A 57,671-nucleotide genomic window follows, 5' to 3' on the forward strand; every position below is an offset into this window, starting at 1 on the left:
TGGTGAGGCTCATGGCAATCTGGCGCGGGCGGGCGATATTCCGTGTGCGTTTTTTGCCTACTATATCACTCATCTTGATGCGGTAGTATTTTGCGGTGGCATCGATAATCAGGTCGGCGGTAATCACTTTATACGAGCTGGCTACGATGTCTTGCAGGGCGTTTCGTGCCAAATCGATGTCGATCGGTTTGTTTAAAAAGCGGCTGCTGGCACTCACGCGGTTGAATGCGCCTTCGAGTTCGCGCACGTTGGAGCGGATGAGGTTGGCAATGAAAAAGGCGGCGTCTTCGTTTAAATCGACACCGGCGGTTTCGGCTTTTTTCTGCAAAATGGCCACGCGCATTTCCAGCTCGGGCGGCTCCAGTTCGAGCGTCAGCCCCCATGAAAATCGTGATTTCAGGCGGGCATCCATGTCTTCGATTTTGGTGGGCAATACGTCGCAGGTAAGAATGAGCTGTTTTTTCTTGTTGTGGAAATGGTTGTACAAATAGAAAAACTCTTCCATTGTACGGTCTTTGCCCTTAATAAACTGGATGTCGTCGATGATTAAGAGGTCGTATTGTTTGTATTGTTGTTTGAATACGTCATAACTGTTGGTGCGCACGGCATTCATAAAGCTGCGCACATAATCATCGGAGTGCATGTAGCGCACTTTGGCATCGGGTTTGTTTTTCAGCAGCTCGTTGCCGATGGCCTGAACCAAATGGGTTTTGCCCAAACCGGTGCTGCCGTAAAGGAAGAAAGGGTTGTAGCCCTGCCCGGGGTTTTCGGCAATAGATTGTGCGGCAGCTGCGGCGATGCGGTTTCCCTTACCTTCTACTAAAGTTTCAAAAGTGTAGTCGGATGAAAGGTTGGTTTGCGCGTAGTGGTCTTCTTTAGGTTGCGCAGGCACGCTTTTGGGTTTGGCTGCGGGTTTGTTTTCTACAACGGTTTTTTTGCTGCGGCTGCCTTCGGCGGGCAAATGCTTCATGCGCTCGGCCAAAATATCTTGGGCGCTTTTGGCTGAGGCAGGTTTGCTGGCTGTTGCCGCTTTGTTTTCAGACGGCATCGTAGGTGCTTCGGTATGGCTGTCGAGGCCGTCTGAAACCTTTGCCGCTGTTGTGTTAACTTGTTTATCCGCTTGCGGGGCGATGGTATAGCTTTGCCCGCTGCCGGCTTTAAACAGCAGGGCGGGCATGTCGGGCGCCAACTCTGCGCGCGCGGCTTCGATGGCGGCAGAAAAGCTGTTTTTGAGCATGTTTACGGTAAATTGGTTTTTACAGTAAACCACCCAAGTGCCGTTTTCTTCGCCAACGGTCAACGGTGCAATCCAGGTTTGGAACTGTTGCATCGGAAGGGTGTCGTGAAGTCGGCGGAGGCATTGCGGCCAAAATTCTGCAAGCGTCATATTGTGGATTGCCTGATGTGCGGTTGTGTATAACGACAGGGAGTCTGTGAAAAAGTTTTGTTAAACAATAAATTATTGATTTTTCAGACGGCCTGTTGCATAGGTGGACAGATTCGGCGGATTATACCGAAAATTATCCACAACCGCCATTTTCGCAACACCGGCGCCAAGCCTGAAACTTTTGTAAATTCGCGTCTGAGACACTTTTTTGAGTTGTACGTCGCCCCTTTGCTTGCGTATCTATAATGATACGTTTGCACTCGCCTTGCTGCTGTGTCTTGGGCTGCTTTTGCGTTTAAGGGTTTTGCACAGGTCTCAAGCTGCTTTTTTAATTGACAAAAGCGGATATTTAAGGTGTAATTCGCGGTTTAATTTTCTGAAAAAACTTAGGAAACAGACATGAAACGCACTTATCAACCTTCCGTTACCCGCCGCAAACGCACCCACGGTTTCTTGGTACGCTCTAAAACCCGTGGCGGCCGCGCCGTTTTGGCTGCGCGTCGTGCCAAAGGCCGCAAACGTTTGGCTGTGTAACTTGAGCCAAGGCTTCGCCAAGCGTTACCGCTTATTGAAAACGGATGACTTTTCATCCGTTTTTGCGTTTAAAAAACAACGGAGCGCACCGATGCTGCAAGTGTTTTTCCTGTCGGAAAACGGTTTGCCGCATGCCCGTTTGGGATTGGTGGTCAGCAAAAAAAACGCCAAACGCGCACATGAGCGCAATTATATGAAGCGGGTGATACGCGAATGGTTCCGTTGCCACAAAACAACTTTGCCGCCGTATGATTTTGTGGTTCGCGTCCGCCAGCGGTTCGACCGCAGCAATGCCGATGAAGCCCGGCGGCAATTGGCCGGGCTGATGCGGAAATGCTGAAGCTCAAAAACATACCTGCCAAATTGTTGTTGGCGTTGATCCGTTTTTACCAGTATGCCATTAGCCCGCTGATTCCGCCGCGTTGCCGCTATACGCCGACCTGTTCGCAGTATGCGGTAGAAGCGGTAAAAAAATACGGGGCATTCAAAGGCGGCTGGCTGGCATTAAAGCGCATTGCCCGTTGCCATCCGTGGGGCGGCTGCGGGCATGATCCCCTACCTTGATGTGCAGTAGGAATATTGTTCGGCCGGCCGTTATCGGTTTTTTATATAATGCCGTCCGAAACAAACGGTGCTTGTTTGGCTTGGGGCTAAAGTTTGACCCGAACCACTTTGAAACAGGCGGCGGCTTGCGGGTCGCGCACTCACAGTACCATTAGGATATTCTATGGAAACTAAAAGACTTGTCATATTTTTCGCCATTGCAGCGGCGATTTTGTTTGGGTGGGAGCAGATGTTCCCGACGCCCAAACCTAATCCTGCCCGGCAACAGGCCGTACAAAACCAAGCGGCGCCAAACCAAGCAGTTCCGGCTGCGGCCGCATTAACGCCGTCCGTGCCGGTTACCGTAACAACCGATACGGTTAAAGCGGTGATTGATGAAAAAACCGGCGATCTGCGCGGCCTGACTTTGTTGAAATACAATGCCAGCAGCGATGAAAGCAAAGATTTCGTGCTGTTTAACGACAGCAAAGCCTACACTTATGTGGCTCAGTCCGAATTGTTAAATTCAGACGGCCAAAACGTGTTGAAAGATATTGCATTTACTGCACCGCAAAAACAATACAGCCTCAACGGCGACAAAGTGGAAGTGCGTTTAAGCGCGCCCGAAACCGCCGGCTTGAACATCAATAAAATCTACACCTTCACTAAAGGCAGCTACCTGATCGACGTGCGTTACGACGTAACCAACAATAGCGGCGCGCCGGTGAAATTGGATGCCGTGTACCGTTTGCTGAGAGACAACAGCAAACCGGAAGGCGAAGGTTATTTCAACCAAACCTACGCAGGCCCTGTGGTCTATACCCCGTCGGGCGAGTTTGAAAAAGTGCCGTTCGATGATTTGGACGACGATTACCAATCCGGCAAAGATCAAGCCGAATATGTGCGCAAAACCGACAGCGGCTGGCTGGGCATGATTCAGCATTACTTCATGTCTACTTGGATTCTGCAGCCTAAAGACGGCCAAAGCGTTTGTGCCGCAGGTGCCTGCCAAATCGATTTGAAACGCCGCAGCGACAATTTGTATTCGGCTTCCGTGCGTGTGCCGATGCCCGCCATTCAAAACGGTTCTAAACTCGATTTTCCCGTAGGCTTATATGCCGGCCCGCAAACCACCAGCGTGATCAGTAAAGTGGCAGACAATCTGCAATTGGCTAAGGATTACGGCAAAGTGCATATTTTCGCTTCACCGTTGTTCTGGCTGCTTGACAAGCTGCACGGTTTTGTAGGCAACTGGGGTTGGGCGATTGTTTTGCTTACCATTATTGTGAAAGCGATTCTGTATCCGCTCACCAATGCTTCTTACCGTTCGATGGCCAAAATGCGTGCCGTCGCTCCGCGTTTGCAGGCTTTGAAAGAGAAATACGGCGACGACCGTATGGCGATGCAGCAGGCCATGATGCAGATGTATAAAGACGAGAAAATCAACCCGCTCGGCGGCTGTTTGCCTATGCTGCTGCAAATCCCTGTATTCATCGGTTTGTATTGGGCGATTTTCTCTTCGGTAGAGTTGCGCCAAGCTCCGTGGATCGGTTGGATTACCGATTTGAGCCGTCCCGACCCGTGGTTTATTCTGCCGATTATCATGGCGGCTACCATGTTCATTCAAACGTATTTAAACCCGCCGCCCACCGATCCGATGCAGGCGAAAATGATGAAAATCATGCCGGTTATTTTCTCGGTAATGTTCTTCTTCTTCCCCGCAGGTTTGGTGCTTTACTGGGTAGTGAATAATATTCTGACTATTTTCCAGCAGTGGTATATCAATAAAAGTATTGAAAAACAACGTGCGGCAGGCGAAGTGGTTTCATAATGCAGGCATGTTGGGAGCATAACGGAGGCCGTCTGAAAAAGTTTTTTCAGACGGCCTTTTTGTTTTTATGCCGTTTGGCCTGCAAACGATTTCCAAACTATGCAAAAACGCTTAAAAACGCTGAAAATACATGGGAATTCGGGTATAATCCGCAAGTTATTTTTCCGCTCGGCAACACTTTTTCGCCCCGCGGTTTTTCAAGCAACACAGCCAGTTTACATCAGCAAGAAAAGAATCGATTATGACCCAGCAGCAACAAGAATACGGTGCCGAGAGCATACAGGTGCTCGAAGGTTTGGATGCGGTACGCAAACGTCCGGGTATGTATATCGGCGACACGCAAGACGGCTCCGGCCTGCACCATATGGTGTTTGAAGTGCTGGACAACGCCATCGACGAAGCACTGGCCGGCCATTGCGACAAAATCACCGTGGCCGTCAATGCCGACAATTCCATCACCATCGAAGACAACGGCCGCGGTATTCCTACCGGCATCCATCCCAAAGAAGGGCGTTCTGCCGCCGAAGTGATTATGACCGTTTTGCATGCGGGCGGAAAATTCGATAACAACAGCTATAAAATTTCAGGCGGCCTGCACGGTGTGGGCGTATCGGTGGTAAACGCACTGTCCGATTGGTTGCGTTTGACCATCTATCGGGAAGGCAAAGAGCATTTTGTCGAATTCCGCCGCGGCGTGGCTGTCGAGCCGCTTAAAGTGCTGGGCGATGCGCCCGAAGGCCATACCGGCACCAAAGTGCAGTTTCTTGCCAGCGAAGAAACCTTCGGCGAAGTGGAATACCATTTCGATATTTTGGCCAAGCGTATCCGCGAGTTATCGTTTTTGAACAACGGTGTGGGCATCAAACTTACCGATATGCGCGACGGCAAAGAGGAAGACTTCGCATTCTCCGGCGGTGTGGCCGGTTTCGTTCAATACATGAACCGCAAAAAAACGCCGCTGCACGAAAAAATCTTCTATGCCTCCGGCGAAAAAGACGGCATGGGCGTTGAAGTGGCCATGCAATGGAACGACAGCTATCAAGAATCCGTGCAGTGCTTCACCAACAACATTCCCCAGCGCGACGGCGGCACCCATTTAACCGCGTTGCGCCAAGTGATGACCCGCACCATCAACAGCTATATCGAAGCCAACGAAATTGCCAAAAAAGCCAAAGTCGATACCAGCGGCGACGATATGCGCGAAGGTTTGACTTGCGTACTGTCGGTTAAATTGCCCGACCCGAAATTTTCTTCGCAAACCAAAGACAAACTCGTTTCCAGCGAAATCGGCCCCGTGGTTAACGAAGTCATCAGCCAAGCCTTAACCGACTTTCTCGAAGAAAACCCCAACGAAGCCAAAACCATTTGCAGCAAAATCGTTGATGCCGCGCGTGCCCGCGAAGCCGCCCGCAAAGCCCGCGAAATTACCCGCAGAAAAGGCGTGATGGACGGCTTGGGTTTGCCGGGCAAGTTGGCAGACTGTCAGGAAAAAGACCCCGCTTTATCCGAGTTGTATCTGGTCGAGGGGGATTCGGCCGGCGGCTCTGCAAAACAAGGCCGCGACCGTAAATTCCAAGCCATTCTGCCGCTGAAAGGCAAGATTCTCAACGTAGAAAAAGCCCGCTTTGAAAAAATGCTGGCCAGCCAAGAGGTTGCCACTCTGATTACCGCTTTGGGCGCGGGCATCGGCAAAGAAGAGTTCAATCCCGAAAAACTGCGTTACCACCGTATTATCATCATGACCGATGCCGATGTGGACGGCGCGCACATCCGCACCTTGCTGCTCACTTTCTTCTACCGTCAGATGCCGGAGTTGGTCGAGCGCGGCTACATCTATATCGCCCAGCCGCCGCTGTATAAAGCCAAGCACGGCAAGCAGGAACGTTATTTGAAAGACGAATTTGAGAAAGACCAATGGCTGCTCGGTTTGGCATTGGATAAAGCCAAAATCGTTTCAGACGGCCGCACCATTGAAGGTGAAGAATTGGCAAAAGTGGCCAAGCAGTTTTTATTGGCCAGAAACGTGGTGGAGCAAGAAAGCCGCGTTATTGATGATTTGGTGCTCAAAGCCATGCTGCATGCCGAGCCTGTGGATTTGTCGTCGGCAGAAAGTACCGATGCGGCCATCGCTTCATTAGGTTCGCTGCTGAATGAAAAAGAAGTGGCTTTGGAGCGGGTGGACGGTCACGAAGGCGGACACTTCATTAAAATTACCCGCAAGCTGCACGGTAATGTGATGGTCAGCTATATCGAACCGAAGTTTGCAGGCAGCAAGGCTTATCAAACCTTGTCGCAAACCGCCGCCATGCTCAAAGGCTTGGTGGGGGAAAACGCCAAATTGTATAAAGGTGAAAACGAATACGATATTGCTGATTTTGAAGACGCTTTGAATATTTTGATGACAAACGCTCAAAAAGGTATGACTATCCAGCGTTACAAAGGTTTGGGCGAGATGAACCCCGAGCAGTTGTGGGAAACCACGATGGATCCCGCCGTGCGCCGTTTGCTCAAAGTACGCATTGAAGACGCAATTGCCGCCGATGAAGTGTTTGTTACCTTGATGGGCGACGAAGTCGAGCCACGCCGTGCGTTTATCGAAAACAATGCGTTGGTGGCCCAAAACATTGATGCTTGATGAAGGCTGCCTTCCTGTAACCGTAAAAATGTAAAAGTGCTGCAACCGGTTGTTGCAAAGCTTTTAACCTGGGAGACAACAGGCATCAATCAAACGTAAGGCCGTCTGAAAAAACCATTCAGACGGCCTCACTTTATGGATAGGCAGTGTCGTAAAAGCAAGTTGATTGACTGTACACAACCCGCCTGAGCTTTTCGGCATGTTTTATTCTTGAGAGCTGTTGTTTTCAGCGGCCTGTTGCTCGCGCCAGATTTTCTGCTGTTCGTCGTATTTGGCCTTTTCATTCCAATAAATCGTTTGAATGCAGGCATCGCCGCAATCGCTGCCGCAGCATTCCCATGCTTCGGGCCGGATGGGTTCGGGGAGCAAATCTTCCGCTTTAAGTTTCGGGGTCGTATCCATCTAATATCTCCAACACCGCGCCGTCGAACTCAATGACATCGCCACCGCGTATCTTGGCTGTTTTACGGGTTTCCGTTTCGCCGTTGCGCAATACTTCGCCTGCGGCAATGGCTGCTTTGGCTTGCCCGCCGCTGTCGGTCAGGCCGGCCAATTTCAACAGGTCGCACAAAGCGATGTATTCGTTATCTTCTAAATAAACGGTTGCTTGCATGATTTTTTGTGTTATGGTGGTGTGATAACCTGTATTTTACGTCAAAATAAAAAGGTTCGATAATGTTAAAATAAACTATTGGTATTCAATTTTTGATTTAAAATAACTAAATTAAATCGAAGCCATAGTTTTAATAGCGAAAATCTTGCTGTATAGTTCGATCCATAGATTAAAGCAAATGAAATAAAGGGCTTCTGCCATCGTTTTAGATAACATTTGCTGTTGTACGCTGAACAAACACACACACATTTTTTTTTAAACTATCGACATTTTTTAAGGAGCACAAACCATGTCCAAATGTCCTGTAACCCACTTAACCATGAACAACGGCGCGCCCGTTGCCGATAACCAAAACAGCCTGTCTGCCGGTCCGCGCGGCCCGCTGTTGACTCAAGATATATGGCTTCATGAAAAACTGGCCAACTTCGTGCGCGAAGTGATTCCCGAGCGTCGTATGCACGCTAAAGGTTCCGGTGCTTTCGGTACGTTCACCGTTACCCACGACATCACTCAATATACCAAAGCCAAAATTTTCAGCCAAGTAGGCAAAAAAACCGAAATGTTCGCCCGCTTTACCACAGTAGCCGGTGAGCGCGGTGCGGCCGATGCCGAGCGCGACATCCGCGGTTTCGCCCTGAAGTTCTACACTGAAGAAGGCAACTGGGATATGGTGGGTAACAACACGCCCGTATTCTTCATGCGTGACCCGCGTAAATTCCCCGATTTGAACAAAGCGGTAAAACGCGATCCGCGCACCAATATGCGTTCCGCCACCAACAACTGGGACTTCTGGACCCTTCTGCCCGAAGCCTTCCACCAAGTAACCGTTGTGATGAGCGACCGCGGTATTCCTGCTTCTTACCGTCACATGCACGGTTTCGGCAGCCATACTTACAGCTTCATTAATGCACAAAACGAGCGTTTCTGGGTGAAATTCCATTTCCGTACCCAACAAGGCATTAAAAACCTGACTAACGAAGAAGCTGCCGCAATCATTGCCGATGACCGCGAAAGCCATCAGCGCGACCTGTATGAGTCTATCGAGAAAGGCGATTTCCCGAAATGGACCATGTATATCCAAGTGATGCCTGAAGCCGACGCAGAAAAAGTGCCTTACCATCCGTTTGACTTGACCAAAGTATGGCCCAAAGGCGATTACCCGCTGATCGAAGTAGGTGAGTTCGAACTGAACCGCAACCCTGAAAACTTCTTTGCCGATGTTGAGCAGTCTGCCTTTGCACCGAGCAATCTGGTTCCCGGTATCAGCGTATCTCCCGACCGCATGTTGCAAGCCCGCTTGTTTAACTATGCCGACGCACAGCGTTACCGCTTGGGTGTGAACCACCATCAAATTCCGGTGAACGCACCGCGCTGCCCCGTACACAGCAATGCCCGCGACGGTCAAGGCCGTGTTGACGGAAACTACGGCAGCACCCTGCATTACGAGCCGAACAGCTTCGGCCAATGGCAAGACCAAGCCCAATACGCCGAGCCGCCTTTGAAAATCAACGGTGATGCGGCACATTGGAACTACCGTGAAGACGACTCAGACTACTTCAGCCAACCGCGTGCCTTGTTCAACTTGATGAACAACGAGCAGAAAGAAGCCCTGTTCAAAAACACGGCTGCCGGTATGGGTGATGCGCTGGACTTCATCAAACACCGCCACATCCGCAACTGCTATGCTTGCGATCCGGCTTACGGTGAAGGTGTTGCCAAAGCTCTGGGTATGACTGTTGCCGACGCAATGGCTGCCTACAAAACCGACCCCGCTATGGGCCAACCCGGTTTGTTGGACTTCAGCGATTACAAAGCATAAGTCGTTGTTGAGTTTGAAACCTTATTGAATTAAGGTAATTGTAAAGGCCGTCTGAAATTTTCAGACGGCCTTTGGTTTTGAAACAGTAATCACAGTAGGGCGGCATCTCCGCCCGCCGTTTCAGGTTATGTAGCCAGTCAAGCGCCGTAATTGGGTTGGAGCAAAGCGCATTGGGGGCGTTCGCGGCGGCTGCGGCGGCTGCGTCCGGCGATTTTGCCGCAGGCTGCTCCGGGGTCGGTGGCGCGTTCGGCTTGGCGTTCGTTGCGGCTGTCGCGTTGGCGGGCTTCGCGGGGAGGGCGTTCGCTGCGCTCGCTGCGTTCGCGGCGGCTGCGTGTTGAAGCAGCCGGTGCGGCAACGGTTTCGGCGGGGTTGCCCCACCAGCTCGGTTCGAAGCCTTCGATGCGTTCTACTTCGATGGTGCTGCCGGTCAGCTCTTTGATAGCTTCGAACATTTTTTGTTCTTGTTCGTCCATCAATGAGATGGCTACGCCGTCGGCACCGGCGCGTCCGGTGCGCCCGATGCGGTGGACGTAGTCTTCGGGCTGGGTGGGCAGTTCGTAGTTGATGACGAAGGGCAGTTCGGCGATGTCGAGACCGCGGGCGGCTACGTCGGTGGCAACCAGCACGCGCAGCGAGCCTTCTTTGAAGGCGTTGAGGGTTTCGAGACGGTTTTGCTGCGATTTGTCGCCGTGAATGGCTTGGGCGGCGATTTGGCGGCGCAGGAGATCGCGGGTTACTTGGTCGACGCTTTGTTTGGTTTTGCAGAACACAATCACTTGGTTCATGCATAAATCGACGATCAGCCGTTCGAGCAGGTTGCGCTTGCGCATGGTGTCGACGGCGATAACGTGCTGTTCGACGTTGGCGTTGGTGGTGTTTTGGGCGGCCACTTCCACTTGCTCGGGGCTGTTCATGAAGTCTTGCGCCAGCTTGCGGATGGGCGGGGCGAAGGTGGCGGAAAACAGTAGGGTTTGGCGTTGCTTCGGCAGCATCTGCATGATGGTGCGGATGTCGTCGATAAAGCCCATGTCGAGCATACGGTCGGCTTCGTCGAGTACGACGATTTCGACTTTGCTGAAGTTGATGTTTTTTTGTTTTACATGGTCGAGCAGGCGGCCGACGGTGGCGACGACGATTTCGCAGCCGGCGCGCAGGTCGGCGGTTTGTTTGTCCATGTTGACGCCGCCGAAAAGTACGGTGTGGCGCAACGGCAGGTTTTTAATGTAGTTTTGTACGTTTTGGTCGATTTGGTCGGCCAGCTCGCGGGTGGGGGTCAGCACCAGCATGCGCACGGGGTGCATGGCGGGGGAGGTGCTGGGGGTGGCGTAGCGTTTGAGCCGCTCGAGGCTGGGCAGCATGAAGGCGGCGGTTTTGCCGGTGCCGGTTTGGGCGGCGGCGAGAAGGTCGTGTCCGGCCAAGGCCTTGGGAATGGCGGCGGCCTGAATCGGCGTGGGGGTTTCGTAGCCTTGGTCGGTGAGGGCGGCAACGATTTCGCTGCCCAAGCCGAGAGATGAGAAAGTCGGGTTCATGGTTTTGTACTTTTGTTTTCGTTTCAGACGGCCTGTTTTGTTGGCGGATGCCGTCTGAATGGGTTAACGGTCGGGTAGGGCGTTGTGTTGTGATCAGGATACGGGAAGCCGGTGCTTAATCTGTGGTGGCGTTGCGTTGGGCTTCACCGGGGCGGGCGGTTTTGGTTGTTGCCTGCCGAAGGAAAACGGGTGCTTATTATGCCATAAATTGCGGGGCTTTTTAGCTGCCTGAGCAGGCGGGTGTGTTTCTGTTCGGGGTTAAGGTATGAGGCCGTCTGAAAGCTTTGGTTCCCAATTGGGGTGAAGGGGCGGAAATGTTTTAACGAAGCTCGCAAGTTCGCTTTCAGACGGCCTTATGTTTCAGACGGCCTTTTTCAATCGTTTTCCGTCGGCGGTGCGGTGAGTTCGATTAAAGGGGCGAGCAGGTCTGCGGTGATGTTCCAAAAGAGGGTGGAAGCGGTGGGGTCTTCTTCATCGCTGCCGAACACCAGCGCGACTTCGGGATAGCTTTTTTGGCCGGCCGTGTGCGAGCCGCCGTGGTAAAGCTTATAGGCTTCGCTTAAGGCTTTACTTTGGTCGTTGGTTTTATTCCATTCTTGGGCAGCTTTGTAATTCACGCGCGGGAAGAACGGCAGCGGGCGGCTTTGGCCTATTTGGTAATACTCCAGCCATTGTTGCAGGGCTTCGGCTGCTTTTTGTTGCGGAATCTCGATGAGGGTTTGCGGTTGTTCGGGCAGCAGGATATGGGTTTGGTACTGTTCGGTTTCAGACGGCCTCACGGCGCAGAAAATCAAATGTTCGAGTAAAACGGCGAGCTGTTCGGGCGCTTTGAATGCTTGACCGGGGAAGTAAATCTGCCCGTGGCGGTAAAGATGGTTGAGGCTGCCTTCGAGGGTGTGCGCGCCGACGGTAAGGGTGTAGGGCGCGGGCGGCAGTTTGGGGCTGGTCACTAAGGTGTGGTCGAGCGATTTGGCGGCGGTTTGGAAACGGTTTTGCCACAGTGCGCCCAATTCGCCTGCGGGCAGCAGGCTTTCGGCTTGCAGGCGGCTTTCGAGGCGGCCGAAGTCTTCGTTATGGCGGCGGGCGGCGGTGTATTCGGCGGTGATGCGTGCGGATTGTTGCGGCTCGAAAGGTTCGGCGGCATCCCATGCTTGGTCGCGGTAGGGTTTCTGCCAATGCAGGGTGTTGTGCAGCCAGTTGCGGACGGGGTTTTTCCAAAAGCGGATAAATTCGTGGTGGGCAACGGTGTGGGCGGGTTCGGCTTCTTGCAGCGGCGTACTGAAGAAAGGCAAGGGTGTTTCGGGCGGGCGGTTGAGGGCTTCGGCGTAATCGCTGCGGGTGCTGCCGAGGCCGTCTGAAAGGGCTTCGGGGGTGAAATAACGGTGCGAGAAGGGTTGCAGCGGGTGCTGTTTTATCCAATGTTTGTGCAGCTCTTGTGAAGAGCGGCCGGTCATGGCGGCGAGGGTGTCGATGAGTTCGCCGAGCAGGGCGGAGGGGGCAAGGGGCTGGTCGGTGCGGATGTCGCGGCCGATATAGGATAGGTAAAGGATATGGCGCGCGCTCATCACGGCTTCGAGAAACAGGTAGCGGTCGTCGTCGCGGCGGGCGCGGTCGCCTTTTTGCGGGTGGCGGGCGATGAGGTCGAAGGCGGCGGCTTTGGTGTTGCGGGGGAAGTCGCCGTCGTTGAGGCCGAGCAGGCAGATCATTTTGAAGGGCAGGCTGCGCATCGGCACCATGCTGCAAAAGGTGATGCCGCCGCGTAGAAATCCGGCTTGGCTTTCGCTGTCGAGAAAGCGGCCGATGTGACGGATAACGGTTTGGCGCGGCAAGGTGCCGCTAAAGCCTGCCAGTTCGGCTTCTTCCTGCCAGCGGGCGAGGGCTTGGGTAAGTCGCTGCCAAGCGTATTGGCCGTCGGTATCGGTGGCGGTCAGGGCGGCAGTAAGGTTGCGGATGCGTTCCGTCCATTCCGGCACGGAGGCGGGTTGCCGCCACAGGCGGGCGGTTGCGGTGAGGGTGCGGATAAGTGCGCTGAAGCGGCTGAGTACGGCGGTGTGGTTGGGGTTGGCGTGCCATGCGCTGATGCGCTGCCACAGCGGGTGGCGGCTTTCGGGCAGCATCCAGCCGAGGGCGAGGCGTTCCAGCCCTTGTTGCCAAGTAAACAGATTGTTGGTGCCGCCGCGCATGTGTTCGTCGGTGCCCCAGTGTACGTTGAGTGCGGCGATGGTGTCGTGCAGCAGCGGCAGGTCGTCGCGGGTCAGCTCGAAGCGTTGTAGCACAAGGTCGTTTTCGAGCAGCGGCAGCAGCAGGTTGACTTCAAAACGGCTTTCGAGCAGCTCCAGGGCTTGGGCGAGTGCTTGAAACAGGGGTTGGCGGCGGCTGATTTTAACGTCGGATACCGAATAGGGCAGGGCGCGGCTGCCTGCCTGCTGTTGCCCGAACACGGCTTCGATAAAGGGGCTGTAGGGTTCGATATCGGGCGTGAGTACGGCGATGTCGTGCGGCTGCCAATCGGGATGCTGATCGAGCACTTGCAGCAGTTTGTCTTTGAGAATGTGCAGTTCGCGCAGGGGGCTGTGCGCGGATACGGCCTGTATCGATCCGTCGTTTAAGTCGGGTTGGGGCAGGCCGTTTGGGTTTTCAGACGGCATCGACAGGGTTTGGATGTCGTATTGCAAACGCCGCAGCAGCGTGGGCGGGGCCGTCTGAAAAGGTTCTTCGTCGAATACGGAAATTTCGTGTTTGGGTATGTCGGTGAGCGCGTCGAAAAAGTCGCGCCCCTGTTTGCCCAGCGAAGCGAGCAGCGGGTGGCCGGAAAGGCTTAAATCGGCATCGTCTTCCTGTTGGAGGATTTGCGCCGCTTCAATTACGTTGCCCCAATAGCCGCTGCTGGGGTTGAGCGCGAAAATGTGCACGTCGCAATGTTCGGCCAGCGCCTGCAACAGTTGCAGATACATCGGTGCCATGGTGGCGATGCCGAAAACACAGTAGCGGCGGGGCAGGTGCTGCGGGTCGAGCGAATCGAGCAGCTGCCGCCACAAGCCGACGCGGTGCGGGGTGTGTTGCGAGCCGTCGTCGAGATAACGCCACAAAACGGCCTGCCATGCTTCGTCGCCGCCCAAGCCGACGGTTTTGCCCTGCTGCCAAGCGTCTATCCATTGCGGGCGGTACACGAGGTATTGGTCGAAAATATCGGCCAGTTGTCCGGCAAGCTGGTAGGCTGCGGTAGGGCTGTCGGCAAGATAGCTGTGCAGGGCTTCATGCACGGGAAGGTATTCGGCGGCCGTCTGAAAACCGCTGCTTTGAAACAGGTCGAGCAGCCGCCAACGCATCACTTCGGGAAAAAACGGGCTGAGTGCGGGAATGCCCGGAATAAACCGCCGCATCAGCTGCCATGCCAAGCCGGCGGGCAGGCTGAAATTCAGGTTGGCCGCAATGCCGGTTTCGCGCGCCAGATAGGTGTTGAGATACCGCCGCATGCCTTGGCTCTGCACCACGATTTCTTCCGGCTCGAAAGGGTTTTCGGGCGGTTGCAGGCGGTGTACCTGAGCAAACAGGGCGGCTAAGTCTTCGAGGCGGTTGGACTGGTAGAGGTAAAGCATGGCGGGTGCGGGGCGATAATTAATAGGGCGATTATAATCAAATACGGGCGGGGCTTCTGAAAAAAGCTGGGCAGGGTATAGTTCATCCGCTTCAATTTAATAACAAAACCGTCATGTTCCGGCATGACGCATTTGTTAAGTTGACTGACTATGTCGGGCGGTGAATCCGGGTAGTTTAAGGCCGTCTGAACCATGCGTTTCAGACGGCCTGACGCTTTGGGTGTGTTGCCGGAAACTTAATCGGCAATGATATCGAAATTATTATCGGTGAACTTGGTGTCCGGCACTTTCACAATCAGCGGGTCCACTTCGCCGATGGCTTTCAAGTCTTTGCCCGGGTAGTCGAGAGAGTGCAGGAAGTAGCGGATACAGTTCAAGCGGGCGCGTTTTTTATCGTCTGATTTAATAATCGTCCACGGTGCGTCGCCGGTGTGCGTGTGGAAGAACATCGCGTTTTTCGCATCGGTGTAGTCGTCCCAGCGGTCGAGCGACTGAATATCCACGGGCGAAAGTTTCCAGTGTTTCAGCGGATCGTCGCGGCGGGAAATAAAGCGGCGCAACTGCTCTTCGCGGCTCACCGAAAACCAGAATTTAAACAGATGGATACCGCTGGCCACCAGCATACGCTCGAATTCGGGCGTTTGGCGCATAAACAGCAGGTATTCGTGCGGCTGGCAGAAGCCCATCACACGCTCTACACCGGCGCGGTTGTACCAAGAACGGTCGAAAAACACGATTTCGCCGGCGGTGGGCAGATTTTGGATATAGCGTTGGAAATACCATTGGCCGCGTTCGGTTTCGGTAGGCTTTTCCAAAGCCACCACGCGTGCGCCGCGCGGGTTTAAATGTTCCATATAACGTTTGATCGTGCCGCCTTTGCCTGCGGCGTCGCGCCCTTCAAACAGGCCGACGATGCGCTGGCCGGTGTCTTTCACCCAGCTTTGCACTTTCAACAGCTCGATTTGCAGCTTCTTTTTTTCTTTTTCATAAACGCTGCGGCTCATGCGTGTGCGGTAGGGATAATTTTCAGGAAGGGGCGCAGAACCGGAGTCTTCGGGGCTGACACGGCCTTTATGCTCCAAAACCGCTTTTTCAAACACTTTCAATTCTGCTTTTTTATCGCCCAGCGTTACCGGCTCGAAGGGTTTTAACTGCTGCTCTGCGGGTTGGTCGGTCATATTGGCTGCTCCTTTTGTTAAGTAGGTGATTAATATGTATAACTATTGTCAATCTGATTCTACTCCTTTTTACATAAACAAACAAAAAACGCTAAAGGAAATGACAGCGTTTTTTGCCCGGCCGCCACACACCCCGCGCACCGAAAAAGCCGTCGGCCGCCGCCCGTTGCCGTTATAATAACGCCTTTTATCCACGCTACCCGCCATGCCCCATTTTGCGCTTTTAGACGACGCAGCCGCCAACCGCGCCCAACTTTACCAAACCCACACCGGCAGCCGTTTTTTCACCGCCGCCGACCTCGACGGGCTGGATGCCGCCCTGCGCGAAGGCTGGCAGCAAGGTTGGCACGCCGTTTTGTTTGCCGATTACGAATTCGGCCTGCCGCTGCTCAACCTGCCTGCCCAACCGCCCGCCCATCTCGCCCTGCATTGGTTTGAACGCTGCACCGAAACCGACCCCGAAGCATGGCTGGCGCAGCACGGCGGAGAAGCGCAACCGGCAGGCATCGGCACACCCGAAAGCGACACCGCCCAAGCCGATTATCTGCAAGCCGTGCGCGATATTCAGACGGCCATCGCACGCGGCGACACCTACCAAATCAACTACACCACCCGCCTGCACCTTACCGCCTACGGCGACCCCGTAAAACTCTACCGCCGCCTGCGCCAGCCCGTGCCTTACGCCGCCCTGAGCTGCCTGCCCGATCATCAGGGGCAAAACCGCTGGACATTATGCTTTTCGCCCGAACTCTTCCTCAAAATCGGTTCAGACGGCCTCATCACCACCGAACCCATGAAAGGCACCGCTCCCATCCTCAACGACGGGCAAGACGAGCAACGCGCGCGCGATTTGCAGGCCGACCCCAAAAACCGCGCCGAAAACATCATGATTGTCGATTTGCTGCGCAACGATCTCGGCAAAATCGCCCAAACCGGGAGGGTGCGCGTGCCCGAACCCTTTAAAGTCTCCCGCTTCGGCAGCGTGTGGCAGATGACCACCGCCATCGAAGCACAAGCCAAACCGCACATCGGCGCCGCCGACATCATCCGCGCCGCCTTCCCCTGCGGCTCGATTACCGGCGCACCCAAACGCATGAGCATGCAGATTATCCGCGATATCGAAACCGCCCCGCGCGGCCTTTACACCGGCAGCATCGGCTTTCTCACCCCCTGCGACAGCGGTTTGGGATTCAGCGGCACCCTCAACGTTGTGATACGCACCTTGCAACTCGCCCCGCTTTCAGACGGCCTCTACCGCGGCGTGTACGGCGTAGGCTCCGGTATCGTTGCCGACAGCGTGCCCGAAGACGAATACACCGAATGCGGTTGGAAAGCCCGTTTCCTTACCGATCTCGCCCCCGAATTCGGCATCTTCGAAACCATGCGCGTGCAGCAAAAACAATGCCCGCTGCTGCTCCTGCACATAGGCCGTCTGAAACAATCCGCCGCCGCCCTGAACCTGCCGTTTCCCGACCATATCGAACAGCAGATACACGGCTATCTCGCCCAACTGCCCGACCACGGCCTCTACCGCGTCAAGGCCGTCTTAAACCCTTCAGACGGCCTCAGCCTCAGCCATGCGCCGCTTAACGAATTGCCGCCCGGGCAAACAGTATGCCTGTCCGAAACTTCTTTACCGCCGCAAGACTACCTGCGCCGCTTCAAAACCACCTGCCGCAGCATCTACGACCACGGCTGGCAGCAAGCCGAACGGCAAGGCGCGTTTGACAGCCTGTTTTTCAATTCAGACGGCCTCCTGCTCGAAGGCGGCCGCAGCAACGTCTTCATCCGCCTCGGTAACGAATGGCACACCCCCGCATTGGATTTGGACATCCTCAACGGCGTGATGCGCCAAGCCGTATTCGCCGACCCGCAAACCCATCTCGGCACCGACACCGTGCACCAAAACCACATCACCCGCGAAATGTTGATGCAGGCCGACGAAATCCGCCTAAGCAACGCCCTGCGCGGCGTGTTTCCGGTGAAAATGGAAAACGCATAGACTGAGAACCTTTGCAAAACCCTCAGATGCGGATGCCGTTCAAGGCGTTGCAGCACAGCGAGTGCAGACCTTAATATAAGGCTAAGCGGGCGAGCAGCGCACAACGCAGAAATGCGCCGCAGACGGGGGGCAAAGGTCTCAGCCCTTACATCAAAAGAATGTAATCAAGGCCGTCTGAACATGTTCAGACGGCCTTTCATATAAATTTAAGCTTATATAGCGGATCAACTTAAAAATAGTACATTCGTCATACTCGGGCTTGACCCGAGTATCTTGAGTTTCAGCAAACTTGGAAGATACTCGGGTCAAGCCCGAGTATGACGCTTTTGTTATGAAACTTAAGTGGGTTGACTATAGAGGCAAAGGTTTCGGCCTGTGCCTGAGCCAAGCAAAAAGCATCGGCATTATCGGTTTTTTGCGGCGGCGGTATCAAATTCGGCCAGCGTGATGTCGAGCGTTTCGAGGCAGGGTTCCATCAGGTCGGACACCGCCACGTTAACGTGATCTTTATTCAACGCCGTCGGGCGGTACACAAACAGCTTGAACAAATCTTTCAATTCGATGGACTCGGCTTTGATTTTCAACACCCAGCCTTGTTTGCCGTTATACACATAACCGTGGCGAGCCAGTTTTTCGAGCAGTTCGCCCAGTTCGTCGTAACCCATATTGATAGAGGGGCGGATATCTTGAACTTTTAAAGCCTTGCCTTCTTTTTGTGCATTGTTGAGCAGCAGCAGGATTTTCAAAACATCGTCGAAACGCCCGCGCGCATCTACGCCGCGGCGGAAGGCTTCGCCGCGCCAATACGACAGAGAAGCCGTCAGCACTGCGCCCGACAAAACCAGCATCCACAGCAGGTTCAACCACAATAAGAAAAACGGGATGGCGGCAAACGCACCGTAAATCAGGGTATAGCCGTTAAACGTGCTGATATACCACGCAAAGCCGTAGCGCGCGGTTTCCAACAGCACTGCCGTTACCGCCGCTCCGATTAGGGCATGGCGGGCAGGCACGAAGCGGTTGGGCACAAGGCGGTAGAGCAGCCACAGCAAAAGCATGCTGAACAAAACCGATGCGGTAACGCGCACTATTCCCGAGATAATGGAAAAATCGGCGCTGAAAAGGTTGTATTGCAACATGGCCGACCACAGCGAGCCGCCGATACCCAGGGCCAGTGGCCCCAGCGTGAGCAACGCCCAATACACCAAAAACTGCATCACCAGCGGCCTTTGGGTGTTGACGCGCCAAATGCGGTTGAAGGTTTGGTCGATGGTTTGAATCAGCATCAGCGAGGTTACGCCCAGCATGATCACGCCGATAACCGTGAGCTGGCTGGCTTTCTGTTTGAATTCGTTCATGTATTCAAACACCGTATCCACGCCTTGCGGCACCACGGTTTGATTGACGAAGCCTACGAATGAAGCGGAAAGGCTGTCGAACATGGGAAAGGCCGAAACCACGGCCAAAGTAACGGTAAGCACCGGCACAAGTGCCAGCAGTGTTGTAAACGTAAGGCTTGCAGATACCTGCGGAACACGGATTTCATTAAAGCGTTTGAGCACAAACAAAGCAAAACCGCCCAAACGCGATTCGCGCACGGCTTGCAACCACGGTAAATTAAGCATACTCTTCCTTATTCTTGATGAAACAGCATTGTAGCGGAAAGTAGCGATGAACCCAAATCCCTTGAAAATACTTGTTCTGTATTATTCCCAACACGGCGGCACTCAAAATCTGGCGCGCCAAATCGTGCGCGGCATTGAAAGAGTGCCCGGATGTGAGGCCGTTTTGCGCACCGTGCCCAAAGTTTCCGCCGTGTGCGAAGCCGTGGAAAAAGACGTACCCGACAGCGGCGCACCTTATGTTACTGCCGACGATTTGAAAAACTGTGCCGGTTTGGCCTTGGGCAGCCCCACCCGTTTCGGCAACATGGCCGCCGCCGTGAAATATTTTATCGACGGCACGCTTTCGCAATGGCTGGGCGGCGAATTGATCGGCAAACCGGCCACAGTATTCACCAGCACCGCAAGCATGCACGGCGGGCAGGAATCAACGCTGCTGACCATGATGCTGCCGCTTTTGCATCACGGCATGGTGATCAGCGGCGTGCCGTACAGCGAAGCCGCCCTTTCCGCCACCCGAACCGGCGGCACGCCCTATGGCTCGTCGCACGTTGCCGGACAAGACGGCAAACCGGCATTGAGCGGCGACGAACAGCAGATTGCATTCACACAAGGCAAGCGGTTGGCCGAATTGGCTGTTAAACTCGCAAAGCCCTTATCAAGCACACAGGCCGTCTGAAAACCGAAATCCTAAACCTTTGCAAACTTGCCCGCCGTGTGTTTTGAAGCGCATGTACATCGGGCGTTTGTAAAGGTTTTGCCCCGTATATTTTTGAACAACAGGAGAAAAACATGTCTGTTTTACCGAGCAAGCCCGCGCTGGAAACCGCGTTGAACCACCGTTCCATCCGTAAATTCACCGGCGAACCGATTGCCCCCGAAATGCTTGAAGCCGTGCTGAAAGCCGGCCAAGCCGCTTCCACTTCGAGCTTTATGCAGCCCGTGCATATCGTGCGCGTAACCGATATCGAACTGCGCAAACAGCTGCGTGCCGTCGGCGCCAACCAACACTATATCGAAACCTGCGCCGAGTTTTTGGTGTTCTGTATCGACTTTGCCAAACACAAAAAAATCGCCGCCGACGCGCAAACCGATTGGACGGAAATGACGCTGATGGGTGCAATCGATGCAGGCATCATGGCGCAAAACGTGCTGTTAACCGCCGAATCGCTCGGCTTGGGCGGCGTATATATCGGCTGCCTGCGCGACGACATCAACGCCACCGACCGCATTTTGAACCTGCCAGATAATGTGGTGCCGCTCTTCGGCATGTGCTTGGGCCACCCCGCACAAGATCCGATTATGCGTCCGCGTATGCCGCTGCCTTGCGTGGTGTCTGAAAACGGTTATACCCCGCTTAACGAATCCACTTACGCCGAATACGACAAAGTGGTGGGCGATTATTACCAACGCCGCAGCAATTTGGATTTGGACTTTACCAAGCAGGTACGCGCCACCTTGTGCAAAGAAGTCCGCCCCGATATTCTGCCGTTCCTGCAACGCAAAGGCTTGGCCAAGCGTTAAAAAGCGGGCGGAGGTTTCAGGCCGTCTGAACAGTTTCCGGCAAGCCGGCGGGATTTCCTGCCGGCTTGATCTTGCTAAGAAAGCGGTTTGATATATAAGTAAAATTTTTCTCTGCAAGATTATAGGGGCGGATTACCTATCCGCCCCTACGATTATGTTACTCAATAAGTAGTTTAGCTATATAAGGGAAATGATATGACCATCATGCAGCAAACCGTTTTGCGGTTGGTGTCGTTTTTTTCGGTGTTTGTTTTATCGTTGTCGCTATCGGCTTGCGGCAACGCCATTTCGGCAGAAGAACGTGCCGATTATGAAAAAATCGGCGAAGCCGTTAAAGCCAGCGGCTTGAACGGAGACAGCCAAAAAGAATTCGAACAAAAATTTGCCGCTGCCCGCAACAACGAAGAAGTGAGCGCGGTAGCTTTTGAAGCGGCCGAAAAATTGGAGATTATGGCTTCGCAACTGAAAGCATTTCAGCCCCAAAGCGAAAAAGGCACCATCATGCACGGCCATTTTTTGCGCGGTTCCAGCAAAGGAGCGGCACTGATGCGCAGATTTGCAGAAGCAGACGGCAATGATACGCAAGCATTGAAAGAGATTGAGGCAGAATTGGAAACGGCCAATCAAGAAATCGAACAAGGCCTTGTTTTATTTATCGAGATGACGGCGAGAAACATTCTTCAGACGGCCACAGACCAAAACGGCAAATAACGCCAACCGCCCCGCCGCCAATGCAGAGAAACAGCACGCCCTAGCGCAACAACATTTCCTGCAACAGCTTCATGCCCCATTGCCAGCCGTGCAAATGCCCGTTCAGACGGCCTTCATGCGGCGACACCAGCAGCCGCGCGCCCAAACACGCCGCCTGCTGTTGCGCCCATTCCGGCGGGCAGGCCGCATCGTTTTTGCCGATCACCAACGCCGTCGGGCAATGGCAGCGCACCCGTTGCAGCGTGTGGCAATCATCATCGGGAAAAGCCTCTTGTAGCGGCGACACCAGTATCATATTGCGTATCCGCTTTTGCGTGTTCACATCCGCCAGATACAGCCACGCCAGCCAGCCCGACACGCCCGCGCCGTGGGCGACGACGGCAATATTTTTGCTGTGGATACTGCCAAAGGCCGTCTGAACCGCGTGCTGCCACCCGGCAATCGACTGCCCGCGCGACACGGCGGTCATACGCACGGTAGGGTAGCTGACCGCCCAGCGGTCTATCCACATTTCCGCCTCATCCGCATCGCGTATCAGCAGCAGGGTTAAATCTTCAAGGTCGTGGCTGTGCATGGTAGGGTTTGTGTATGGGGTTTGGTTTCAGTATTTATTCTTTACGGCTTGCGGGCTGGCAGGGCGGCATTAATCGGCAAGGAAGAATGCGACACTTTAATGTGCGGCAGTTTCTTCTTCAACAAGTAGCGGAATGCCTCGACTTTTTGCTCTCCTCCTGCTCGCTCGTAATTGGTGCCTAGAATTACTTCATCTAATTTGTTGCAAATATCGGCGTATTCTACATAGGCCGAATTGGTTTCGTGGCAGTATTGCACTTTCTCCGAACCCAATTCTTCGATTTGCAGCAGGCGAAATTCTTCTTCATCGCGAAAAGCATAGTCTTTAAATAGATAGCGGATATATTCCAAAGCGTATTGATCGGCTTGTTTTTGCTCTTCGGTTTTTTCATATGCAGAAACTATTTGCTGCTCTTCTTTTTCATCATTTGTTTGTTTTTCATCATTTGCTTGAATAGTATTAGGATTGAAATAATCGAATAAAGAGCTCAAAGCTTTCTCAAACTGTTTTTTTCTTTCGTTGTGCCATTCTTTATCATTGCTAATGGGCTTTAAACGGATACCAAAGCTTGGTTTTTTTTCCTCAGGAATATCACCAAAAACATCATATTCATCTTGTTTGGTATATTCATCGCGATAAAAGATATAGGCCACTTGGTAGAGAGGTAAATCTTCAGACGGCCTCTGTGTCGTTGTTGTGTCTTTTATTGTTTCTTGGTTATCAAAGCTATTCTTATCGTTTAAACGCGGGTAAGAAGCAGAAATATCAGGTTCTTTTACCCAATTCCCGCGTTTATTGAATACCAAACAGCAGCCGGATGCTTCAATATCGTTCACTTTCCCATATAAACGGAATTGGTTCAAATCATTTACCCGTGCAGAAAAACAGGTAAAGAAAGCATTGTGTGGACTGAATTCGGTTTTATTTTCCAGTGAAATGTCCTGAATACCGCAAAAATCTAATAAGCTTTTACCTTCATACGGGTCGTTCATATAGGTAGAACTGTTCATTCGCATTTTGTCAGCAATTTTGGGTTGATCTTTTTCTTTTTGTTTGATTCCCAGCAGTTTTTCACACACAAACGGTTTGGTGTAATGTGCCAACGGCTTGTTAAATTCAACCGGAGCAATGCTTAGAACGGCTAAAATCGAAGAAACTGGTTCTTTAAGGTCTGAATTTAATTTTAAGTGTTTTTGTATATCTTCTTTTTTCGCATCAAAGTAGGCGTTGTAATCTCCAGCAAGAAAATCAAGCTCTTTTTCGTATCGCCTTATAGAAGTAATCTGCTCTTCTTTTGAAGTTTCATCTAGTAATTTTTCACACAGAATTTTTGCTTGTTCAAAATAATTTTTGATAGTGTTTTTATTTTCCCTAACTGTTTTTGATTTCTTGTTCTTTTCTAACAAAAAATACCCTAGCGACTTCTGAGCATAAACTTGCTGCTGAATACCATTTGGGTCTTCCAGTTGTGCAGCCAAATCTAACGTTTCTTTAAGATGTCGGATAGCTTGACCAAACCTTTGGTCAGCCTGCCGGGCATCCGAGATTTTACTGGCTTGTTCGAAATAGCACCCACCTAACCAAGATTGGGCATACACTTGCTGCTGAATACCGTCTTGTCCATCCAGTTTTCCGGCCAAATTTAAACTTTCTGTAAACTGTTTGATGGCTTGGTCAAACCTTTCGTCAGCCTGCCGGGCATCCGAGGTTTTGATGGCTTGCTGCATATAACAACGCCCAAGCCAATACTGTGCATACACGTGCTGCTGAATACCGTCTTGTCCATCCAGTTTTCCGGCCAAATTTAAACTTTCTTTAAACTGTTTGATGGCTTGGTCAAACCTTTCGTCAGCCTGCCGGGCATCCGAGGTTTTGATGGCTTGCTGCATATAACAACGCCCAAGCCAATACTGTGCATACACGTGCTGCTGAATACCGTTTTGGCCTTCCAATTTTCCGGCTAAATCTAACTCTCCTTTGAAGTGTTCGATGGCTTGTTCAAACCTTTGGTCAGCCTGTCGGGCATCCGAGGCTTTGATGGCTTGCTCCATATAGCAGTGCCCCAGCCAATGTTGGGCATACACTTGCTCCTGAATACCGTCTTGTCCATCCAGTTTTTCGGCCAAATTTAAACTTTCTTTAAACTGTTTGATGGCTTGGTCAAACCTTTCGTCAGCCTGCCGGGCATCCGAGGTTTTGATGGCTTGCTTGAAATAACACTGCCCTAGCCAAAATAGAGCATCCACTTGGTTTTGAATATCTTTTGTTTTATCCGGAATGTTTTTTAATGCTTTATTCAGCTTTTTAATAGCTTCATCATACTTTCCAGCATCTAATAATTTTCGTCCTTCAGATATCAATTTAGAAACGCTCATCATTTATCTATCCCTTGATTAAATTTATAAGTAACCATTGCGTATTTTAATAAATTTTGAAGTGAAATTGTTTCCAAATCCTTCTCTCCCCATTTCATACCAACCGCTTGCAGTTGAGGCCGTCTGAAAATAAATTTAGTAGGGGCGGATTACATATCCGCCCGATGTTTGGAAATGCGAAAACGTTATTTGATGCCGATAAAACAGCCATTTTGTGAGAATATCAACCTTTGCTTATGTAACGCCTATTACTGAATGCCGACTGCGGGCGGATATGTAATCCGCCCCTACTAAATTTATTTTCAGACGGCCTTAGATTCTAATTTCAAGTGCAACACTCAGGCAGTAGTGGTTGGAACAGATTCAAGAATAGAACACTTGGCGTTTCATAGCCAAGTGTTTTTCTTGGCCGGTGGTTCAGCTCATCCTGAACCCTACGTATTTCCCGCTCACTAATGTTGCGGAAATCCGTTTGTTTGGGGAAGTATTGGCGGATGAGTCCGTTGGTGTTTTCATTCAGCGCCTTTTCCCAAGAACGGTAAGGACGGCAGAAATAGGTTTCAGCCGCCAATGCTTTGGCTATTCGGGTGTGGCGGTAGAATTCCTTGCCGTTATCCATGGTGATGGTGTGCACCCTGTCTTTATGCGCCCTCAGCGCCCGAATGACGGCATTGGCCGTATCTTGGGCTTTGAAGTTCTTCAATTTGCAGATAATGGTGTAGCGGGTAACCCGTTCGACCAGTGTCAATAATGCGCTTTTCTGATCTTTGCCGACGATGGTGTCGGCTTCCCAGTCGCCTATACGGGATTTTTCGTCGACGATGGCGGGTCGGTTTTCAATGCCTATGCGGTCGGGTACTTTGCCTCTGCTCCATGTGCTGCCGTAGCGTTTACGGTAGGATTTGCTGCATATTCTGAGATGCTGCCACAAAGTGCCGCCGTTGCTTTTGTCGTCGCGCAGATAGTTATAGACGGTGCTGTGGTGGAGTGTGATTTGGTGGTGTTTGTGCAAATAGGCGCACACTTGCTCGGGGCTGAGTTTGCGGCGGATGAGGGTAGCGATGTGTTGGATCAGCTGCGAATGGAGCTTATAGGGCTTTCTTTTGCGCTGCTTGGTAAGCCGGCTTTGCTGTTGGGCTTTTTTGGCACTGTATTGCTGCCCTTGCGGGCAGTGCCGTTTGATTTCGCGGCTGATGGTGCTTTTATGGCGGTTAAGCCGTTTGGCGATTTCGCTGATGCTGTGGTGGCGGGACAGGTATTGGATGTGGTATCGTTCGTCTTGGGTCAGTTGTGTGTAGCTCATATGCAATCTTTCTTGCAGGAAAGGCCGTATGCTACCGCATACTGGCCTTTTTCTGTTGTGGAAAGTTGCACTTCAAATTTGAATCCGCTGGCCTCTAATGTTTCCCAGCAACCTTCAAACCCCCAAATAACTTTCCCTGCTCGCCAGCCAGCGGTTGAGGTGGGTTTCGACGATGTCGGGGCGTTCTTCAATCAGTTGGGGGGCGATTTCGCGGGCTTTTTCTAAAAGGTGCAGGTCTTCTTCGAGGTTGGCGAAGCGGAGCATGGGTACGCCGCTTTGGCGTGCGCCGAGAAATTCGCCGGGGCCGCGGATGTTGAGGTCTTGGCGGGCGATTTCGAAGCCGTCGGTGTGTTCGTAGATGACTTTGAGGCGGGCTTTGGCCAGTTCGCTCAGGGGTTCGGCGAAGAGTAAGACGCAGGTGCTGGCGGCGGCGCCGCGGCCTACGCGTCCGCGCAGTTGGTGCAGTTGTGCCAAGCCCATGCGTTCGGCGTGTTCGATAACCATAAGGCTGGCGTTGGGTACGTCTACGCCGACTTCGATAACGGTGGTGGCAACGAGTACGTTCAGACGGCCTGCGGCAAATTCGGCCATCACTTGGGCTTTTTCGGTGGCTTTCATGCGGCCGTGGACGAGGCCGATGCTGAGTTCGGGTAGGGCGGTTTGAAGGGCGGCTTGGGTTTCGGTGGCGGTTTGCAGTTGCAGGGTTTCGCTTTCTTCGATGAGGGGGCAGACCCAGTAAACTTGCCGTCCTTTGCGGCAGGTGTTGAGTACGAAGCCTTCGACTTCGGGGCGGCGCAGGCTGTTGACGAGGCGGGTTTGGATGGGGGTGCGGTTGGGCGGCAGTTCGTCGATTACGGAAACGTCGAGGTCGGCGAAAAAGCTCATGGCCAGCGTGCGGGGGATGGGTGTGGCGGACATCATGAGCTGGTGTACGTCTTGGCCTTTGTTTTTGAGGGCGAGGCGTTGGGCGACGCCGAAGCGGTGCTGTTCGTCGACGATGACGAGGCCGAGGTTGTGGAACTGTACGTCTTCTTGAAAGAGGGCGTGGGTGCCGACGGCGATGGGGGCGAGGCCGTCTGAAAGGGCGGTTTTGTTTTGTTCTTTGGCTTTTTTGCGCTGGCTGCCGGAAAGCCATGCAACGCTGAGGCCGAGCGGCTCGAACCATTGTTTGAATTTGAGGTAGTGCTGTTCGGCGAGGATTTCGGTGGGTGCCATCACGGCAACTTGGCTGCCGGCTTCGACGGCGGTGAGGGCGGCTAGGGCGGCAACGATGGTTTTGCCGCTGCCTACGTCGCCTTGCAGCAGGCGGTGCATGGGGTGGGTTTGCTGCATGTCGGCGCGGATTTCGGCGAGCACGCGCTGTTGGGCTTGGGTGAGGGAAAAGGGCAGGGCGTTGAGCAGTTTGCCCGACCATTCGCCGGTGCCGTGCAGGGGGGCGGCCTGCCCGCTGATGCGTTTTTGCCGTGCGAGCCGCATGGAGAGCTGTTGGGCGAGCAGTTCGTCGAATTTGAGCCGCTGCCATGCGGGGAGGGTGCCGTCTGAAAGTTGGCGGATGCTGTAATCGGGCGGCGGGGCGTGCAAAAGGCGCAGGCTTTCGGCCAAGTGGGGCAGTTTCAGACGGCCTAGGAGTTCGTCGGGCAGGGTGTCGTGCAGGGGCAGGGCTTCTAAGGCCGTCTGAACGATGCGGCGCAAGGTGGGTTGGTTGAGGCCGTTTACTGTGGGGTAAACGGGGGTAAGGCTTTCGGCAAGGCTGCTGTTGTCGGCATCGCGGATTTTGGGGTGGATCATTTCGTCGCCGTAAAAACCGTGTTTGATTTCGCCCACGGCGCGGATGCGTTTGCCTTGCGCCATTTGTTTTTGATGGCTGGGGTAGAAGTGGATGAAGCGCAGAAACAGCACGCTGCCGGAGTCGTCTTGAATCTGCACGATGAGCTGTTTGCGCGGTTTGAACTGCACTTCTTGCAGGGTTACGACGCCTTTGACTTGGCACGGCACGCCGATGGGTGCGTCTTTAATCGGCATGATGTGGGTTTCGTCTTCGTAGCGCAGCGGCAGGTGCAGGGCAACGTCCCACGGGGTGTGCAGGTTGAGCTTTTCGAGCTTTTTGGCGGCGGTATCGGTGATTTTGAGCAGCTTTTGGTGTTCGGGTGTCATGGCGGCTGGGGGGGGGAAACGGTTTCAGACGGCCATTTTAAATGATTTTGGGGCGGGGGTAGGATGGGGAATGACGGGTAATGAGTGAGGCCGTCTGAAAGCGGGTTTGCGGGTATTGGTGTCGGATACAAGTATCCGACACCAATACTACAACGTCGATGTCCGGCCACAAGCGGCGGGCAGTGATGCCCGCCCTACGTTGGAAATAAAACCGAGGCCGTCTGAAACATTTTCGGTAGGTCGGATACTTGTATCCGACTGTGAGGAAACGCTTTCAGACGGCCTTGAATGCGTTTGCTTGGGTTTTAAGTGCGTTTGGCTGCCTCGACCTGCTTGATGTTCTGCCGGTTTAACATGCCCAGCGCGATCACCACCAGCAAAGTGCCGGCGATATCCGTCCAACCCAGCGGAATATGGAAAAACAGCCGTGCCAGCAAGGTGGCGAAAATCGGGTTGAGCAGATGGAAAGCCGCCGCATGCGCCGGGCCGAGCCAACGCACCAGTTGAAACCACATCAGCATCGCCACCACCGACACCACAATCACCTGATACCACAGCGACCACGCAAATACGCTGTTGTGCATCGCCGCCGCCCAGCCCGAAGGCGAGGCAAAGGGCAACAGAAGCAGGCCGCCGAATAGATTTTGCACGCCCGTTAAGGCCAGCAGATGATGTTTGTCGGCCACCGCGCGGTAGATGAGCGTGCCGGCGGCCAAGGCCAACATGCCCATCAGTGTCCACACGATGCCGAAGTCCCAGCCCGCTTGCGGCATTCTGGCCGACAAAACCGCATACACGCCCGCAAAACCCAGCAAAATCGCCGCCCATTGCAGCCACGACCATTGCCGCGTGATCAGGGAAGACACAAACGCGGTAACAAAAGGCATGGTCGAAACCAGCAGCACCACCAGTTCGGGCGAGATCGTTTTCAAGCCGGTGTAAGACCAGCCCAAGTAGAGCGCGTAATTCGTCAAACCCAGCAAAAAGCCGTGCAGCCACAACGATTTGCCGCGCCAACCCAAATCCGCGCCTTTGTGCGTCAGCCACACGCACAAGGCAAACACCAATGCCGCCGCCAGCAAAAAACGCAAACTCAACATGTCTAAAGGCTCGAGCGTTTGCAGGGTGTATTTGCCCGCAATAAAGGCCGAAGCCCATAACAGGCTGAACAGCATACCGAAAAGCAGATACATCATGCCCTCTCTTTCAAGACGTTGTCGTATCACTACCTTAGCAGCGTAAACGGCCGCCATATTTCGCCCGCAAGCGAAATGAAGGTGTGCTGTGAAAGGCATAATGTATATAGTTAATCCGAAGTTTAGTAACAAAGCCGTCATACTCGGGCTTGACCCGAGTGTCTTGAGTTTCAACAAATTTAGGCGATACTCGGGTCAAGCCCGAGTATGACGAGTGTACTGTTTTTAAGTTGATTGACTGTATTGTTGCCCCGCCATTGTAAGGAACCGCATCATGTCGTTAGCCCATCATTTCGCCCACACAGCCCATTTGATCGGCCACCCCAGCCGTGCGCTGATGCTGGATGCCCTGTTGGGACGCGACCGCCTGAACGTAACCGAATTGGCAGAAATCGCCGGCATTACCGTTCAGACGGCCAGCGTGCATTTAGACAAACTCCGTCGCGGCGGTTTGGTGGAAATGGAAGCAGAGGGCAAAAACCGCCTCTACCGCATCGGCAGCCCGCGCGTGATGGACATCTTGCAGAAACTCGCCTTGCTCGCCGACAAAGGCAAAAGCCGTGTCGAGCAGCCGCACCAAAAACTGCGCATCTGCTACGGGCACATGGCGGGCGAAATGGCAGTCAGCATCAGCCAAAGCCTGTGCGAAGCCGGTTTGGTGGTGCTGGATGTGGCCCGCGAGCATTACGAAGTAACCCCCGCAGGCATGGCATGGCTGGATACGCTCAATATAAACGTGGCCAACTACCCGCCGCACACCCATGCCTGCTTGGATTGGACGGAAAAAACCTACCACATCGCAGGCTGGTTGGGGCACGAAATGATGGCCGCCTTTGCCGTGCGCGGCTATATTGAACAGCCCGCCCACGAAGTGCGCGCGTTAAGGCTGACGGAAAGCGGCAAGTTGTATTTGGCGAAATTACACAAGCAAGCTTGATAGTGGAATCCAGAAGGTAAAATCAAGGTAAGCCGGGTACACATATCCGATTCGGCTATTTTGTTGCGGTGTAATCGGCTATATAAAAGTTTCAGGCCGTCTGAAAGCGAGCCATGTAGGCTTTGCTTTCAGACGGCCTGAATGATAAGGCTTAGGGCATGTTGCCGGTTGGCGTTCGAGCCTTAAAAGCGGTAATTCACCCGTGCCGTTACGCCGCGCGGTGCACCGGGCATGGCATCGGAACGCCAGTATTTCTGGTTGAGCAGATTGTTAACAGCCAGTGTGAAATTGAGGTTTTTGCGGTTCCAGCCTGCCAGCGCATCAACTCGGGCGAAACCGGGGATATGGGCCTCGGTGTTGTTGGCATAGTAGTAGCGTCTGCCGGTGCCGGTAACGCCGAGTTCGCCGTAGAAGTTTTGCGTGGGGGTGTAGCGCACGAACAGATTGCCGGTGATGTTGCTGGTGTTGTTCAAATGGCGGCCGACCCGCTGCGGGTTTTGCGTGTCTTCAACCACTTTGGCCTGCATGACGCCGATTGAACCGCGCAGATACCATTTGGGGGCGATTTGGCCGAGCGCACCCAGTTCAACGCCGCGCGAACGGTGCTTGCCGCTAACCGCCCAACTGTAAGGCGAATTGACGGGGTCGGGCCGGTAGCGGATGTTGTAGCGTTCGATTTGATAAGCCGCCAAGGTGGTGCTCAGGCGGTTGTCGAGCCAAGAACTTTTGATGCCCGCTTCGTATTGTTTGGAAAATTCGGGAGAAATATTGGAATTGGCTTTTTCGTCTGCCGAACTCAACCCCAGATAAGTGCGCCCGCCCAGCGGCGAAAAGCCCTTGTTGTAGCCTGCGTAAAGGGTGTGGGCGGGAGTAAGGTTCCAAACGGCACCCAAATTGGGGCTGAACGTGTGGTTGCGGTAGCGGTGGCTGCTGTTGTCGATAAAACTGCTGTTGATTTTATAGCTGTCGTAACGGCCGCCCGCCACCAGTTTGATATCGGGGGTAACGGAAAAAATGTTTTGTACAAACAGGCCGTATGAATCGGCTTTGTGGCGGTTGTTGGTAGATAAGGGCAGCAGGCGGCCGGAAGGCGGCCACGATAACGGATTGTGCGGATCAACTTCTTTGGTAAACGTGCGCGAATAGCCCAGTTTGGGGTTGCGCTCTTCGCGCGAAACGTCGAAGCCGACGGTTAAGTGGTTGTCGAAAAGGCCGATTTTAAAATCACCGTTGAGGGTGGTGCTGCTCGACAAAGTTTTGTTCTCGGTTTGCTGCCATGCGTAATTGCGTTTCAGACGGCCTGTTGCTTCGTCAAGCGTGCCGCCGTAGAAATGGTCGAAATCCTGCGAAGCGCGGCGGTGGGCAAGCTGCCATTGCAGATGCCAGTTGGGGTTGAAGGCATATTCGAGGTTGGAGCGCCATATTTGCAGTTTGTCTTGTACAAAATCGTTAGGGTGGGCAAATCCTTGGCGGTGCGAAATCCCCGCTTTTTCATAAATCGTGCGCGAAGGGCTGCGGTCGGGCGTGCGGTCTGCACGATCGTAAGTATATTGGCCCGTCCACTTCAAACCATTGTCGAGTTTTAACGTAACGCTGGGGGAAAGCATGGCGTTTTTGCTGTCGATGCCCGAACGGAAAGAGTTGGCTTTACCGATTTCGCCGTTCAAGCGGACGGCAACATTTTCGTTCAGCACTTCATTGATATCCAGATTCAGGCTGCGCGCGGCATAAGAGCCGTAAGCCGCGCCTACCGTGCGGTTTTGTTTGAAGTTGGCATATCTGCTGACCATGTTGATGATGCCGCCGCCGTTGGTGCGACCGTAAAGCACCGATGCAGGGCCTTTGAGAATTTCCACCCGCTCAATATTTGCCGTGCTGCGGCGCACCTGCCCGCTTTCGCGCACGCCGTCTCGGTAAATATCATTGCCGTCGGCTTGAAAACCGCGCAAAAACAGGCTTTCGCCGCGCATATCATACGCGGCATCAATACCGGCATTGCCTTCGAGAATCGAACTCAAATCATTGGTGCCGTAGTTTTTGTTTTTTTGAATGTTAAGAATATCGATGCTTTGCGGAATTTCTTTCACCGGCTGCCCGTTGCGGGTAGCCGCGGCTTCATCGTAATTGACGTAGCCCTTAAGGATATTGGTGTCGGATTGCCCGACAACCTGAACGGTAGGCAAAACGGCAGAATAAGTATCGGATACCCCGCCCGACGTTTCTGCGTGTAGGCCGAAAGGAAAGGTAACGAGCAGTAAAGCAGGAATAACGCGTAAACTGATTTGGGTTGGCATAATTTTGTCCAAATGGTTGATATTTCGGCATTATAATTTTTGCTACCTGTTCCGTAAACAATATTGATAATTACTATTAGTTAGGTGTATAAAATGCCTCGGCTTTTGCGCCTTTGGTTGCTTTAGGGTATCTTTCTTCAGCAGATGTCTTTGTAGCAACAAGGTATACGGCCTGAGCAGTCATGCAAATAGCCCAGTTAATGATTCACATTTCCAAGCTGCAAAACCGAATCATAATCTCAGCAGCTCCCGCGCCCATATATTTATGGCCGCCGACTGACTAGAAATTTTAAATAAATTTTAAAATAGATATGTCAGATATATTACTCAAACATATGCTAATCGTTAGCACGAATAAATAAACATGATTATTGAATTTGAAGTATCAGAAAATGATAAGGAATTGATCTGCTTTTTTAAAAGAAAACGTTGGCCTGATTCCAAAATTATCAGACCTTCTCAAGCAGGAGCTGTTTTTTTTTTGCAAAAAATATGCTTGTATACGACAACTATCAACAACTCACGGATCAAGCTATTATCCTATCCGACAGAACATATCTTTTTCGTTCTGATAACCCTAAAAATTTTGATAAAGCTGTTCGAGAAGCAAAGAAAAATAAAGTCTGCTTATCAGGAGGAAACACCCCTTCTTCAGAGCTGATCTCCATCGTTAAAGAAGCGTATTGTTTAGGTAAATTTGTATTACGCTTGATTCATGATGATACGGCGCTTGAGTCGATGGCAAAATACACTGTGCCTATTGCCCAATTTGATAAATATTTTCTGCTGCAAGATTCTATGGAAATCAGATTTAAGGATTAGAAGAAACGGCAAGCGTAGGTTTGCTTGAAAACCCAACAAGTTTGAGGCCGTCTGAAATATCGTGTTTCCGCACAACCTACGATTGCTGATACTGATGGTTTTATCGATGTTGGCCGTATACCGAGAATGGCTCAAAATATAGATAATCAAGTATTTGAAGCACAGGTATTCCCCAGCGAAACCGTACAGCCGATGCACTTAGGCAAGCATTCTGCTCAGGAGATGGAGGAGACAGAAGGGGTTTTTGCTAATACTGTCAGAGGCTTTATGGGAGCGGTCATTTCAGATACAGAGGTAGAGATATTCGTTTTAGATAGATATACACAAAAAATGTTGCCATTTGATTTATGGTTCAAATGGCAACATTTAACATTTATTTTTTTTTGAAAAAATATGAAAATACTTATTTTTACCATAACTGTAATGGTGGTTTTGTCATGGCTGAAAAATACTAAATTAGTAAATATTATAGGATATAAAAATAATCTATATATTTTATTGCATTTGGTATTTTTATCTTGGTTTGCCTATGAAATACAAGAATCACAACTTACAACGAATGAATTATTATTTTTTATTTTTTATATTTTGTTTTTATTAATTTTTTTATATAAGATCACTAAACTGATAAAGTAAACAAGTCTAGGTAGGATATTTGTATCCGAGAGAATAGTTTAGTTACGAAGATCCCCAATAATCATGGCAATTTATTAATATCAGCTTCAAAAACACGGCTTGAGGTCATTATTCGTACTTTCAAAATATAAGCCAAAAACACAAAGGCCATGCTTTTGTGGTAATAGATATTTATAAATTTCAATAGGTTAAATGTGATGTAAGAGGTATGAATTTATCTATCTCTTACATTTATTTAAAGAGAAAAAAGGCAGGATAATGTTTTTTGAAGTGGTATGCCTCAACAGCAATCCAAACATCGGGCTGTTGAAAAAACTACGTTTTTATCGTGAAATCCAGCATTCTGATCGCGTGCATTATCGAAAAACGGTTAATCAGCAAGACGATCTTCTACAACCCTGTTTTATCACTCCCGAGGGTGTGATAACGCACCAAAATAACCCGCGCGTGTTTAACCTATACGCAAAACAGGCATTACACAATAAATGCCCGTTTAAATCTGCTGAATGGCTTTCCAATGAAATACGCAACGTGTTGTTGCACTTGGCGGAAAATCATCAGCCTGTATCATTTGCCTATGCAGAAATGTTCGAACACCTGCCCGAAGTCAGCATTTTGGCAGGCAATATGCGGCAACAGGATTTTTATATTGATTTCGGCAAACGCTATGTTATTACTTCACATAGCAAGCAAATATAGATTGGATTGAAAACCTGATGTCTTTCGGCTACTTAATCATCACGAAAAATCCTTGCTCTGTTCTAACTCAAACAAGGGGTGAATCTTTTTCTTTGATTGAAGAAAAGCCCAGCTTGAATATTTATTTCCGATTTAATGAAAGCCATTTCTACACGCGGCGTATTGATGAAAGAGAAGCTGTTATTACAGATAAGGGCATGGATTTTTTCCGGTGTGTTTACAAAGCCAATCAGGGCAGGTTTTTGTTTGCCGATATTTTATTGCTGAACCGCGAGGATGTAGCAGACTTTGCAAAAATAGCTTTGAAACAGTTGGCTGAGAAAAGTGTAAAGGTGATTCAGGCTGAAGAAGGCTTGAAAATCAATTTGCGTCAGGCCTATTTTATAGAAGTTAATGATGTGGGCGGTTAGTTATTTGTTTGGATTGGAAATGGAACTGTGAAAACTTTTGAGAAAGTTTGGCAAAGCGAATATGAAGGCATAAAAATCGAAGTGTGCAATTTTTGGAACTTGGAGCGCATGGGTGAAACGGTTTGCATTAACGGCCAAACGGTTTACAGGCGCGATGTTCCGATCGGTTCTATCAAACTTTCTTCTATGATGGGGCAATGGCTTGAGTTTGAAGAAAACGGTGTCCGTATTACCGTCAAAATCGGCAGTGCGTGGCATTTGTGCGGGATGGCCTGCCAGATTCTGATTAACGGCAGGTATCACGGCGGCAACCGTATTGTTTTGTTTGCGAAAAAATCTTAATCCGATCATAACGGAGCCGTCTGAAAAATCTTTTCAGACGGCCCCGTTATAATTGAATCTTCCGAATCTTTAATACTTTCAGACGGCCTTATGCCAACGGTTCCAGCAGTTTTTCAAATGCGTCTTCAAACTGTTTCAAACCGTCTTCCTGCAAGCGGGTGGCGAGAGCTTCTACGTCGATGCCCAGTTTTTCCACTTCGGCCAGTTGCGCCGCTGCTTCCGCAGTGCCTTCGGTAAGGGTCGGTTTGGCCGTGCCGTGGTCGATAAAGGCTTTTAAGGTGGCATCGGGCACGGTGTTGACGGTGTTGGGGCCGATTAAGCTGTCCACATACAATGTGTCGGGGTAAGCGGGGTTTTTCACGCCGGTGGATGCCCACAAAAGCTGCACGGGGTTGGCACCTTGTGCTTTCAGTGCGGCAAACGGTTCGCCGCCGAAGAAATCCTGCCAATCCTGATAAGCGGCTTTGGCGAGCGCAATGGCGGTTTTGCCTTGCAGATGTTCGGGCAGGGTGGCATCCAGCGCGTTGTCGATACGCGAAATAAAGAAGCTGGCCACTACTTGGATATGGTCAACCGGCTTGCCTGCTTTCAGACGGCCTTCAATGCCTTTCACATAGGCTGCATAGGCTTTCAGGGTTTGTTTGCGCGAGAACAGCAGGGTCAGGTTGATGCTGATGCCGTCTGAAACCAACTGCTCCAATGCGGCTACGCCTGCATCGGTGGTGGGCACTTTGATCATTACGTTGGGGCGGTTGATGGCGGCATGCAGGCGTTTGGCTTCGGCTACCGTGCCTTCTGCATCGTGCGATAAGTCGGGGGCAACTTCGAGGCTGACAAAACCGGTTTTGCCGCCGCTTTGTTCAAATTCGGGCAGGCACACGTCGCAAGCGGCCTGCACGTCGGCAATGGCGAGGGTTTCGTAGCGTTGTTTGGGGGTGAGGTCTTGTTGTTTGAGCGCGGCAATTTCGTCTGCATACAGGGGGTCGCCCGCAAAGGCTTTTTGGAAGATGGCGGGGTTGGAGGTGACGCCGCATACGCCTTTTTGCAGCATTTCGGCCAGCTCGCCGCTTTGAATCAGCGAGCGCGATAAGTTGTCGAGCCAGATTTGTTGGCCTAATGCTTTAACGTCCGATAAAATAGTCATCTCTGAAATCCTTGTTATTTATACTAAAGTGCAAATCCTAACCCGAATCGGTGGGTTTGGATAGCCCCACGGGAAAACAAAACATGTCGAATCAAGCACAATATCTGCATTGGGCGCGCGACGTATTGCGCATTGAAGCCGAAAGTCTGAACGAAATTTCCGCCGAACTTGACAGCAGTTTCGCCGAAGCTGCCGAAACCATTTTGCATTGCCAAGGCCGTGTGGTGATTATGGGCATGGGCAAATCGGGGCATATCGGGCGCAAGATGGCCGCTACCATGGCTTCTACCGGCACGCCGGCTTTTTTTGTGCACCCCGCCGAAGCCGCGCACGGCGATTTGGGTATGATTGTCGACGGCGATGTGGTGCTGGCGATTTCCAATTCGGGAGAAAGCGACGAAATCACCGCCATTATTCCCGCCCTCAAACGTAAAAACATCACGCTCATCTGCATCACCGCCAAACCCCGCTCCACCATGGCGCGCCATGCCGATATCCACATTACCGCCTCCGTATCGCACGAAGCCTGCCCGCTCGGTTTGGCACCCACTTCCAGCACCACGGCCGTGATGGCTTTGGGCGACGCTCTGGCCGTGGTGTTGCTTAAAGCACGCGAGTTCACGCCCGACGACTTTGCCCTCAGCCACCCCGCCGGCAGCCTCGGCAAACGGCTGCTGCTGCGCGTGTCCGACATCATGCACAGCGGCGAATCGCTGCCTGCTGTGACCGACGGCACGTTGCTGAAAGACGCCATCGTGCGTATGAGTGAAAAAGGCTTGGGCATGTTGGCCGTTACCGATGAAGAAGGCCGTCTGAAAGGCGTATTTACCGATGGCGACCTGCGCCGCCTGTTCCAGCAGCGCGACAACTTCGCGGGTTTGACGGTAAACGACATCATGCACGCCAACCCCAAAACCATCACTGCCGACAAACTCGCCACCGAAGCCTTGAAACACATGCAGCAACACCACATCAACGGCCTGTTGGTGGTGAAGGAAGGCGATGTTTTGGTCGGTGCGCTGAATATGCACGATATGTTGAAAGCAAGGATTGTATAGTTACATTATTAATTTAAATAACTTGTATCATAAATTTAAATATTAAAGTTTTAAGGGGACTTACTTTATGGAAAATATGATTATTAACGCCTTTTTTGGCGGATTGGGGAGCGCAATTCAGGCTGTTTGGTGGGTTATTCCGTTTTTATTGTTATTGGCTTTTTTAAAAAGCCCATTATTTAAAGGCTGGTTTGGCGAAAAAATTGTCCGGAGCCGATTGGATAATCATCTCGATGAAAGCCTTTACCGTCCTTATCATGACCTGATCATTCCTTTTAACGGAACAAGCACGCAAATTGACCATGTTTACGTTTCACCTTATGGTATTTTTGTAGTAGAAACAAAAAATTATTCAGGCTGGATTTTTGGCAGCGCGCGCCAAGCAAAATGGACCCAAGTTGTTTATAAAAAGAAAAGCTCGTTTCAAAACCCTTTGCGTCAGAATTATGCGCATATTAAGGCTTTGTCGGAGCTACTGGATTTACCTGAACAGAAATTTCATTCGGTTATCGTATTTTTAGGCGGGTGTGAATTTAAAACCGACATGCCACCTAATGTGTGCTATCCCGGTCAGGCTCAAATGTATATAGAAGGTTTTCAGACGGCCATATTAAACCAACAAGAGTTAGATAGGGTTTGTGGGATTTTAGAAAGCCAAAAATATTCGGCAACATATGAAAGCCGCAAAGCACATGTGCGCGATATTAAAAGAAAATACGGTTGAAGCTGTTTGAAATATTTGTTTAGCCTGCTACTGAATTTGACATCTTTTAAAACAAAGAGTGCTGAAAAATAAAGTAAATAACAGCTTCGTTTCATACAGATGGATAGCATGGTTTGCACTGTTTACATTTTCAGACGGCTCTTAAACCCGATGGTGCTACAATAACCGCTTCAGGCCGTCTGAAAACCACAGCTATTTAAAAGAAACCCGATATGCACAACCTTACCCCCGAAATCCAAGCCCGTGCCGCCAAAATCAAACTGTTGATTATGGACGTGGACGGCGTGCTGACCGACGGACGCATTTTTATCCGCGACAACGGCGAAGAAATCAAATCGTTCCACACGCTCGACGGCCACGGTTTGAAAATGCTTCAGGCCGGCGGCGTTCAGACGGCCATTATTACCGGCCGCGACGCACCATCGGTGGGCGTGCGTGTCCAACAGCTCGGCATCAACCACTACTATAAAGGCATACACGACAAACGCGCCGCCTATGCTGATTTGCGCGAAAAAGCGGGCGTAGAAGAACACGAGTGCGCCTTTATCGGCGACGACGTGGTCGATCTGCCCGTGATGGTGCGCTGCGGCCTGCCCGTAGCCGTGCCCGAAGCACATTGGTTTACCTTGCAGCATGCCGCTTACGTTACCCGAAAAAGCGCAGGCAACGGTGCGGTGCGCGAATTGTGCGACCTGATTATGCAGGCTCAAGGCACGTTGGAGGCGGCGTTACAGGAGTATGTGAAATGAGCGGCAGATGGCGTTACGGCTGGATGTTTCCGCTGGTGTTGGCCGTGGGGTTGGGCGGTCTTTCCGCCTGGTTGGGGCGAATCAGCCAAGTGGATATCGAAGAGGCCGCGTTAAACCCCAACGAACCGCAATACGCTATGGAAGGCATAGACGGCAGGCGTTTCGACGAACAAGGCCGTCTGAAAGAAAACCTCAGTGCCGAATATGCCTGGCAGCTGCCCAAAAGCGACGATGTGGTGTTTGAACGGCCGCAACTTGCGCTGTATAACGGCGGCAGGCTGATTTACAAGGTTGAAAGCCGGGAGGCCCGCTACAACACCGAAACCCGTATCGTCCGGTTTGAGCAAGACGTGTTGCTGACCAAATCCGCCGAAGCCCAACGCCCGTCCGCCGTCTTGAAAACCGCCAGCTTAACCATAAATACGCAAACAGAAACCGCCGAGACCAAAGCCCCCGTCGAATACCGCTACGGCGAGTCGCACGGCACGGCCAACGGCTTGGTTTATGACCATAAAAAAGGGTTGTTGAATCTGCCCTCACGCGTGAAAGCCATCATCTATGACCCGAAAAACCTTTAATGCCGCCATTTTGGCCGTGCTGGCCGTAACCGCGCCCGCCTACGCCCTGCAAAGCGACAGCAAACAGCCGATTCAGATCGAAGCCGACCAAGGCTCGCTCGATCAGGCCAACCAAGTAACCACTTTCAGCGGCAACGTCATCATCAAACAAGGCTCGCTGAATATCCGCGCCGGCAGCGTGAAAGTATCGCGTAACGACAAAGGCGAGCAGTTTATGTCTGCTTCAGGCAGCCCCGTGCGCTTCGGCCAAACGCTCGACGGCGGCAAAGGCACGGTTAACGGGCAGGCCAACAACGTCGAATATTCCTCCGCCACCGGCGTGGTGAAACTCACCGGTAACGCCAGAGTGCAGCGCGGCGGCGACTTGGCCGAAGGCGCGTCTATCACTTATAACACCCGCACCGAAGTCTATACCGTGCACGGCAGCAAAGCCGCAGGCGGTAAAGGCGGCAAACGCGTAACCGTGATCATCCAGCCTTCTTCCGCCCAATCGGGTAAAAAATAGCCGCAGATAAAGGCCGTCTGAAAAACCGGTTTCAGACGGCCTTAAAACAGATTACAATAGTAACCATAACCTAAGAGCAATACCATGACCGAGCAAAGCCGCTTAAACGTACAAAACCTGCAAAAAAGTTTCAAAAAACGCCAAGTCGTTAAAAACTTTTCGCTCGACATCGAAAGCGGCGAAGTCGTCGGCCTGCTCGGCCCCAACGGCGCAGGCAAAACCACCAGCTTTTATATGATAGTGGGCCTGATTGCCGCCGATGCCGGCAGCGTGATGCTCGACGGACAGGAAATCCGCCATCTGCCCATACACGAGCGCGCCCGCTTAGGATTGGGCTACCTGCCGCAAGAAGCCTCGATTTTCCGCAAGATGACGGTAGAGCAAAACATCCGCGCCATCTTGGAAATTAGCCTGAAAGACAAAAACCGGATCGATAGCGAGTTGGAAAAACTGCTGGCCGATCTCAACATCGAACGCCTGCGCAACAACCCCGCACCGTCGCTTTCGGGAGGAGAACGCCGCCGCGTCGAAATCGCCCGCGTACTCGCCATGCAGCCGCGCTTTATCCTGCTCGACGAACCCTTTGCAGGCGTTGACCCGATTGCCGTGATCGATATTCAGAAAATCATCGAATTTCTCAAAACACGCGGCATCGGCGTATTGATTACCGACCATAATGTGCGAGAAACCCTGCGTATCTGCGACCGCGCCTACATCATCAGTGAAGGCGCTGTGCTGGCATCCGGCCATCCCCAAGAGTTGGTCAACAACGAGCAGGTGAGGGCAGTTTATTTGGGCGAAAACTTTAATTATTAAAGATACCGATACCGTTTGAACGCCGTGCTTACCGCCCGAATGAGGGCAGGGCAGTTGGGCGGCAGTTTCATAAAAGGGTCTGTCAGGTATCGCTTTATACACAAGCCGGTCAAAGGCATATAGTTCATCCACTTCATTTTTAATACCAGGCAGCAAACCGAAGGCAGTACCAAACCGATTCCGTTGAACTTCAGCGGCTTGCATAATCGTTCTCTTCGAGCCAAGGTGCAGCAACGCCGTAGTAAAAGTGAAGTGGACTGACTATATGGGATAGGCCGGTTTCGGACACAACGCTTTACTTACTCACCCGATAACCCTATGAGCCAAAATCTCGGACTAAAACTCAAACAAACCCAGCAGCTCAACCAGCATCTGCAACAATCGTTGCGCATACTGCAAATGTCGGGCTTGGAGCTTGAGCGCGAAGTGGACGACTGGCTTCAAGACAACCCGCTGCTGGAACGTGCCGAAAGCAGCGAAGACGAAAGCGGCGACAACGAATTTACCCAAGTTTCCGCCGCCCTGCCCAAAGGCAAACAAGTGGGCGGCGAAGATGCCGAAGACGTGTGGGCGACCATTGCCGAAGAAGACGATTTCAACGCCTTTTTGCACAAACAGGTGTGCGAACACCCCATGAGCGGGCAAGAAGCCGCCCGCGTACATATCCTGATTGATTTTCTTGATGACCAAGGCTACTTCACCGACAGCCTGAGCGATGTTCTCGACCATACCCCTTTGGAATGGATGCTCGAAGAAAACGACCTCCAAGAAGCACTCGACCTGCTGCAAACCTTCGACCCACCCGGTGTCGGTGCAGCCAATCTGGCCGAATCGCTGATGCTCCAACTTATGCGCCTACCGGCTTCTCCCGCCCGCCAACTGGCCGCCAGAATCATCCATATCGGTTTGGACGACTTAGGGCGCAGCCGCCAGCAGAATATTGCCCGCTTCCGCAAACAGTTTCCCGAAGCCGATGCCGAAACCCTTCAGACGGCCTTAGACCTGATCGGCAAACTCAATCCTTATCCCGCCTACGGATTTGCCTCGGCCGAACCCACCGCTTATGTTCAGCCCGACGTTTGGGTAAAAGAAACCAAAAGCGGCTGGACGGTAGCCGGAAACGAGCAGGCATGGCCGAAAGTGCGGATCAACAGCGAATACTGCCAACTGCTTAAAGAAGCGGGCGAAATCAGCCCCGAATGGAAAGAAAAACTCAGCGAAGCACGCCAAAAAATAGACAGTTTGGAACTGCGCAAAAGCACCGTGCTGCGGCTGGCAGAATATATCGTCGAAAAACAGGAAGATTTTTTCGTGTTCGGCGAAATCGGCCTGACCCCCATGCTGATTAAAGATGCCGCCTCCGAATTAGGCGTGGCCGAAAGCACCGTATCCCGTGCCGTCAACCACAAATATTTGTCTTGCCCGCGCGGTGTGTTTGCGTTACGCTATTTTTTCACGCAGGCCGTATCCGCCGAAGACGGAGAAGGCGTGAGCCAAAGCGCAGTTAAGGCCGTGATTGCCCAGCTGATCGAAGGGGAAAACAAGCTCAAACCCTATTCGGACGAAGCCTTAAGCAGCCTGCTCAAACAACAGGGTATCGACATCGCACGGCGCACCGTAGCCAAATACCGTGAGGCCTTGAATATTCCGAGCGCGCACCAACGTAAACCCTAAACCGGATTCACAGGCCGTCTGAAAGCGGGTTGAACAAGATTTCGGCCAAGCCCGCCAAGCCCGTTTTCAGGCGGCCGCAACGATACACATGCAGCACCCCGCCTTTTCCGCCGCCTGCCCCTTGTACGGCAAGCGGCACCAACCCAACGAAGGAGTAAAGCCATGAATCTGAAAATTACCGGCCTGAATTTCGACGTAACCGAAGCCATCAAAAACCACGTTACTTCTAAGCTCGAGCGCATCAACCGCCACGCAGCCAACGTGATTTCGGTGGCGATTACCCTTTCGGTAGAAAAGTTGAACAACAAAGCAGAAGCAGATGTACATCTGGCCGGAAAAGATTTACATGTCGAAACCGTTGAATCCGACATGTATGCCGCCATTGACGTGCTGATGGACAAACTCGACCGCGCCATTTTGAAGCACAAAGAAAAAAGCAACGATGTGCGCGCCACAACCAAACCGGCAGCGGAAGAATAAGCCGCCGCTTAACCGGTTAACCCCGTAAAACCAAGGCCGTCTGAATGATTTCAGACGGCCTTGAAAATATAAAAGAAACCATATCCGGCATCTTCCTAAAAACCTGAACCCGTGGAAAACTTACCATTTGCGGAGCCACCCTCCCCAAACTGCATCGTACACCTAGGGTTGGGCGAAGATCTCGGTTTGCCGGTTAATTGGTTTATTTGCGATAACTGTAATCCAAAATCAAACCGCTACCGCCGCTTTAATGTGAGGATGCGGGTCGTAATCCACCAGTTCGAAATCTTCAAATTTAAAATCAAACACATCTTTCACATCAGGGTTCAATTTCATTTTCGGCAACGGGCGCGGTTCGCGGGTCAGTTGCAGCTTAGCCTGCTCGAAATGGTTGCTGTATAAATGGGCATCGCCGAAAGAATGGATAAACTCGCCCGGCTGCAAGCCGCATACCTGCGCCATCATCATGGTTAACAAGGCATAGCTGGCAATATTGAACGGCACGCCCAAGAAAATATCGGCACTACGTTGGTAAAGCTGGCACGACAGTTTCCCGTCGGCCACATAAAACTGAAACAATGCGTGGCAAGGCGGCAGAGCCATTTCATCAACAAGTGCGGGGTTCCAAGCCGACACAATCAGGCGGCGGCTGTCGGGATTGTTTTTGATTTGTTTGACCAAATTGGTTATTTGGTCGACATGCGTACCGTCGGGAGCAGGCCACGAACGCCATTGATAACCGTATACCGGGCCTAAATCGCCGTTTTCATCGGCCCATTCGTCCCAAATCGACACATTGTTGTCTTTCAAATATTGAATGTTGGTGTCGCCTTTCAAAAACCACAGCAGTTCGTGAATAATCGAACGCAAGTGCAGTTTTTTGGTGGTTAGGAGCGGAAAACCTTCGCTCAAATCGAAGCGCATCTGATACCCGAACACCGAGCGGGTGCCGGTGCCGGTGCGGTCGGCTTTGTCGGTGCCGTGTTCAAGCACATGGCGCATTAAATCTAGATAGGCTTTCATGAGACTCCTTAATTGAATTGATATCGAAAAAATGTTTCAGACGGCCTCATGCTTCTTTGCAAACCCATCATCTGAAAGTGGATTTCTGCATTATGCTTTGCCTGCCTGCTTGATATGTCTGCACCCGTTCGCCGCTGCGTTTTGAATTGTATCTGCGGCAGAGGGGCAAAGTTTTCAGCCTTGGTAAACCGAATCCGTCCGCCCGCCATTTTAGATGCTTCATATTGCCGCAACAAGCGGCATTCGGCGTATATAGCGGATCAAACTTAAAAATAGTACGACCGTCATACTCGGGCTTGACCCGAGTATCTTGAGTTTCGGCAAGTTTGGGAGATACTCGGGTCAAGCCCGAGTATGACGGTTTTGTTATGAAATTTAAGTGGATTAACTATATATACTCAATCCACTCAACTTTTACTGCGGTGTTGCTGCGTCTTCAAGCGCATCCACATTCGGGGGCAAAGGTCTGCGTTTTTTAATCCGTTTTTGCCTGATGGCAACCGGACAGCCGAGTATTTTTCTTCCGATCCGTTTTCTGAAAAATCACATAAATTTAAAAATCTGCATTATTTAAATAAACATTTAATTTTTATATTTTATTAAAAAATAAAATTTTATGCTTTATATATTAAATAAATTAGATAAAACATCTAAAAATAAAAAATACAAAAAAAATAATGTCAACAATTTTACAAAAATTTTCTTGGCAAACGAACTGAACAAGTTTATATTAGCAAACCATAAAATTTATTAACCGTTTCATTTTTAAACCACTACTTTTGGAGAACAACGATGTCAGCGAATCTGAACAGCCTGTTTGAAAAGATCAAGCAACGCGATCCCAACCAGCCCGTGTTCCACCAAGCCGTTGAAGAAGTGTTCGGCAGCCTTGCTCCGTTTTTAGCAAAAAATCCCAAATACACCGAACACGGCCTGCTCGAGCGTATCGTAGAACCCGAACGTGTAATTATGTTCCGCGTATCTTGGGTTGACGATAAAGGCCAAGTTCAAGTCAACCGCGGCTACCGCGTACAAATGAACTCCGCTATCGGCCCTTACAAAGGCGGCCTGCGTTTCCACCCCACCGTAGATTTGGGCGTATTGAAATTTCTCGCGTTTGAACAAGTGTTTAAAAACGCCTTAACCACCCTGCCGATGGGCGGCGGCAAAGGCGGTTCCGATTTCGACCCCAAAGGTAAGAGCGACGGCGAAGTGATGCGCTTCTGCCAAGCCTTTATGAGCGAACTCTACCGCCACATCGGTGCGGATACCGACGTACCCGCCGGCGATATCGGCGTGGGCGGCCGCGAAATCGGCTTTTTGTTCGGCCAATACAAAAAACTGAGCAACGAATTCACTTCCGTGCTGACCGGCAAAGGTCTGCAATACGGCGGCAGCCTGATCCGCCCCGAGGCCACCGGCTACGGCACCGTTTATTTCGCCGACAGCATGTTGAAAACCAAAGGTAACAGCATGGCGGCCAAAAAAGTGCTGATTTCCGGTTCGGGCAATGTAGCGCAATACGCCGCTGAAAAATGTATCCAATTGGGTGCGAAAGTGCTGACCGTTTCCGACTCCAACGGCTTTGTACTCTTCCCCGACAGCGGTATGACCGAAGCCCAACTGGCCGCCTTGATCGAACTGAAAGAAGTGCGCCGCGAGCGTTTGTCGGTATATGCCCAAGAGCAAGGCTTGCAATACTTTGCCGATCAAAAACCGTGGGGCGTGGCTTGCGATGTGGCCTTGCCTTGCGCCACCCAAAACGAATTGGACGAAAGCGATGCCAAAACCCTTTTGGCAAACGGCTGCTTCTGCGTGGCGGAAGGGGCCAACATGCCTTCTACTTTGGGTGCGGTCGAAGCCTTTGTTCAAGCCAAAATCCTTTACGCACCGGGTAAAGCTTCCAATGCGGGCGGCGTAGCCACTTCGGGTTTGGAAATGAGCCAAAACCACATCCGCTTGTCTTGGACGCGCGAAGAAGTCGACCAACGTCTGTTCGGCATCATGGAAAGCATCCACGAAAACTGCGTGGCCAACGGCACCGAAGACGGCGGCTATGTAAACTATGTGAACGGTGCAAACATCGCCGGCTTCAAGAAAGTTGCAGAAGCCATGTTGGCTCAAGGCGTGGTATAAACATTAACCGTTTTATAACGCTTTAATTATAAAGGCCGTCTGAAAACCTGTTTTTCAGACGGCCTGATACCTTTGTAAAACCCTCAGATGCGGATGCAGTTCAAGGCGTAGCAGCACAGCGAGTGCAGACATATCATACAGATAGGCAAACGAGCGGGCAGCGCACAACGCAGCAATGCGACGCAGATGAGGGTTTTACAAAGGTCTCGGCCTTTACGGTTGGCGTGTAAGATAGTCAATCAGCTTAACTTTGACTACGGCGTTGACCTCGTATTAAAAATAAGTTGATTGAATGTAAATAAAAAACCGCTGTGGCAAATAGCATCAGCGGTTTTTTCGTGTATCAACTTCAAGCCACGCCGTAACGTTCGCGGTAAGCGCGTACCGGCTCCAGATAAGCTCCGAATTCGGCGTTGTTTTCCAGCAGAGCCAACAAATCGCGCAAGTTGGCAATCGCCACCACCGGCAGTCCGTATTGCTGCTCCACTTCCTGTACGGCGGAAAGTTCGCCCGTGCCTTTTTCCATGCGGTCGAGTGCAATCGCAACGGCTGCGGGCGTTGCGCCTTCCGCCTCAATCAACTTAACCGATTCGCGCACCGACGTGCCGGCAGAAATCACATCGTCGATGATCAACACGCGGCCTTTGAGCGGCGCACCCACCAACACACCGCCCTCGCCGTGGTCTTTCGCTTCTTTGCGGTTGTAGGCAAACGGCACGTTCACACCGTTTTCGGCCAGCATCATAGCGGTGGCCGCCGCCAGAATAATGCCTTTGTAGGCCGGGCCGAACAGCATATCGAATTCGACTTTGCTCTCGATAATCGCCTGTGCATAGAATTTGGCCAACGCTAAAGTGGACGCGCCGTCGTTAAACAAACCGGCATTAAAAAAATAAGGCGACTGACGGCCTGCTTTGGTGGTGAATTCGCCGAACTTCAAAACGTTTTGTTCAAGCGCGAATTTGAGGAAATCTTGACGGAAATCGGACATTTTTGCGGTTCTTTCCAGCAGAAAAATAAAGCCGATTATAGCCGAAGGAAGCAGGCGGCAACAGGCCGTCTGAAATAAAACCGCAAGCATCGGCAAATATTTCTGTGGCATTTTTGAGGTGTTGCGGAAGCAGTTTTTGCAAAATTACCGCACAGCTTAATGTTTCAATTTTCTTTTCTCAATAACGCAAGTTTACGTATAATGTTATGTTATAACAAGTTGATTTAAAGAATCGAAAGTTAGGAAGATGCAAAAAACAAAAATAGCTTTGGGCGTGTCGTTGATATTTGTTCCTTCGGTGTTGTCGGCGGAGCCTGTCCGAAAAGAAGAAGTGGTTTTAGATACGGTTGTGGTGAAAGGAGAGCGTTACACCGCCAAGTCGGAAGGGAATGTGTGGAATCAAAAAAGAATCGCCGACACACCTAAAGGCAACGGCACTATCAATGATTTGTTGCGCACCAGCCCGGGTGTGCAGTTTTCCAATACCGAAGGCACGGCCGACAGTGCAGGGGAAATTGCGCCGCCGAATATTTCGTTTCACGGCGAGAAATTTTACAACAACCGTTTTTCGATAGACGGCGTGAGCAACGACAGCAATCTCAACCCAGCGCACAACGGCTCTGATACGCAGTTGGATGCGGATACGGTGAATTCGCACACGGTGGGTGCGCTGCCCGCAGGCCATCCGCAGGCGTTTTGGATCAGCCCTTCGCTGGTGGAAAACATTAAGGTGAAAGACAGCAATATTTCCGCACGCTACGGCCGCTTTACCGGCGGCGTGGTGGATGCCGATTTAATCAAGGCAAACAGAGAAAAAGCATTCGGCAGCCTGTCGTACCGCACCACGCGCCACACTTGGACGCATCATTATATCGACCCGCTGTATGCCGACGAATACCGCGAGGCGCAGTCGCCCAATACGCAGCCGAAATTTACCAAGCATGAATCCACTTTCACGGTAAACCAACCTGTCGGCAAAGATTCGGCGGTGCTGTTTTCGTACAGCCGCCAGCGCTCTTCGATTCCTTTTTTCCATCAGCATCTGAAACAATCGACCAAGCAAAGGCGTTTGGCCGAAACCTTTTTGCTGCGGGGCGCGCACCGTATCGACGACGATAACAATCTGTCGGCAACGGTGATGTATTCGCCGCATTATGCCACTTATCATCCAGCCAACTATAAAGACGGCCGCTTTACCAACAGCGGCGGCGGCTGGCGTTTCGACTTGGATTGGGAACGCTACGCCGGCTTCGGCAGAATGCAGACCAAATTGAGCTACCGCAGCACGGAAGAAAAAACCGCCTACGATCAAGACAATTTATACCGCTACAACGACGACACGCCGTCGATAAACTGGACAACCCATCCCGAAGTGGATGAAGCGGCCGTGGGCGGCATCGGCACCAGCCGTTCGTTTGGCAAGCATATCAACCTGCAACAGCATTTCGAGTTTAACGAAGCGGACTGGCGCGGTTGGAAGCATCGCTTCAACGCAGGCTGGGAGGCGGAATATGCCGATAAAGGCTTCGAGCGCAAAAAGCCCACCATTATTTACGGCGGCCCGAGGATGACCGACCGTAAGGACTGCACTGAATGTATTCCGGGCGAACAGTTCTTCACCGGCTATGCCTACAACTATCCGGCCAACATCAAAGTAGGTACACATCATCTCGCGCTTTATCTTGAAGACGATATCGAAAAAGGCAATCTGCGTTTGAAGCCGGGCATCCGCTTGGATTACAACGGCTTTCTGAAAAATACCGACATCGCACCGCGGTTTGCATTCGATTACCGTCTGCCGTTGAAAGCGGCCAAACTGCATGTGTTCGGCGGAGCCAACCGTTATTACGGCAGCGAAATGCTGACCTACAAATTGCGCAGCGCCCATGTGTTCCAACGCAATTTCGACCGCTTCGAGATAGATGATCCGTGGACATCGCGCGAATTGAAAGAGCCGCGTTACGACGGCAGCGATTTGAAAACGCCGTACAGCAACGAATGGAATCTGGGCCTGCGCCAGTATATCGGCAACAGCGAATGGCAGTTGAAATGGGTGCGCCGCAACAGCCGCAACCAGTTTTTAACCAAAGAAAAAACCGATGAAAGCGGCCAGACTTACCGCGTGCTGGCCAATACCGGCCGTTCCGACAACGACACCTTCAGCTTTTCCGCCGGCCTGAACCGCCCGTGGACGCTCGGCCCGACTCTGCTCAGTTGGCGGGCGGGTGCCGATTACAACAAACGCCGCTCCAACCAAATCGGCACGTTCCAACGCTACGACTGGAGCGAATGGGACGTGAAAAAAGTATTGGTAGACGGCAAGCTGAAAGAGCCCGACGACCTGCCCGCAATGGATTTCAATCAGCCGTGGAACGCCTTTATCGAAACCGAATTATCTGTGCCCAAGTGGTATTTCACCTGGACGCAACGCTGGCGTTATTCGCCCGGCACGGTGGAATACACGCAGGAAAACATCCGCTGCACCCCCGAACGCGCACGGCTGTGCCAAGGCTATGTCGGCAACCTGAGCAAGTTCGACCAAATCAAATACAATTCCGCGCTGATGGCAGACTGGCATTTCTCGTGGGCAAAACCGCTGGCGAAAACGAAAAAGGTGGAAGTGAATTTGGACGTGTTGAACGTGTTTAACCGCAAAATCGTCGGCAAAAAAGTCTACACGCCGGAGTGGCAGGAGAAAAAGCGCGACGTGTCGTATAAAATCGGCCGCCAATTCTGGCTGGGGGCGAAATATTCTTGGTAACGGATCGTAACCTGATTCCATAGGTAGTGATTGTGCCGCCCTTGCCGAACCCAACAGGCAGGGGCGGTATTCTGATTGGTGTTTCGTTTCAAAGGCGTTGTGTAATACCGAGGCCGTCTGAAAAACATTTCAGGTACAATGCGGTTTTTCTTTACTTCATACTTAAAAATCATGTTGAAAATCATCTCAGCCAACGTTAACGGCATCCGTTCCGCTTATAAAAAAGGCTTTCACGAATACATCGCCGCGTCGGGTGCCGACATTGTGTGCGTGCAGGAATTGAAAGCCCAAGAGCCGGATTTGTCGGACGATATGAAAAATCCGCACGGTATGCACGGTGTATGGCATTGCGCCGAAAAACGCGGTTACAGCGGCGTGGCGGTGTACAGCAAGCAACGCCCCGACAATGTGCAAATCGGCATGGGCATTGAAGAATTCGACAGCGAGGGCCGTTTCGTGCGTGCTGATTTCGGTAAATTGAGCGTGATTTCGCTGTATCTGCCCAGCGGCACCAGTGCGCCCGAACGGCAAGAATTGAAATACCGTTTTTTAGACGCGTTTTACCCCATGCTGGCGGAAATGAAAGCAGAAGGCCGCGATATCGTGGTGTGCGGTGATTGGAACATCGCCCATCAAAACATCGACTTGAAAAACTGGAAGGGCAATCAGAAAAATTCGGGCTTCCTGCCGGAAGAGCGGGCTTGGATAGGCAAAGTGATTGCCGAATTGGGCTGGGTGGACATGTGGCGTAAGCTGTATCCCGAAGTGCCCGGCTACACTTGGTGGAGCAACCGCGGGCAGGCGTATGCGAACGATGTGGGGTGGCGTATCGACTACCACATGGTAACGCCCGATCTGGCGGCTAAAGCTGTGGAAGCGCATGTGTATAAAGAAGAAAAATTTTCAGACCATGCGCCGCTGGTGGTGGCGTATGATTATTCGATATAAGCGTTGTAGAGAGGCCGTCTGAAACATTTCAGACGGCTTTTGTCTGATTACGGTTTCTTCCTAAAATAATTTCCGTTATATTCGGATGCAGAAACCCTTTAAAACAGGCATGGAATAGGCGCCGCGCCTTGATACGCCGCCCGTCAAACAAGAGGAGAATAAGATGTCTGCATTTCGTTTCCGTTTTTCCGCATTCGCTCTTGCCGCAATGCTGCTGGCCGCCTGCGGAGACCAGTCGAAGAACAGCAAACCGCAAACGCTCGAAGCGGCTGCCGAAAGCAGGGTGACACGCAATAACGTAACCGAGCCGCAATCGCTCGACCCGCATCAGATTACCGGTGTGCCCGAAATCAATATCGTGCGCGACCTGCTGGAAGGCTTGGTAGAAACCGATGAAAAAGGTGCGGTTATTCCCGCAGCAGCCGAATCGTGGAACAGCAGCGACAACAAAGTATGGGTTTTCAAACTGCGCCCCGATGCCAAATGGAGCAACGGCGACCCCGTAACCGCCGAAGATTTCGTATATAGCTGGCAGCGCTTGGTTGACCCCAAAACCGCCTCGCAATACGCCTCTTACCTGCAAGCGGCCAAAGTGGCCAATATCGACGACATTCTGGCCGGTAAAAAATCTCCCGATACATTAGGCGTGAAAGCCCTTGATCCGCACACATTGGAAGTTACCCTTACCGCTGCCGTGCCTTATTTTCCGCAAATGCTCTACCACGCCGCCACCAAGCCGGTGCACCGTGCCACCGTGGAAAAACACGGTATCAAATGGACTCAGCCCGAAAATTTTGTCGGTAACGGGCCGTATCTGATGAAAAAATGGGTGGTGAACGAACGTATCGAACTTGAGAAAAACCCCCAATACCGCGATGCAGCCAACGTTAAAATCAACCAAGTCGTTTTTCTGCCCATCGGCTCGCAAACCGATGACGTTGCCCGCTACGAAGCCGGCGAGGTTGATATTACCGACGCTCTGCCGCCCGAAATGTACAGCAAGCTGCAAGAAAAATACCCCGACGAACTCAAACGCAGCCCGTATCTGTGTACCTACTATTTTGAAATCAATAACCAAAAAGCCCCGTTTAACGACGTGCGCGTGCGTAAAGCATTATCTTTGGCTCTAGACCGCGACACCATCGCCGCCAAAGTGCTGGGGCGCGGCGAAGAACCGGCCTATAACCTGACCCGCGTGGGCACGGCGGGCTTCACTCCCTATCAGCCGGAATGGGTTAAGCTCGATTATGCCGGCAGAGTTGCCGAAGCCAAAAAACTGCTGGCCGAAGCCGGATACGGCGAAAGTAAACCGCTCACATTCAATTTCCTTTACAACACTTCCGAGCAGCATAAAAAAATCGCCGTGGCCGCCGCATCTATGTGGCAGGAAGCGTTGGGACATGTGAAAGTGAACCTCGAAAACCAAGAATGGAAAACCTATCTCGACAGCCGCCGCAGCGGCAACTATCAAATCGCCCGCGCATCATGGTGCGGCGACTACAACGAGCCTTCCACATTCTTGAATACCCTGCAATCGGCCAACAGCAGCAACCGCGCTTTCTATAAAAACGCCGACTACGACGCGCTGCTTGCCCAAACCCTTAACGCCGAAGTCGATGCCCAAGCCCGCAGCAATCTCTATACGCAGGCCGAAGCACTGATCGATAAAGACACGGCGGTTATCCCCGTTTACGGCTATGTAAATTCGCGTTTGGTTAAAGCGCGCATCGGCGGCTATTCAAACGAAGACGTATTGAACGAACTGCCCAGCAAACGCCTGTTTGTTAAAAACTGAGCGGGTTGACATGCAAAAGGCCGTCTGAAAGCAAACCGGTTTTCAGACGGCCTTCGGTGTTGTTGGGGGGTAAGATAAACCGAGACCCTCGTTAAGTCTGCCAGATGCGGTATAGTCAATCCACTTAAGTTTCATAACAAAACCGTCATACTCGGGCTTGACCCGAGTATCTTACAAACTTGCTGAAACTCAAGATACTCGGGTCAAGCCCGAGTATGACGGTCGTACTATTTTTTAAGTTGATGCACTATATCTTTGCATATCTTTCACATCCATGTACCGGCTCTTACCCACTTTGCCCCTAAGATAAGGCAAATATAAAAAATATCCTGAATAAGCAATAAATTACGCTTGCCAAAACCCATACGCACACACCAAACACGCACCTGAGACCTTTGCAAAACCGACACATAGGAGCGCAAGCCGTATGCTGGCCAAACAAACCCGACATATCCGCGATGTGCTGGCACTTGTCTATGGCGACGGATTGTCCCGTTCACCAATCGATCCGAGTATCGCCGCCTCTTGGCAACGCTGCGTGCACCGGCACGGCCTTGACCCCGAACAACTGTGCGAAGCCATCATCCTGCCCCATCATGATTTAGTCGAACATCTCGATGCCATGGACAACCTGACGGCTGTTGCCCGCCACGGGATGCAGGTGTTGTGGCAGCAAATCCGCGACATGGGCTATGTGGTTTTGCTGGCAGACGAACACGGCGTGGTGGTGGAAGCGTTCGGATTCGAGCGGCAAAAAACCGAGTTGTGCCGCGCAGGATTGCATTTGGGCGCACTTTGGCGCGAACACACCAACGGCACCAGTGCGGTCGGCATGGTGCTGGCAACGGGCGATGCTTCGATAGTCCACCGTGCCGACCACTTCGATGCCACCCATATCGGCCTTACCTGCACCGCTGCGCCCGTGTTCGATTCGCATAACCGCCTGCGTGCCGTGCTTGATGTGTCTGCGCTCACCCCGCCTTCGGCCAAGCACAGCCAATATTGGGTATTGCAGCTGGTGCGCCATTTCGCCGGTTTGGTGGAAACGGCGGCTCTGTTGCAGGCGCACCGCCGCCATTGGATTGTGCGGCTCGGCCATGCCGCCGAGTTTTTAAATGTTTCGCCCGAATTTCTGATTGCCGTGGATGACGACGGCAAAATCAGCGGTGCCAACCATGCCTTTCACGAATGGGCGGCAGCGCATTTGGATATTCCTGTCGGGCAGGTTATCGGCAGGCTGTTCGATTTACTCTCCGACACCGGCCTGACTGCCGTTTACTCCGCTTCAGGCGGCCACACCGCCCTGACGCTGGGCGGCAACCGCCTGTTTGCCGCAGCTTCCGCCCCCATCTGCCGACCCGTGCCCGCCTCTGCGCGCGAGCCGGAGCTGCCTGACGCACTTGCCGCCTTATACAGCCCGAAAAGCCGTTACCGCCGCAGTTTGCAGCGGGTGGCCGCTCTGGCCGACACGCCCGTGCCGATACTGATTAACGGCGAAACCGGTTCGGGCAAAGAGTTTCTCGCCCGCGCCATCCACCTCTCAAGCAGCCGTGCCGACAAACCGTTTATCGCGGTCAACTGTGCGGCGATTCCTGAAAACCTGATTGAAAGCGAGCTTTACGGATATGCGCCGCACAGTTTTTCAGGTGCCGACCGCAAAGGCAAAATCGGCTTGATTCAGGCGGCCGACGGCGGCACGCTGTTTCTCGACGAAATCGGCGACATGCCGCTTTATCTGCAATCGCGGCTGCTGCGCGTATTGTCCGAGCGGGAAGTGGTGCCGGTGGGCAGCGTGCGCGCCGTTAAAGTGGATATCCGTGTGATTTCGGCCACCCATGCCGATGTGCAGGAACGGATTGCCTGCGGGAAATTCCGCGAAGACCTGTATTACCGCCTCAACAGCACCCATGTGCAGCTGCCGCCCTTGCGGGAACGCGATGATTTCGATTACATCATGCGCATGATTTTGGAGCGTGCCGCCGAAAAAACCGGCCGCCCGCCCAAAGCTTTGTCTGCCCGCACACTCGATACCCTCCGCGCCTACGATTGGCCCGGCAACCTGCGCCAACTGGCCGCTGTGCTTGAAGTGGCGTTGCTCACTTCACTTGGCACGCGCATCGAATATGATGATTTGCCGGACTACATCAAAACCGCCGCCCGCCCGTTTTTCCATGAACCGTCTGTTACCGCAGCGGAACAGCAACCGGCGGAAAAATCGGTTCTGAACCGCGCCGACAGTCTGCAAGCCGCATTGCTGAATCATCAGGGCAATGTTTCCGCTCTGGCCAAACACCTCGGTGTCAGCCGCATGACGGTGTACCGTTATTTGAAAAAATACGGTTTGGATCGCTGACGGCTGTTATCGCGTAAGATTTAATACAGGCCGTCTGAAAGCGAGTTTACGAGCTTCGCTTTCAGACGGCCTTTATTTATGTTTCGGCAGAAGGTTTATTCGGCAGCGGCCAAAGCCTGCTCCAAATCGGCCAGCAAGTCGTCGATATGTTCGATGCCGACAGACAAGCGCACCATGTCTTCGCTCACGCCCGCTTGTGCCAATTCTTCGGCGTTCAATTGGCGGTGGGTGGTGCTGGCGGGGTGGGTGGCCAATGATTTGGCGTCGCCGATGTTGACCAAGCGGGTGAACAGTTGCAGCGCGTCGATAAACTTGCCGCCGGCTTCGATGCCGCCTTTGATGCCGAAGCTGAGCAGGCCGGAGGCTTTGCCGGCGAAGTCGCGCTCAATCAGGGCTTTGTAGGGGCTGTCGGCCAAGCCGGGGTAGTTTACCCAATTCACCTGCGGGTGTTTTTGCAGAAATTCCGCCACTTTCAGCGCGTTGTCGCTGTGGCGTTCCATACGCAGGGCAAGGGTTTCGAGACCTTGCAGGATTAAAAATACGTTCATCGGGCTGATGGCGGCGCCGGTGTTACGCAGCGGCACCACGCGCGCGCGGGCGATGAATGCGGCGGGGCCGAAGTGTTCGCTGTAATTGACGCCGTGGTAAGACACGTCGGGTGTGGTCAATACTTTGAAGCGGTCGCCTTTGGTCCAGTCGAATTTGCCGCCGTCGATAATCGCGCCGCCGATGCTGGTGCCGTGGCCGCCGATGTATTTGGTGAGGGATTCCACCACGATGTCGGCACCCAGCTCAATCGGGCGGCACAAGGCGGGCGAAGCGACGGTGTTGTCCACTACCAAAGGCAAACCTTGCGCGTGTGCGGCTTCGGCGAAGGCGCGCAGGTCAACCACATTGATGGCGGGGTTGCCGATGCTTTCGCAGTAAACCAGTTTGGTGCGCGCGTCGGTGTTGGCGGCGATTTCTTCGGGCTTGGCCGGGTCGATAAAACGCACTTCGATGCCTTGTTTGGGCAGGGTGTGGGCAAACAGGTTGAAGGTGCCGCCGTAAAGGGTTTTGGTGGCGATGATGTTGTCGCCCGCTTCGGCGATGGTTTGGATGGCGTAGGTAATCGCCGCCATGCCGCTGGCCACGCACAAGGCGGCGATACCGCCTTCAATGGCGGCCAAACGCTCTTCCAAAACGGCGGTGGTGGGGTTCATGATGCGGGTGTAGATGTTGCCGGCCACGTTGAGGTTAAATAAATCTGCGCCGTGTTGTGTGTTGTCAAACGCATAGCTGGTGGTTTGGTAAATCGGCACGGCGGCGGCTTTGGTGGTGGGTTCGGGCTTGTAGCCGGCGTGAATGGCTTGGGTTTCGAGTTTCATATTTGCTCCGTTGTGTTGTGCGAATGCTTAAACCCGCTATTGTACATGATGAAGAATGGCTAAGGCCGTCTGAAAGCGAGCTTGCGAGTTTTGCCAAATCGAACGCAGTGAGCTTCGCTGAAACGGGCTTGCGGGTTTCGCTGAAATATAGCGATAAGGGCGGACGTCACATCTGTCACATTTCGATTGTCACACAGGCTTGGTGTTACTGTCACATCAGGCCGTCTGAAACGTTTTCAAAATCAATCTTTCTTTTAAAATCATTTGGTTACTTTTTAATTTGCTTGTAGGCACGCGGTTTGCTGTGTTGGTAATAACAGCAAGTGCTGCAAGGAGAAACATTATGTCTGCCACCACCCGCGTCGGCATCATCGCCAACCCCGTTTCCGCACGCGATATCCGCCGGATTATTTCTCATGCGGCGGGGCTGTCGCTGGGCGAACGTGTGAATATGCTGGTGCGTATTTTGTCTGTGCTGGCGGCATGCGGCGTGGATGAAGTGCTGCTGATGCCCGAAGGCGAGGGCTTGCGGATGCTGTTGGAGCGGCGGCTGCCGGCCGTGGCAAGCGAGCTGGATGATCCGCTGCCGCGCCTGCGCTGGGTGGAGATGGCGGTGAACAACAACACCAACGACTCGGTGGCAGCCGCCGAAATCATGCGTGAAGAAGGTGTGTCGGCCGTTTTGGTGCTGGGCGGCGACGGCACGCACCGCGCGGTGGTGAAAGGCTGCGGCGATGTTCCCGTCGCCGGTATTTCTACCGGCACCAACAATGCGTTTCCGCCGATGCGCGAAGTGAGCATTACTGCTTGGGCGGCAGGGTTGTATGCCACGGAAAACGTGCCGCGTGAAGCAGCCTTGCGGTCAAACAAATGCCTGCACATCGGCAAATACGATGCCGCAGGCCGAAAAGTGCTGCACGAAATCGCGCTGATCGATGCTGCCGTATTAAACGAAGGCATTCTCGGCGCAAAAGCCATCAGCGAAACCGACACGCTGCGCACGTTTATCACCACGCAGGCGTCGATTGAAGCCGTGGGGTTGTCGGCCGTGGCGGCGGTGTTGCAGCCGGTAGGCCGTTATGAACAGGGCGGCCTGCTGGTGGAACTGTTGCCGCAATACGGCCCGCACGCACCGGCAGATAACGCATTTACCGTACAGGCCGTGCTCACGCCGGGCATGATTGCCAACATCGACATTGCCGCCTACCGCCGTTTTTATGCAGGCGAAGCATACCGCTTGAGCGGGCAGGCGGGTTTGGTTGCGCTGGACGGCGAACGGGAAATCGCGTTTCGTGAAAAC

At 52.3% G+C, this 57,671-nt stretch carries 50 protein-coding genes (2 of these 50 only partly in view); 30 read left to right on the forward strand and 20 right to left on the reverse strand.

All coding sequences use genetic code 11. The features are described 5' to 3' along the window. Positions 1-1,387 carry the 5' portion of a chromosomal replication initiator protein DnaA gene (gene dnaA / locus LVJ88_RS01275; RefSeq protein WP_085418021.1) on the reverse strand. It extends 161 nt beyond the left edge of the window, so the window shows 1,387 of its 1,548 coding nt (coding positions 1-1,387); it begins with the start codon at positions 1,385-1,387; its stop codon lies beyond the left edge, outside the window. A 399-nt stretch (positions 1,388-1,786) separates the two neighbouring features. Here dnaA and rpmH point away from each other — a divergent pair, with 399 nt between their 5' ends. From rpmH to gyrB, 5 genes are all read left to right on the forward strand, one after another. Then, positions 1,787-1,921, forward strand: a complete 135-nt coding sequence (gene rpmH / locus LVJ88_RS01280; protein ID WP_004283944.1) for a 50S ribosomal protein L34 — start codon at positions 1,787-1,789, stop codon at positions 1,919-1,921. 1 nt (position 1,922) lies between these two features. Next, a complete protein-coding gene (gene rnpA, locus LVJ88_RS01285) occupies positions 1,923-2,261 on the forward strand; it encodes a ribonuclease P protein component (protein ID WP_085418020.1) in 339 nt (112 codons plus the stop codon). Next, a complete protein-coding gene (gene yidD / locus LVJ88_RS01290; RefSeq protein ID WP_085356941.1) occupies positions 2,255-2,485 on the forward strand; it encodes a membrane protein insertion efficiency factor YidD in 231 nt (76 codons plus the stop codon). The genes rnpA and yidD overlap by 7 nt, the downstream gene beginning before the upstream one ends. A gap of 163 nt (positions 2,486-2,648) precedes the next feature. Then, positions 2,649-4,295, forward strand: a complete 1,647-nt coding sequence (gene yidC / locus LVJ88_RS01295; protein ID WP_085359729.1) for a membrane protein insertase YidC — start codon at positions 2,649-2,651, stop codon at positions 4,293-4,295. A 241-nt stretch (positions 4,296-4,536) separates the two neighbouring features. Then, on the forward strand, positions 4,537-6,930 hold the full coding sequence (gene gyrB, locus LVJ88_RS01300) for a DNA topoisomerase (ATP-hydrolyzing) subunit B (protein ID WP_085418018.1): 2,394 nt from the start codon (positions 4,537-4,539) through the stop codon (positions 6,928-6,930). Positions 6,931-7,134: 204 nt separating this feature from the next. Here the strand turns inward: gyrB and LVJ88_RS01305 are convergent, their stop codons facing one another. Together LVJ88_RS01305 and LVJ88_RS01310 are read right to left on the reverse strand one after the other, a co-directional pair. Next, positions 7,135-7,332, reverse strand: coding sequence for a hypothetical protein (locus LVJ88_RS01305; protein WP_054599455.1), 198 nt, complete (start codon positions 7,330-7,332; stop codon positions 7,135-7,137). Continuing rightward, entirely contained in the window at positions 7,310-7,543 is a 234-nt protein-coding gene (locus LVJ88_RS01310; RefSeq protein WP_054599456.1) for an RNA-binding S4 domain-containing protein, read from the reverse strand. The genes LVJ88_RS01305 and LVJ88_RS01310 overlap by 23 nt, the downstream gene beginning before the upstream one ends. Positions 7,544-7,832: 289 nt before the next feature. Here LVJ88_RS01310 and LVJ88_RS01315 point away from each other — a divergent pair, with 289 nt between their 5' ends. Then, positions 7,833-9,362, forward strand: coding sequence for a catalase (locus LVJ88_RS01315; protein ID WP_085356937.1), 1,530 nt, complete (start codon positions 7,833-7,835; stop codon positions 9,360-9,362). Positions 9,363-9,499: 137 nt separating this feature from the next. Here the strand turns inward: LVJ88_RS01315 and LVJ88_RS01320 are convergent, their stop codons facing one another. The 3 genes from LVJ88_RS01320 to ppk2 all read right to left on the reverse strand — a co-directional run bounded on the left by LVJ88_RS01320 (position 9,500) and on the right by ppk2 (position 15,668). Then, positions 9,500-10,891: a DEAD/DEAH box helicase gene (locus LVJ88_RS01320; protein ID WP_244694177.1), complete on the reverse strand. Its 1,392-nt coding sequence runs from the start codon at positions 10,889-10,891 to the stop codon at positions 9,500-9,502. A gap of 374 nt (positions 10,892-11,265) precedes the next feature. Next, positions 11,266-14,490 (reverse strand): exodeoxyribonuclease V subunit gamma, encoded by a 3,225-nt coding sequence (recC, locus tag LVJ88_RS01325; RefSeq protein WP_085418964.1) that lies wholly within the window; start codon positions 14,488-14,490, stop codon positions 11,266-11,268. A gap of 236 nt (positions 14,491-14,726) precedes the next feature. Next, positions 14,727-15,668: a polyphosphate kinase 2 gene (ppk2, locus tag LVJ88_RS01330; RefSeq protein WP_085355947.1), complete on the reverse strand. Its 942-nt coding sequence runs from the start codon at positions 15,666-15,668 to the stop codon at positions 14,727-14,729. Positions 15,669-15,873: 205 nt separating this feature from the next. Between ppk2 and LVJ88_RS01335 the strand changes: the two genes are divergently transcribed. After that, a complete protein-coding gene (locus tag LVJ88_RS01335) occupies positions 15,874-17,670 on the forward strand; it encodes a bifunctional chorismate-binding protein/class IV aminotransferase (RefSeq protein WP_085418965.1) in 1,797 nt (598 codons plus the stop codon). A 404-nt stretch (positions 17,671-18,074) separates the two neighbouring features. Here the strand turns inward: LVJ88_RS01335 and LVJ88_RS01340 are convergent, their stop codons facing one another. Then, entirely contained in the window at positions 18,075-19,295 is a 1,221-nt protein-coding gene (locus LVJ88_RS01340) for a YihY family inner membrane protein (protein ID WP_054599464.1), read from the reverse strand. A 46-nt stretch (positions 19,296-19,341) separates the two neighbouring features. On the opposite strand from LVJ88_RS01340, the gene wrbA reads away from it, so the two are divergent. The 3 genes from wrbA to LVJ88_RS01355 all read left to right on the forward strand — a co-directional run bounded on the left by wrbA (position 19,342) and on the right by LVJ88_RS01355 (position 21,527). After that, positions 19,342-19,971, forward strand: coding sequence for an NAD(P)H:quinone oxidoreductase (gene wrbA, locus LVJ88_RS01345; RefSeq protein ID WP_085418966.1), 630 nt, complete (start codon positions 19,342-19,344; stop codon positions 19,969-19,971). A 113-nt stretch (positions 19,972-20,084) separates the two neighbouring features. After that, the gene (gene nfsA, locus LVJ88_RS01350) at positions 20,085-20,816 is read left to right on the forward strand and encodes an oxygen-insensitive NADPH nitroreductase (protein ID WP_085355950.1); all 732 of its coding nucleotides are present in this window, start codon (positions 20,085-20,087) and stop codon (positions 20,814-20,816) included. A gap of 195 nt (positions 20,817-21,011) precedes the next feature. After that, positions 21,012-21,527, forward strand: a complete 516-nt coding sequence (locus LVJ88_RS01355; RefSeq protein ID WP_085360626.1) for a hypothetical protein — start codon at positions 21,012-21,014, stop codon at positions 21,525-21,527. Positions 21,528-21,567: 40 nt separating this feature from the next. Here the strand turns inward: LVJ88_RS01355 and LVJ88_RS01360 are convergent, their stop codons facing one another. From LVJ88_RS01360 to LVJ88_RS01380, 6 genes are all read right to left on the reverse strand, one after another. Beyond that, positions 21,568-22,101 carry an alpha/beta hydrolase gene (locus LVJ88_RS01360; protein ID WP_085418967.1) on the reverse strand — a complete coding sequence of 178 codons (534 nt, stop codon included), beginning with the start codon at positions 22,099-22,101 and terminating at the stop codon, positions 21,568-21,570. A 41-nt stretch (positions 22,102-22,142) separates the two neighbouring features. Then, positions 22,143-24,479, reverse strand: coding sequence for a tetratricopeptide repeat protein (locus LVJ88_RS01365; RefSeq protein ID WP_244694178.1), 2,337 nt, complete (start codon positions 24,477-24,479; stop codon positions 22,143-22,145). Positions 24,480-24,801: 322 nt separating this feature from the next. Then, positions 24,802-25,779, reverse strand: coding sequence for an IS30 family transposase (locus tag LVJ88_RS01370; protein ID WP_244694145.1), 978 nt, complete (start codon positions 25,777-25,779; stop codon positions 24,802-24,804). 114 nt (positions 25,780-25,893) lie between these two features. Next, entirely contained in the window at positions 25,894-27,933 is a 2,040-nt protein-coding gene (recG, locus tag LVJ88_RS01375; protein WP_085419054.1) for an ATP-dependent DNA helicase RecG, read from the reverse strand. 37 nt (positions 27,934-27,970) lie between these two features. Further along, entirely contained in the window at positions 27,971-28,105 is a 135-nt protein-coding gene (locus tag LVJ88_RS12515; protein ID WP_280518124.1) for a hypothetical protein, read from the reverse strand. A 133-nt stretch (positions 28,106-28,238) separates the two neighbouring features. Then, a complete protein-coding gene (locus LVJ88_RS01380) occupies positions 28,239-29,129 on the reverse strand; it encodes a DMT family transporter (RefSeq protein WP_233127622.1) in 891 nt (296 codons plus the stop codon). A 274-nt stretch (positions 29,130-29,403) separates the two neighbouring features. Between LVJ88_RS01380 and LVJ88_RS01385 the strand changes: the two genes are divergently transcribed. Further along, entirely contained in the window at positions 29,404-30,066 is a 663-nt protein-coding gene (locus tag LVJ88_RS01385) for an ArsR/SmtB family transcription factor (RefSeq protein ID WP_085418731.1), read from the forward strand. Positions 30,067-30,248: 182 nt separating this feature from the next. Here the strand turns inward: LVJ88_RS01385 and LVJ88_RS01390 are convergent, their stop codons facing one another. After that, on the reverse strand, positions 30,249-32,360 hold the full coding sequence (locus LVJ88_RS01390) for a TonB-dependent receptor (RefSeq protein ID WP_085418732.1): 2,112 nt from the start codon (positions 32,358-32,360) through the stop codon (positions 30,249-30,251). Positions 32,361-32,852: 492 nt separating this feature from the next. Between LVJ88_RS01390 and LVJ88_RS01395 the strand changes: the two genes are divergently transcribed. The 5 genes from LVJ88_RS01395 to LVJ88_RS01415 all read left to right on the forward strand — a co-directional run bounded on the left by LVJ88_RS01395 (position 32,853) and on the right by LVJ88_RS01415 (position 35,269). Continuing rightward, the gene (locus LVJ88_RS01395; protein WP_085418733.1) at positions 32,853-33,182 is read left to right on the forward strand and encodes a hypothetical protein; all 330 of its coding nucleotides are present in this window, start codon (positions 32,853-32,855) and stop codon (positions 33,180-33,182) included. A gap of 126 nt (positions 33,183-33,308) precedes the next feature. Next, positions 33,309-33,569, forward strand: a complete 261-nt coding sequence (locus tag LVJ88_RS01400) for a hypothetical protein (protein ID WP_085418734.1) — start codon at positions 33,309-33,311, stop codon at positions 33,567-33,569. A 507-nt stretch (positions 33,570-34,076) separates the two neighbouring features. Beyond that, the gene (locus tag LVJ88_RS01405) at positions 34,077-34,517 is read left to right on the forward strand and encodes a hypothetical protein (RefSeq protein ID WP_085418736.1); all 441 of its coding nucleotides are present in this window, start codon (positions 34,077-34,079) and stop codon (positions 34,515-34,517) included. Positions 34,518-34,534: 17 nt separating this feature from the next. After that, entirely contained in the window at positions 34,535-34,927 is a 393-nt protein-coding gene (locus LVJ88_RS01410; RefSeq protein WP_085418737.1) for a hypothetical protein, read from the forward strand. Positions 34,928-34,954: 27 nt separating this feature from the next. Further along, a complete protein-coding gene (locus LVJ88_RS01415; protein ID WP_085418738.1) occupies positions 34,955-35,269 on the forward strand; it encodes a hypothetical protein in 315 nt (104 codons plus the stop codon). 88 nt (positions 35,270-35,357) lie between these two features. On the opposite strand, the gene tal is transcribed toward LVJ88_RS01415, so the two are convergent. Then, a complete protein-coding gene (gene tal, locus LVJ88_RS01420) occupies positions 35,358-36,413 on the reverse strand; it encodes a transaldolase (protein ID WP_085418739.1) in 1,056 nt (351 codons plus the stop codon). 83 nt (positions 36,414-36,496) lie between these two features. Here tal and LVJ88_RS01425 point away from each other — a divergent pair, with 83 nt between their 5' ends. The 7 genes from LVJ88_RS01425 to rpoN all read left to right on the forward strand — a co-directional run bounded on the left by LVJ88_RS01425 (position 36,497) and on the right by rpoN (position 42,517). Continuing rightward, positions 36,497-37,471, forward strand: a complete 975-nt coding sequence (locus tag LVJ88_RS01425) for a KpsF/GutQ family sugar-phosphate isomerase (protein ID WP_085418740.1) — start codon at positions 36,497-36,499, stop codon at positions 37,469-37,471. Between the two features lie 67 nt (positions 37,472-37,538). Beyond that, entirely contained in the window at positions 37,539-38,195 is a 657-nt protein-coding gene (locus tag LVJ88_RS01430; RefSeq protein WP_085418741.1) for a nuclease-related domain-containing protein, read from the forward strand. Between the two features lie 212 nt (positions 38,196-38,407). After that, positions 38,408-38,944, forward strand: coding sequence for a KdsC family phosphatase (locus tag LVJ88_RS01435; RefSeq protein ID WP_054600552.1), 537 nt, complete (start codon positions 38,408-38,410; stop codon positions 38,942-38,944). After that, entirely contained in the window at positions 38,941-39,522 is a 582-nt protein-coding gene (lptC, locus tag LVJ88_RS01440; protein WP_085418742.1) for an LPS export ABC transporter periplasmic protein LptC, read from the forward strand. Before LVJ88_RS01435 ends, lptC begins: the two co-directional genes overlap by 4 nt. Next, complete coding sequence (gene lptA / locus LVJ88_RS01445) at positions 39,503-40,027, forward strand: lipopolysaccharide transport periplasmic protein LptA (protein ID WP_085355962.1); 525 nt, start codon at positions 39,503-39,505, stop codon at positions 40,025-40,027. Before lptC ends, lptA begins: the two co-directional genes overlap by 20 nt. Positions 40,028-40,111: 84 nt before the next feature. Further along, entirely contained in the window at positions 40,112-40,843 is a 732-nt protein-coding gene (gene lptB / locus LVJ88_RS01450) for an LPS export ABC transporter ATP-binding protein (RefSeq protein ID WP_054600555.1), read from the forward strand. 318 nt (positions 40,844-41,161) lie between these two features. Continuing rightward, the gene (gene rpoN, locus LVJ88_RS01455) at positions 41,162-42,517 is read left to right on the forward strand and encodes an RNA polymerase factor sigma-54 (RefSeq protein WP_085360847.1); all 1,356 of its coding nucleotides are present in this window, start codon (positions 41,162-41,164) and stop codon (positions 42,515-42,517) included. Between the two features lie 7 nt (positions 42,518-42,524). Here the strand turns inward: rpoN and LVJ88_RS12520 are convergent, their stop codons facing one another. Further along, positions 42,525-42,656 carry a hypothetical protein gene (locus LVJ88_RS12520; protein ID WP_269844507.1) on the reverse strand — a complete coding sequence of 44 codons (132 nt, stop codon included), beginning with the start codon at positions 42,654-42,656 and terminating at the stop codon, positions 42,525-42,527. Positions 42,657-42,679: 23 nt separating this feature from the next. Between LVJ88_RS12520 and hpf the strand changes: the two genes are divergently transcribed. Further along, the gene (gene hpf / locus LVJ88_RS01460) at positions 42,680-42,997 is read left to right on the forward strand and encodes a ribosome hibernation-promoting factor, HPF/YfiA family (protein WP_054600557.1); all 318 of its coding nucleotides are present in this window, start codon (positions 42,680-42,682) and stop codon (positions 42,995-42,997) included. 228 nt (positions 42,998-43,225) lie between these two features. Here hpf and LVJ88_RS01465 read toward each other — a convergent pair whose 3' ends face one another. After that, complete coding sequence (locus tag LVJ88_RS01465) at positions 43,226-44,020, reverse strand: thymidylate synthase (RefSeq protein ID WP_085418743.1); 795 nt, start codon at positions 44,018-44,020, stop codon at positions 43,226-43,228. A 792-nt stretch (positions 44,021-44,812) separates the two neighbouring features. Here LVJ88_RS01465 and gdhA point away from each other — a divergent pair. After that, complete coding sequence (gene gdhA, locus LVJ88_RS01470; RefSeq protein ID WP_054600448.1) at positions 44,813-46,156, forward strand: NADP-specific glutamate dehydrogenase; 1,344 nt, start codon at positions 44,813-44,815, stop codon at positions 46,154-46,156. Between the two features lie 54 nt (positions 46,157-46,210). Here gdhA and LVJ88_RS01475 read toward each other — a convergent pair whose 3' ends face one another. Further along, complete coding sequence (locus LVJ88_RS01475) at positions 46,211-46,342, reverse strand: lipoprotein signal peptidase (protein ID WP_085418745.1); 132 nt, start codon at positions 46,340-46,342, stop codon at positions 46,211-46,213. Between the two features lie 163 nt (positions 46,343-46,505). After that, the gene (pyrE, locus tag LVJ88_RS01480) at positions 46,506-47,147 is read right to left on the reverse strand and encodes an orotate phosphoribosyltransferase (RefSeq protein ID WP_085356016.1); all 642 of its coding nucleotides are present in this window, start codon (positions 47,145-47,147) and stop codon (positions 46,506-46,508) included. 247 nt (positions 47,148-47,394) lie between these two features. On the opposite strand from pyrE, the gene LVJ88_RS01485 reads away from it, so the two are divergent. From LVJ88_RS01485 to LVJ88_RS01500, 4 genes are all read left to right on the forward strand, one after another. After that, positions 47,395-49,908 carry a TonB-dependent receptor plug domain-containing protein gene (locus LVJ88_RS01485; protein ID WP_085418746.1) on the forward strand — a complete coding sequence of 838 codons (2,514 nt, stop codon included), beginning with the start codon at positions 47,395-47,397 and terminating at the stop codon, positions 49,906-49,908. Between the two features lie 171 nt (positions 49,909-50,079). Further along, complete coding sequence (locus LVJ88_RS01490) at positions 50,080-50,856, forward strand: exodeoxyribonuclease III (RefSeq protein WP_085418757.1); 777 nt, start codon at positions 50,080-50,082, stop codon at positions 50,854-50,856. 163 nt (positions 50,857-51,019) lie between these two features. Continuing rightward, a complete protein-coding gene (locus LVJ88_RS01495) occupies positions 51,020-52,651 on the forward strand; it encodes an ABC transporter substrate-binding protein (protein ID WP_085418747.1) in 1,632 nt (543 codons plus the stop codon). Between the two features lie 427 nt (positions 52,652-53,078). Then, complete coding sequence (locus LVJ88_RS01500; RefSeq protein WP_085418748.1) at positions 53,079-55,004, forward strand: sigma-54-dependent Fis family transcriptional regulator; 1,926 nt, start codon at positions 53,079-53,081, stop codon at positions 55,002-55,004. A gap of 95 nt (positions 55,005-55,099) precedes the next feature. Here LVJ88_RS01500 and LVJ88_RS01505 read toward each other — a convergent pair whose 3' ends face one another. Next, positions 55,100-56,371, reverse strand: a complete 1,272-nt coding sequence (locus LVJ88_RS01505; RefSeq protein WP_085359826.1) for an O-acetylhomoserine aminocarboxypropyltransferase/cysteine synthase family protein — start codon at positions 56,369-56,371, stop codon at positions 55,100-55,102. A 343-nt stretch (positions 56,372-56,714) separates the two neighbouring features. On the opposite strand from LVJ88_RS01505, the gene LVJ88_RS01510 reads away from it, so the two are divergent. Next, positions 56,715-57,671, forward strand: the 5' portion of a protein-coding gene (locus LVJ88_RS01510) for an NAD(+)/NADH kinase (RefSeq protein WP_085418749.1). Its footprint extends 117 nt past the window's final position; only the first 957 of its 1,074 coding nucleotides appear in the window; its start codon is at positions 56,715-56,717; its stop codon lies beyond the right edge, outside the window.

It is taken from the genome of Neisseria dumasiana (assembly GCF_022870885.1).
GTDB classification, from domain to species: domain Bacteria; phylum Pseudomonadota; class Gammaproteobacteria; order Burkholderiales; family Neisseriaceae; genus Neisseria; species Neisseria dumasiana.

Coding starts and splice junctions, on each gene's coding strand:
- LVJ88_RS01385 (WP_085418731.1), top strand. CDS start 29,404: ATGTCGTTAGCCCATCATTTCGCCCACACAGCCCATTTGATCGGCCAC.
- tal (WP_085418739.1), bottom strand. CDS start 36,413: ATGACTATTTTATCGGACGTTAAAGCATTAGGCCAACAAATCTGGCTC.
- LVJ88_RS01310 (WP_054599456.1), bottom strand. CDS start 7,543: ATGCAAGCAACCGTTTATTTAGAAGATAACGAATACATCGCTTTGTGC.
- LVJ88_RS01495 (WP_085418747.1), top strand. CDS start 51,020: ATGTCTGCATTTCGTTTCCGTTTTTCCGCATTCGCTCTTGCCGCAATG.
- lptB (WP_054600555.1), top strand. CDS start 40,112: ATGACCGAGCAAAGCCGCTTAAACGTACAAAACCTGCAAAAAAGTTTC.
- lptA (WP_085355962.1), top strand. CDS start 39,503: ATGACCCGAAAAACCTTTAATGCCGCCATTTTGGCCGTGCTGGCCGTA.
- hpf (WP_054600557.1), top strand. CDS start 42,680: ATGAATCTGAAAATTACCGGCCTGAATTTCGACGTAACCGAAGCCATC.
- gdhA (WP_054600448.1), top strand. CDS start 44,813: ATGTCAGCGAATCTGAACAGCCTGTTTGAAAAGATCAAGCAACGCGAT.
- rpmH (WP_004283944.1), top strand. CDS start 1,787: ATGAAACGCACTTATCAACCTTCCGTTACCCGCCGCAAACGCACCCAC.
- yidD (WP_085356941.1), top strand. CDS start 2,255: ATGCTGAAGCTCAAAAACATACCTGCCAAATTGTTGTTGGCGTTGATC.
- pyrE (WP_085356016.1), bottom strand. CDS start 47,147: ATGTCCGATTTCCGTCAAGATTTCCTCAAATTCGCGCTTGAACAAAAC.
- recC (WP_085418964.1), bottom strand. CDS start 14,490: ATGCTTTACCTCTACCAGTCCAACCGCCTCGAAGACTTAGCCGCCCTG.
- LVJ88_RS01320 (WP_244694177.1), bottom strand. CDS start 10,891: ATGAACCCGACTTTCTCATCTCTCGGCTTGGGCAGCGAAATCGTTGCC.
- ppk2 (WP_085355947.1), bottom strand. CDS start 15,668: ATGACCGACCAACCCGCAGAGCAGCAGTTAAAACCCTTCGAGCCGGTA.
- nfsA (WP_085355950.1), top strand. CDS start 20,085: ATGTCTGTTTTACCGAGCAAGCCCGCGCTGGAAACCGCGTTGAACCAC.
- LVJ88_RS01435 (WP_054600552.1), top strand. CDS start 38,408: ATGCACAACCTTACCCCCGAAATCCAAGCCCGTGCCGCCAAAATCAAA.
- LVJ88_RS01370 (WP_244694145.1), bottom strand. CDS start 25,779: ATGAGCTACACACAACTGACCCAAGACGAACGATACCACATCCAATAC.
- LVJ88_RS01400 (WP_085418734.1), top strand. CDS start 33,309: ATGGCTCAAAATATAGATAATCAAGTATTTGAAGCACAGGTATTCCCC.
- LVJ88_RS01405 (WP_085418736.1), top strand. CDS start 34,077: ATGTTTTTTGAAGTGGTATGCCTCAACAGCAATCCAAACATCGGGCTG.
- LVJ88_RS01425 (WP_085418740.1), top strand. CDS start 36,497: ATGTCGAATCAAGCACAATATCTGCATTGGGCGCGCGACGTATTGCGC.
- LVJ88_RS01485 (WP_085418746.1), top strand. CDS start 47,395: ATGCAAAAAACAAAAATAGCTTTGGGCGTGTCGTTGATATTTGTTCCT.
- LVJ88_RS01305 (WP_054599455.1), bottom strand. CDS start 7,332: ATGGATACGACCCCGAAACTTAAAGCGGAAGATTTGCTCCCCGAACCC.
- LVJ88_RS01365 (WP_244694178.1), bottom strand. CDS start 24,479: ATGATGAGCGTTTCTAAATTGATATCTGAAGGACGAAAATTATTAGAT.
- LVJ88_RS01315 (WP_085356937.1), top strand. CDS start 7,833: ATGTCCAAATGTCCTGTAACCCACTTAACCATGAACAACGGCGCGCCC.
- LVJ88_RS01490 (WP_085418757.1), top strand. CDS start 50,080: ATGTTGAAAATCATCTCAGCCAACGTTAACGGCATCCGTTCCGCTTAT.
- recG (WP_085419054.1), bottom strand. CDS start 27,933: ATGACACCCGAACACCAAAAGCTGCTCAAAATCACCGATACCGCCGCC.
- lptC (WP_085418742.1), top strand. CDS start 38,941: ATGAGCGGCAGATGGCGTTACGGCTGGATGTTTCCGCTGGTGTTGGCC.
- LVJ88_RS01505 (WP_085359826.1), bottom strand. CDS start 56,371: ATGAAACTCGAAACCCAAGCCATTCACGCCGGCTACAAGCCCGAACCC.
- LVJ88_RS01340 (WP_054599464.1), bottom strand. CDS start 19,295: ATGCTTAATTTACCGTGGTTGCAAGCCGTGCGCGAATCGCGTTTGGGC.
- LVJ88_RS01465 (WP_085418743.1), bottom strand. CDS start 44,020: ATGAAAGCCTATCTAGATTTAATGCGCCATGTGCTTGAACACGGCACC.
- gyrB (WP_085418018.1), top strand. CDS start 4,537: ATGACCCAGCAGCAACAAGAATACGGTGCCGAGAGCATACAGGTGCTC.
- rpoN (WP_085360847.1), top strand. CDS start 41,162: ATGAGCCAAAATCTCGGACTAAAACTCAAACAAACCCAGCAGCTCAAC.
- LVJ88_RS01380 (WP_233127622.1), bottom strand. CDS start 29,129: ATGATGTATCTGCTTTTCGGTATGCTGTTCAGCCTGTTATGGGCTTCG.
- LVJ88_RS01335 (WP_085418965.1), top strand. CDS start 15,874: ATGCCCCATTTTGCGCTTTTAGACGACGCAGCCGCCAACCGCGCCCAA.
- LVJ88_RS01355 (WP_085360626.1), top strand. CDS start 21,012: ATGACCATCATGCAGCAAACCGTTTTGCGGTTGGTGTCGTTTTTTTCG.
- LVJ88_RS01360 (WP_085418967.1), bottom strand. CDS start 22,101: ATGCACAGCCACGACCTTGAAGATTTAACCCTGCTGCTGATACGCGAT.
- LVJ88_RS01390 (WP_085418732.1), bottom strand. CDS start 32,360: ATGCCAACCCAAATCAGTTTACGCGTTATTCCTGCTTTACTGCTCGTT.
- wrbA (WP_085418966.1), top strand. CDS start 19,342: ATGAACCCAAATCCCTTGAAAATACTTGTTCTGTATTATTCCCAACAC.
- LVJ88_RS01500 (WP_085418748.1), top strand. CDS start 53,079: ATGCTGGCCAAACAAACCCGACATATCCGCGATGTGCTGGCACTTGTC.
- yidC (WP_085359729.1), top strand. CDS start 2,649: ATGGAAACTAAAAGACTTGTCATATTTTTCGCCATTGCAGCGGCGATT.
- LVJ88_RS01430 (WP_085418741.1), top strand. CDS start 37,539: ATGGAAAATATGATTATTAACGCCTTTTTTGGCGGATTGGGGAGCGCA.
- LVJ88_RS01410 (WP_085418737.1), top strand. CDS start 34,535: ATGTCTTTCGGCTACTTAATCATCACGAAAAATCCTTGCTCTGTTCTA.
- LVJ88_RS01395 (WP_085418733.1), top strand. CDS start 32,853: ATGCTTGTATACGACAACTATCAACAACTCACGGATCAAGCTATTATC.